Origin of the sequence: Psychrobacter communis, assembly GCF_014836505.1 — a bacterium.
Classification (GTDB): domain Bacteria; phylum Pseudomonadota; class Gammaproteobacteria; order Pseudomonadales; family Moraxellaceae; genus Psychrobacter; species Psychrobacter faecalis.
This window is the reverse complement of sequence record NZ_JACSQR010000004.1, coordinates 57,672-115,342: the sequence shown is the minus strand read 5'-3', so window position 1 is coordinate 115,342 and position 57,671 is coordinate 57,672. Positions and strand designations below refer to the sequence as shown.

Sequence of the window (57,671 nt, the reverse complement as noted above, 5' to 3'; positions counted from 1 at the left end):
CCTAACCATAACAATTTTATTTTGAGCTGACTATATATCTATAAGCTTTTAATAGCGCTGCAAACTTGCCTTTTAAATGTTAAGTGCTAAATTTAAAATATAAAAAAAAGCCTTACTTCTTATAAGAAGTAAGGCTTTAGTGCTTTTGCAAGCTATATTTGGAGCGGGATAAGAGATTCGACCTCTCGACCCCAACCTTGGCAAGGTTGTGCTCTACCACTGAGCTAATCCCGCTAAATATCAAATCGTAATATTGTTAACAACGACTACGTCTCGATAGGCTGGCTATTTTAGCAAATATTCTGTAGGTGTCAATAGCTTTTTTCAATTTTTTAGCCCGTAACTGAAGCTTTGAGTGGTTTTCAAGGCAAGAAAACATATATATTATTGATTTCAATTACTATTTTAATTCCTAATAATAACGCTATAAATTTAAAATATTTAGAAATCGTAGCAAATTTTATGACGCCTACTATAAACGCGTAGCAAACTTGCACTTAACGTATTTACAATCCTACTGCCTATTGTTACTTTTTCTGTCTAGGTTTTCACTTGCCAACATTATTATACTTATGCCTAACGATAGATAGTTGCGGTAGAGCTTTATCGTTTCGGTAGATCAGCAGGCATGACAAGTTTTTAATCAGTTAACCTTTTTTAATAAAAAACCATCTTTACCGCGACCCTTTTAATTTCAATATTGTTTAATTTTTTTATATATTTACAGCGAGGACGTTTTATGAAGAAGCTATTTACCACCACCATCATGGCGGCATCTTTGTCGGCATTGACCCTGACTGGTTGCTCAAGTACCACCAGTACCGGCGCTGTCGGCGTTGACCGTCAGCAGTTGCTTTTGGTTTCTAGCGAGCAAGTACAGCAACTATCAGCGCAAAGCTACAATAAAAATATCCAAGAAGCACGCGCACGCGGTTTGCTTGATACCAATAAGGCCCAGCTCAATCGTTTAAAAAATATCTCTAACCGTTTGATTGGTCAAGTGGGCGTTTATCGTCCTGACGCAGCGAAATGGCAGTGGGAAGTTCACACCATTAAGTCTAACGATTTGAACGCCTTTGTGATGCCAGGTGGTAAGATTATGTTTTACACCGGTATCATTGATCGCTTAAATCTTAGCGATGACGAAATCGCCGCTATTATGGGTCATGAGATGTCTCATGCCCTACGTGAGCATTCACGCGAGCGCTTATCGCGTCAATATGCCACGCAAACGGGTATCGGTGTCGCAGCCAGTATTTTTGGTCTATCGCAAGGTCAGGCTGAGCTTGCTAACGTTGCAGGAGACTTAGGTTTAAGCCGTCCGCACAGCCGCACGCAAGAAGCAGAAGCTGACCAAATCGGTCTTGAGCTGATGGCACGTGCAGGTTACAACCCGCAAGCCGCGATTACCTTGTGGCAAAAAATGCAACGCGCCAGTCAAGGTGAGCCACCACAATTTTTGAGTACTCACCCAACCAGCAGCAACCGAATTGCGCAATTGCAATCATTGATGCCTAAGGTAATGCCGTTATATCAAAAAGCACGTCGTTAAAATTTAATGGCAAATGGTATTCATAGTAAATAGCAATAGACGACAATAATGGACGATAAAAGCAGAGCGTAATAAGGTTGCGCTCTGCTTTTTTATGCGCATAACTAACGTGTCATGACACTTGCATAGAGGGCATTGCAGCATAAATATCAGGGTCTGCTATAATAAGTACCATCAGCCAATTAAAAGGCCAAGTATTAAAATGACGAGGATAACTATGACAACAAATACGCCGACTGCAGACGCCCTAAATAATGAACTACAAGCCCTGCAAGCACAGCATATTGAACTGGTGAATGAATCAATGAACCATGCCGGTTATTTCGACGGTAAAGAAAGTCATTTTAAACTGACCATTGTCAGTGATGCCTTTGAAGGCAAACGCTTGGTGGCGCGGCATCAGCTCGTGTACAATCTAGCAAATCCACTTTTGACCTCACAAGGTGGTCAAATCCACGCTTTGGCTATCCATGCTTATACGCCAACAGAATGGCAAGGTCAAAGCCCTGACAGCCCATTATGCGCAGGGCGAAATAAAAGTTAGTCTCAAAAATCAGTCTTAACGCTATTCCCAAATAACATAGATAAGCTGGCAAACGGCACCTTTAAAGGAAACCCTATCCAATGAAACATCTACATATGCTCATGGCCGTCTTGTTGATTGCGCTGTTTTTATACCAAAGCTATGTGGTACTAAGCGCAAACAAAAAGCCACCATTTGCGGTAAAAATATCGACCCATATTCTCTATGCCGTCATTATTATTTCAGGGGCTGGCATGCTCGTGCAACTCATGAGTGTCAATGCGCCAGTACAGTGGGTATTTGCTAAAGTTATCTTATTGGTTGCCGCACTCAGTGCCAGTATTAAAGCCTTTAATGATAAAGCCACGCCTAGTCAAAGAAAAACCGGCATTCTTATCGCGGGTATCGCCTATGTTGGCATCTTGGTACTCGCCTTTACCAAGCCGGGTAATTTATTTTAAGAGTCGTTAAAAGTTATATTTTTCAATATCTTAATCGCTATTTTTTTGCTATCTTAAATAGATATCAACCTCCCAACGTCGCCTTATGGAGCCATTATGAAAACTCTTACTGCAGCAACACTACTCGCCACAGCTGGCGTTTTTGCTCTCTCAGGCTGCGCCTCAACAGGTAATATTACTCCGCAATACGTACCACCAAGCACCTACCAAAGTTATGACTGCCAAGCACTAAGCCAAGAATATAGCCGTGTTAATCGCTATGTCAATGCAGCGCGCAATGAGCAATCTACCATAGCCGCCTCAGGTGTCGGCGTTGGGGTTTCCGCTGGACGTTGGGGTATCTCACCTAATATCAGCTTTGGCGTGGGTAAAAGTAATAATACCAAAGCCCGTGATGCCAAATTATCGCGACTTTATGGTGAGCGTGATGCCATTATCCAATCTGCTCGTATCCAGCGCTGTAGCTTTGCCAATGGTATTAAGATTTATGGTGAGTAATCATTCATACCTGTTTCATAGTTTTGAAAGTCTCTTACAAAAAAAGCCAATACGCGATAAGCATATTGGCTTTTTGGTTTGTAATCATGATGAGCATTAACTCAGTCTGAGATTAAGCATTTAAGCTTCTTACCCACTGTACGATTTGATCGCTTGGTAAGGCTCCAGACTGGCGCGCGATTTCTTTGCCGTTTTTGAAGGCCACCATCGTCGGCAAGCTACGAATATTATAAGGTGCCGCCGCTTGCTCATATTTATCGGTTTGTATTTTAGCAAACACCACTTGTGGCAGCTGACTGGCTGCGGCTTTAAACTGCGGTGCCATCATTAGACACGGCTGGCACCAGCTCGCCCAAAAATCAACGATGGTCAATACCTCATTTTTTTGAATAACTTTGCTAACCGTTTGCGCATTGAGTTCATGTGGAGTGGCCGTTAATAATGGCTGACCACATTTGCCGCATTTCGGTGCTGCATTAAGGCGCGCTGCAGGTATGCGATTGGTGGCACTGCAATGCGGACAGACTAGATGAGAGTTTTGCTCACTCATAATACAACTCCTTTAAAAATAACAGCGGCGGGCGTCTTAGTAACGCTCTCATAAATAGACTAGCATCAAGATAACCGTTGCACGTATTGTGATTGCGTAACGGTCTGCGTATTTTTTACCTATTAATTACATATCAATCTTGGATAAATAAATCAAACGCATGACTGCCTAAAGCGCATTAAGTGGCACTTTTAGATAACGGGTGCCATTGTCTTCGGGTTCTGGAAAATGTCCGGCATTGATATTGAGTTGTACTGATGGGATAATCAGCCGCGGCATCTCTAGCGTGGCATCGCGGCGCTCGCGCATCTCGACAAACTCCGCTTCATTGATACCCTCTTTGACATGGATATTACCAAGCTTTTGCGCGGCTACCGTCGTGGTTGGGCAATGCTTGCGACCTTGACTCGGATAGTCATGACACAGATACATGATGGTTTCGTCAGGCAGTGCGAGCAATTTTTGGATAGACTGATACAGGGTTTTGGCGTCGCCTCCGGGGAAGTCGCAGCGCGCTGTACCGACATCTGGGGCAAATAGCGTATCACCGACAAAGACCACGGTTTTTTCATCGTCAGCGGCAAGATACGCCATATCCGCGCGGGTATGACCAGGCACATACATAGCAGTAATCGTAATACCGCCAAGCGTCAAGGTCTCGCCTTCATCGGTCAAGATATCAAACTGACTGGCATCGGTACGAAAGCTGCTATCAAAGTTAAAGATTTGCTTAAATATTTTTTGCACTTCGGTGATATATTGCCCGATGACCAGTTTACCGCCAAGCTCATCTTTTACATGGATAGCAGCTGATATATGGTCGGCATGAGCATGGGTTTCTATAATATAAACCAGCGTCCAGCCCTGCTCTCGAACGAATCCTATCACTTCATCGACACTCGCGGTATCCGTATGTCCGGATTTGGCATCTAAATCCAGTACAGGATCGATGATGGCACACACTTGCTGTTGCACATCCGCGAGTACGTGAGTGTAAGTCTCTGTGTCGCTATGTAAGAAAGAATGAACTTGCATGGCTACCTCTTTACTTGTATAGGAATGTTTTAGTTTTTAAGATATTGTTCCGTATAATGGGCATTTATTTATGGTATTTGCTGCTGATCTATAGTATCTATCCCTAGTGTTGCCTATATTTCCTATGCTTCTGCCTAACACTACCAGCACTATAGCAATCATTATACATTTTATCAATTTATATAATGTAAATAATGATAACTTGCTATAAATCGCAATATCATTGATAATTAATTATATATATCCATAACTTATCTATAAACTCTGCTTTTTCTATTTATATCTTTTATAAGGAGCTCGCTCTGACTACTTCAACTTCAGCATTGAGCACAACCACCACCCCCACTGGCAAGCCTGCATCTGCCAACGTCGCAGACTTTGCGCCCAAAGACCTTGCAGAGCAAATGCAACAAGCTTCCATGCAAGCCAGCCAGTTATTAAAATCGCTCTCGCATCCTGACCGCTTATTACTTTTATGTCAGCTGACACAAGGTGAATACTGTGTCAGTGAGCTTGAGGGCTTGGTCGGTGTCGGTCAGCCAAGTTTATCGCAGCAGCTAGGTATCTTGCGTAAAGACGAGCTGGTGACGACCCGCCGTGAAGGTAAGCAAATCTACTATAGTATCGCAAGTGAGGACGCATTATCGGTATTGCAGTTATTATATGAGCGCTTTTGTGCCAAAACAGACGCCTAACTGCGCGTTTGGTTTTTAACTATTTTTAACTTTCTTATCGTGATGACATATCGCCATGCCTTCTATCGCTGCTCGTCTGATTCCTACTTGGTTGCGTCAGTATCAGCTGTCTGCCCTGCCGACTGACATCATCGCGGGCTTAGTCGTTGGCGTGCTTGTCATTCCGCAAAGCCTAGGCTATGCGGTGCTAGCAGGGTTGCCGCCGGTCTATGGACTCTATGCGGCCATTGTACCCGTGCTGGTATATGCTTGGATAGGCTCGAGCAATGTCCAAGCCGTAGGGCCTGTCGCCATTACAGCGATTATGACAGCCAGTAGTTTGCACCCTTATGCCAATGATGGCACGCAGCAATATATATTAATGGCCAGTTTACTGTCTTTGATGGTTGGCACGATGTTATGGCTGGCGGGAAGGCTGAAGCTTGGCTGGATTATGCAGTTTATCAGTCGCGGCGTATCGGCAGGCTTTATCAGTGGCGCGGCGGTATTGATTTTTGTCAGTCAGCTTAAGTATCTGACGGGGATTCCTATTGCAGGTAATGGCCTTATCGGTTATTTATCGAGTATGCAGATGTATGGCCACCAGCTGCATCCGCTAACCTTGATCATCGGCGTGATTGCTTTTACGCTGTTATTTGCCAACCGTTATGCGAGCAAATGGGTTTGGCGCTCTTGGCTGTCAGCCTCTTATGCTAAGTGGGCTGAACGTCTATTTCCGCTCATTTTGCTTGCTCTTGCCATCGTGTTAAGCATGAGCTTACATTGGACAACGCACGGTGTGGCAACGATTGGTACTATTCCGCAGGGTCTGCCTACTTTTACCCTACCATACGTGCCAGATTTTCATGAAGCGCTCAACCTATTACCGAGCGCAGGCTTAATGGCATTGATTATCTTTGTTTCAAGCAGCTCAGTTGCTAGCAATTATGCACGTCTGCGCGGTGAAACCTTTGATGCCAATCGCGAGCTTACTGGTTTGGGGATGGCCAATATGGCGGGCGGATTCTTTCAAAGCTTTACGGTCGCTGGCGGCTTTTCACGTACCGCAATGAATGCTGATTCAGGTGCCAAAACGCCGGTCGCAAGTTTAGTAACGATACTGATCATGATTGCAGCGTTAATCGCTTTTGGCAATTTATTAGCACCTCTGCCCTATGCTTTGTTGGGCGCGACCATCATGGCATCGATTGTCGGTCTCATTGATATGGCGACTTTAAAGTCCGCATGGCAACGCGACCGCCTAGATGCAGCAAGCTTTTTGGCGGCATTTATCGGTGTGCTGATATTTGGGCTAAATACTGGCTTGGTCATCGGTTTGATGGTGTCATTTGCCAGCCTAATTTGGCAATCGAGCAAACCGCATGTCGCCGTCGTTGGTCAGCTAGCGGGCACGGGACATTTTCGCAATATCAATCGTCATGATGTGGTGACGTTTAGCAATTTATTGATGTTGCGTATCGATGAAAGCTTGTTTTTTGGCAATAGTGAATCCGTGCATCGCAGGGTCATACAAGCGACGCGGCAGTACCCAGAAGCGCATGAGATTATTCTTATTATGTCGGCGGTCAATCATATTGACTTGACCGGCCAAGAGATGCTTATCAGCCTCAATCAAGAACTGTTGAATCAAAAAAAGCACTTAAGCTTTAGCTTTATTAAGGGACCGGTCATGGACATTATTGAAAACACACCGGTCATAACCCATCTATCAGGGCAGGTTTATTTAAGTACCATGGATGCGGTCAATGCGCTTAAAGATGTTTAACTCATAAGTAACCAATTTTCCTCTTAAATCAATCATGACAGAGATTGTTTGTGACAAAACATCAGTGACAAAAGATAGATATGATAAAAGCTGTGTTATGCTAAATTACTATTAGATTTACAACTTACTGTCTCTAGAAACACCAGAAATTCTAACGCCATTTAATATATGCGACCTAAGCTACTTATGACCGATGATTTAACCATTTATAAGCAAATTTACCCAAGCCAATGCGTCAAGATTGCCGAGCTTGGCTACCGCTCTGTGCTCAATATTCGACCTGACGCTGAGACAGAAACGCAGCCGAATAGCTGTGATTTTAGCAGTGCGACGGCAAAAGCCAACCTCACTTATCAGCATTTACCATTTGATGACGAGCGTTTAAGCATGGCGACTGTCGAGCAGTTTGCAGCCTTTTATCGCACCATGCCCAAACCCATCCTGATGTTTTGTGGCACGGGCGCACGCGCCAAACTGCTTTATCAAAGTGCATTGATGCAAGGTTTGCTATAAAGGTAGCTGTAAAAGCCAGTTATAAAGTAGCTGTGCCGTTTACACACTTCATCTTTAGAAAGCTATCCATTCAGATTAGGCTGTTTAGTTGCCTATCAAATAACTCATTTTTAATATAAAAAATAAAAGGAGCTCTTATGAGCCATCAAGTTAGTATTACCGGACAAATCACCCCTGATCAAGTACCCATGATTGCTGAAAACGGTTTTAAAACCATTATTAACAACCGTCCAGATGGTGAAGAGCCGAATCAACCAACCAGTGCTGAGATTGAAGCCGCTGCTAAAAAAGCAGGACTTGCTTATAAAGAAGTGTCTTTCGCCGGTAGTGAGCTTAACCAAAACCATGTCGAAGAGTTTGCTGACTTTTTTAATCAAGCTGAGCAGCCAGTACTGATTTTTTGCCGTACCGGTAACCGCTCAACGGGTATTTATGAGGCGGCAAAGCGTATGGATTTGTTGGATGACTGATATCACAATCAATAACTTAAAGCAATAAACCAAGAAGCCCATATAAACATATGGGCTTCTATGATATTAAAGGCTATATTTTAGAGGCTATTAAGAAACATAGCGCTACAAGGAATGTGAGCTCTTAAAAAAGTCATTCAAGTATGACTTTTCATTTAACAAGGAATGTTTCATGAGTAATAATGCGTTGGCGCTATTGCCGCTAGCACTTGCCTATATTATGTTTACCTTAGGAACGGGGCTTAAGCCAAGTGATTTTAAGGTCATCGTTAATCACCCAAAAGCGTTTATTGTCGGCTTAATCAACCAAGTCATTTTTGTGCCTTTGGTTGCGTTAGTGGTCGTCTTAGTCATGTCGCCGCCACCTGCTATTGCCTTTGGTATCATGCTGATTAGCTTTTGCCCAGGTGGTGTGACCAGCAACATGCTCACCTACTATGCTAAAGGTAATGTGGCGCTGTCAGTGGCACTCACGGGCATAGTGAGCCTGTTATCAGTGGTGACACTGCCTATCTTAATTACGCTGGCTTTTAATCACTTTATGCAAGATCAAGCAGGCTCTATCAGCGCGCTAAAAATCGGCGTGGTGATGTTTTTACTGACTACCTTACCTGTGACCCTAGGTATGCTCGCGCGTTATAAATTTACTGACTTTATGGTACGTAGAAGCGGCATTCTAAATGGCTTAGCCAGTCTGTTTTTTGTCTTAATCGTCTTTGCTGCTATTGCGACCAACTGGCAATTACTACAAGAGCAATTGGCGTCTATTGGGTTTGAGTTGGTCTTTATCATTGTCATCTTGTTTGGCTTAAGTATTCTGACCTCTAAAGCCATGCAGCTCAGCTGGTTTGATACCAAAACCATCTCGATAGAAACCAGTATTCAAAACAGCACAACTGCGATTACCTTGGCACCTATCATTATGGGTGTCAGCACATTACCGGTCATCGCCCTACCTGCTGCGGTATATGGTGTGTTGATGTATGTGGTTGCGCTGCCCGTGATTGCGTTGATTCGGAATAAAAACTGATTGTATAAGCACAAAAAAAAGCCATCTCATTTGAGATGGCTTTTAACACTAACGGTAAAGCTAAATAACTTACTGCATAACTAAGTATTCAAACGCTGATAATGCGGCTTTTGAACCTTCGCCCATCGCAATATTAATCTGCTTAAATGGTACGGTCGTGACATCACCACAAGCAAAGATACCTTTGCGGTCGGTGCGGCAGCGCTCATCAATCTCAATTTCACCAAAGCGGTTTAGATCAACAAAGCCTTTGACAAATTCAGTATTCGGCACCAAACCAATCTGCACAAACACTGCTGAAACATCAAGCTCTTTGGTTTCACTGCTGCTACGGTCTTGATAAACGATAGACGTCACTTTACCATCTTGGGCCTTGATTTCTTGAGTCGCTGCTCCAGTGATAAATTCAATATTGGCTTTTTCTTTGGCTTTATTAATCAATACCTGATCCGCTTTTAGCTCATCGGCGAATTCAAGGACGGTCACATGCTTAACGATACCTGCCAAGTCTAGCGCCGCCTCAATACCTGAGTTACCGCCACCGATGACAGAGATGTCTTTACCTTTAAAGAACGGACCATCACAGTGCGCGCAGTAAGCAACGCCTTTACCGACGTTTTCATCTTCACCCGGGACACCAAGCTTACGCCACTGAGCACCAGTCGCCAAGATAATACTGCGTGTCTCAAACGTCTCGCCAGTATTTAGATGAATACGGTAGTTTTCTTCTTCAGTTTCACTGATTTCTTTGACGCTGACATGCTCTTTGAGCGTAATGTCATATTCGTGCAAATGTTTTTCAAAGTTCGCTGACAGCTCACTACCGGTTGTTAAAGGCACAGAGATTAAGTTCTCGATATCTTGCGTGTCTTTCACTTGTCCTCCGATTCGGTCGGCGACCATAGTAACTTTTAGGCCTTTACGCGCGGTATAAATCGCCGCCGCCACACCAGCAGGGCCTGCACCGATAATCGTTACGTCTTGCTGCTCTAACTGCTCAGCGTCATCAGCCACTTCGCTCAATAAATCAGGGAACTGCTCTTGTAACTTCTCAATCAATTTAGCCGTATCGATTTTACCATTAGCAAAAGGTTTACCATTTAAAAATACCGCTGGTACACCTTGGATATTATTGGCTTCGACTTGCTCTTGAAACAAGGCACCATCAATCATCTCATTACTGATGTCATCGTTGAGCAGCGCAAATTGGTTCAGCGCTTGCACCACATCCGGACAGCTGTGGCAAGACAGAGAGACATAAGTCTGAAACTGTAGCGGCTTATTAAAGCGCTTAATCAGCTTTTGAATCCCTTCATCCAGTTTTAAGGTATGACCGCCCGCTTGCAAAATCGCCAAAATCAACGAGGTAAACTCATGGCCACCCGGAATACCGCTAAAAACGATCCCCGTATCGGTCAATGCATTATCAATATGACTGACGACTTTAAAGCTAATCGGACTTGGTAAGCTGTTATCGGTTGCTGTTGCATCAAAATTGATCTTATCTGTGGTACCAGCGATTTTAGTCAAAAAATCAATCAGCTCAGCACGTTTGCTATGTTCGCCGCTACCCAATACAAAGGTAATGGGGCGGGTCATGTTTTCACTATAGCTTTTGACTGCTTCTAATAAACCTTGATCTATCATGTTTGTTCCTCATTATTATCAGATATGTAACGTCAGCTATATCGCTGCACATTTGAATAGGGTTTGGTGACAAGCTAAGTATCTGATTTAAAAAGCCATAAACACTTGGCTTACCACCTTTGATACGTCTATTATCAAGGCTTTGGACGTACCATGCAAGCCGATAAACTCAAACCTTATGTTTAATAAAACAAATCATATATAGATATTATTATTTAATTTTAAAACTACCAATCAAAGAAAATCCATGACAGTCATGGTATCGGGTAAATTTTTTCGCTACAATCAGATGAGGCGAATAAGAAACACTCTTATTTACCGGTCGGCAGATTGACTGCTAGTTGTCGTTAACAAACGCCCTTTCTGCTGCGCACAAGCCTGTTCAAAACTGAGCTGAATTGCGATTTGGCTTGGTAAGACTGAAGTCTCACAATCATATAAATTCATCAGAGCACTCTTAACTAAAATGCGCTATGGCTTTACTAAGCCTGCGCTTCATAACAAGGATGACAACATGAGAAAGACTGATACATGGCAAGACAACAGAGATATTATTTGCGAACTTAAGCAAAAAGACAGCTACTTTGCGACCATTTTTGATGAGCATACCAAGCTTGATCAGCAAATCAACCAGCTCGATAAGGATTTGGTGACGCACGCCAGCTGTGACGAAGAAATAGAAAAAATGAAAAAGCGAAAGCTGCACTTAAAAGATGAGATTTATAAAATAATCGATAAAAATAAACTCAATTCTGCGGTGTAAACGCTTTAGTTTATAACGCTAACTGATTCAATAGCGGCTTGGTGCGATGCTTACTTGCTTATCGAACCAAGCCGCTATTTTTTGCCGCGACTTTTATTGGACTTAAATCAATATAAGTCAATAAACGCTCGATGAGCATTGGCTTAACTAACCATTTACTTAATGAAGCACTCATCTACTCACTTTATCCACCGACAATCTCGCCGCCATTTACATGGATAACCTGTCCTGTAACGTAGCTTGCGTCGTCACTGGCCAAGTATAGATAAGCAGGCGCGACCTCGTTTGGCTGACCGGCGCGGCCCATCGGCGTGCTTTGACCGAACTTCTCTATCTCATCAGGGGTAAATGACGCCACAATAAGCGGCGTCCAAATAGGACCGGGTGCGACGCCATTGACGCGGATACCTTTATCCTGACTCATTAAATTATTGGCTAAAGCGCGGGTGAAAGATAAAATCGCGCCCTTAGTGGCAGCATAATCAATCAAATGGTCACTGCCGCGATAAGCGGTGATAGAGGTGGTATTGATAATCGAGCTACCCCCTGGCATATGTGGTAAGGCAAATTTACTCAACCAAAAGTGCGGATAAAAATTGGTATGAATAGTTTTATCAAATTGCGCACTACTGATATCGGTGAGCGATTCTTGCTCAACCTGCATCCCAGCGTTATTGACTAAAATATCAATTTTGCCGAACTCAGCGATGGCAGTATCGATTAGCTTTTGACAGTTAGCTTCTTCTGATAAATCTGACGCCACCAGTAAGCAGCGCTGCTGGTAAGATTCTACGTGCTTTTTGGTCATCTTGGCATCGTCATCTTCACATAGGTAGCTGACCACTACGTCCGCGCCTTCTTTGGCAAATAATATTGCTACTGCTTGCCCAATCCCGCTATCAGCGCCAGTGATAATAGCAACCTTTCCAGCAAGCTTGCCATTTGGATATTCTTTTGGCAGCACCTTAGGGCTTGGGTGCTGCTCTTGCTGCGAGCCTGGTAGCGATTGTTCTTGTTTCGGAAATTCTTTAGCAGATGATTTATCGTTACTCATAATATCCTCTTTTCATTACCGATCTATATAATAGGTTAAATGTAAAACCATTTCTGTGCGACTGGGATGAGTGTTTCGTCGCCTCTACTGTGATGGCAGCAAGCAAAGAACATTCAACCTGATCGCAAGTAATCAAATTATTGATGTATCGTTTTTACTAATGACGCTTATAATGCTACTTAAATGGATGTTGAAGTAGATATCTTTAAATCATAAGCATTCTGTGATAAAAATCGAATGAACTTAGGTGACAATCTGTAGACAGCCTGTAATCTTGTCCTAACACTATCTATCTCTAAATATCTGCCTATAAAAAATAGACAAAAAAACGCCCCATCAATCAAAACCGATGGGGCGTTTTTAAGTCATTATTTAATAGCGTTTTCTTTTAAAAACGAAAACTCACTATTAAATTTTATACTTATCTTTTCGCTAGTCTAAATAGTAAGTTATCTAAGTATATCCTTAGATTTTACCAACTAGATCTAGGCTTGGTTTAAGGGTTTCTTGTCCTTGTTCCCAAGCTGCTGGGCAAACTTCGCCGTCGTTATCACGAACGTACTGTGCCGCTTTTACTTTACGTAGCATGTCTTTTGCACTACGGCCAATACCGCCTGCATGGATTTCAGCGACTTGGATTTTACCATCTGGGTCTACTAAGAAAGTACCACGCTCTGCCAAACCGGCTTCTTCGATCATGACATTAAAGCCACGAGTGATACGGCCAGTTGGGTCACCAATCATTGGATAAGTGACTTTGCCGATAGCTTCTGAAGAATCATGCCATGCTTTATGTGTGAAATGTGTGTCAGTTGATACTGAGTACACTTCTACGCCTAAGCCTTTAAGCTCTTCGTAATGGGCTGCCATGTCTTCAAGTTCAGTTGGGCAAACAAAGGTAAAGTCAGCTGGGTAAAATAGGAAGATTGCCCAACTGCCTTTTACGTCTTCTGAAGTGATGGTTTTGAAATCACCGTTTACAAACGCTTCTGCTGAAAACTCTGGAATTTCTTGATTGATAATTGACGCCATGATTGGCTCCTTTTTTGATTGATTGTTGTTAAGTTAATTGGTGTTCTTGGATGTAGGTTTTGATTAACCCGCTCATTAACTGGGTTACAAGACAAACTATACGCGAATTCTATGGTTAATCCAGTTAAAAGTTTTTAATGTGATGTTTTGTTTTATTAAACTTGTTAAACTATTCTAACGGCTTTTTTTGTACGAACATCGGCATTAAATTGCTATAGTACACAAGATAAACGCCCAAAACAAATGGCGTTCAAAACCCATTCATAGAGAGGTTTTATGATTACTTTACGTCAACTTGAGTTTGCCTTAGCGGTTGCCAAACATCGTCATTTTAAACGGGCAGCAGAAGACTGTAATATTTCACAATCAGCGCTGAGTTTGGGTATCGCCGAGTTAGAAAAACAACTAGATACGCAGATTTTTGAGCGTAATAATAAGCAAGTTTTGATTACGCCTATCGGTGAGGATATCTTGACGCGGGCGCAGCGTATATTTTCCGAAGTCAATGATTTGACCACGCGCGCGCACAGCCATCAATCACCGCTTGCGTACCCGATGACGGTTGGTATCATTCCGACGATTGCGCCGTATCTGCTGCCAAAAGTCCTACCTGCGCTGCGCAAACATTACCCTGAATTTCGCATGACGGTTATCGAGCAGCAAACCGAGCGGTTGCTTGAGCAGGTACGCTATGGTCATATTGATACCGCCATTATTGCGTTGCCTTATGCGGTCGATGGTTTGCATACCTTTGAGTTTTGGGCGGAAGATTTCTTTGCGGTCTTTCCACAGGATGACGTCCATGCCAAGCTTGAAAAAATTAACGCCGATGAGCTAGCAACCGCCAATCTGATGTTACTTGGCGAAGGACATTGTCTGACCGATCAAACCTTGACCGTCTGTCATTTCGACCGCGCACAAATGAAATCAAGCTTTTCTGATGCCAGCTTGAACACCCTAATACAAATGGCACTGGCTAATATGGGCACGACCTTGGTGCCAGAAATGGCACTCGATCAGCTGCATTTGCAAAACCAAAATGCAGTCGCAGTGCCATTAGCAGAAAAAGGGCCACATCGTCATATCGCTTTTGTCACCCGCTTAAACTATGCCCGCGTTGATGATGTTAATTTGCTTGGGCAATTATTTAAACAAGCATTTGAAGAGGCAGATCATAAAAAATAAATGACTGGTGGTGAATGGAAGTTGGCTAAAAAGGATGAGGAATAAGGAAATTAAATGACAAAGGCTTTTGCGCACATAGAGACTGAGCTTGGTAAGGTTTTTGCGCAGCATTTGACAGCTATTAATAGCGCTGTTGAGCCAGAAAAAGTTAACAATCTTTGGCAAGATATCGCTATACGTTATAACGAAAACCAGCGTACTTATCATAGCTTGCAGCATATTGAGCAATTATTTGCGCAGTTTGAGCAGATTAAGCATGTTTTAAATGAGCCGCATATTATCGCATTGGCACTATTTTATCACGACGTGATATATGCGCCAACGCGCTCAGATAATGAGCTAAAAAGTGCAGAATATGCCGTAAAAGCGCTACGCCCTTATGTATCGGCAGCGCAGTGCCAACATATTTATGCGCTCATTATGATGACGGCCAATCATAAACTTGCTGACTGCTCAAACGCCCAAAAGAACTTCGATGCCGCTTATTTACTAGATATGGATTTGAGTATTTTGGGAGCATCTTGGCTTGAGTATGAGCAGTATGCCCAAGCGGTTCGGCAAGAATATGCGCATGTCTCAAACGCAGATTATAGCGTTGGACGTATAGCCGTATTAACAGGATTATTGGCGCACCTGAAGCTTTACCTAACCGATTATTATTATGACAGGTTAGAAAAGCAAGCCCGGCAAAACATCAAGCGTGAGATTAAGATTTTACATGCATCTTAATAAACAGCTCACTGCCCTGCCGCGCAGGATGCGAGTTATAGCTTGTTTCCATAGTCTCAATATCGAAATAGGGTGCAAAACGCTGCTGGTATTCAGCTTTCGTGCCGCCAAACGGCGGTTCCTCTCGTCCGAAATCCTTATCAAACAGCAGCCCAACCAGCTTACCATTCGGTTTCAATAATGCGGCCATCTGCGCCACATATTCATCACGGCGCGCAGGATTTATGGCACAAAAAAACGTCTGCTCAAGCACCCAATCAAACTGATATTGCGCTGGCGATAACGCAAAGAAATCAGCACAGACCAAATGCGCTACTGGAAATTCAGGATAGCGCTCTGCGAAAGCCTCAATCGGCGCAGGGGCAAAATCAACCAAGGTGACATTGGTAAACCCTTGCTCATGCAGATAACCGACCTCATAAGCATTGCCCGCGCCCGGTACTAAAATCGCTTGCTCTTTAGCAGGTTCAGGCAACTGGTCAATATAAGCTTTGAGCGGTGGTGACACTTGCCCCATATCCCAGCCGATACTGTCCTCTTCATAACGCTGCTGCCAAAACTGCGCTTGATTGACATTTTCCATAGCACATCCTTGTTTCGATAAAAAACCTTATCTTAGCAGATTAAGGCATGATATCTGGTTATTTAGCAGTAGCTCCTACTTTAGTCTAGCTGCCCTGTTTTACCTGCCAACATATTATGCCAATGCTTGTAATCGGGCATTGCCGTCGCCACCGTTTGCCAAAAAGCACGGCTATGATTGGCATGATGCAGATGACACAGCTCATGGACGATGACGTATTCGGTGCATTCGATAGGATAGGCTGGCAGATAGACGGACAACCAAATTCGCCGGGCGCGGGTATTGCAACTGCCCCAGCGCGTATGCATTTTCTTTAGACGTATTTCATTAGCATAAGCGCCGACAATCGGTTGCCATTTATTAAATAATGCAGGCATTACTTCAGAGAGATGTTGCCGATAGTAGGCAATTTTTTTATCGTGGTTTAAGGTGAATGATTGCTCTACGCCCCACAATAGCAGTGTGCGATCGGCAGTTGAAGTCTCTTTTATAGATTGCTGTGATGGGATTTGCTGACGTTTATAGCGTTCTAATACGTGCGCATGATTGGCGATTGCCCAAGGCACGCGTTTCTCTATCGCCTGAACAGTTTGCGCTGAGCTAAGAGAGATGGGTACAGAGACCATTAATTTATGCGGTTTTAAGCGAAAATTGATATTTTTAACGCGCTTTTTGCTGATGTGTAGCTCAATATCCGCTTGCGCCAAACAACGTATAGCGCTATTTAATAAGGGCGAATCATACTGTGACAGCACATTCATGCTCAGAGCGCTTGCAAGTGATTGTCAAACGACATCAGATGATATTTGCTGTTGATAAAAATACGCTCAACATTATCTACTCTAGCAAGTTCAGCAGTTGCTAAATGATTAACAGTTAACGCGGTTAACTGACCTTGTCCATCACTAACGATAAAACCTGAGTGCGCATTAGCCTTAGCCTTAGCCTTAGTCTTAACATTGGCATTGGCATTGTTAACGCCAGCTTTGTCAGCATTCAGATTTGGCAACACTGCTGCACCGGCACAATCTGGTAAGCTAATATTATCAATCAATGTACGAGTATTTAAGTCATAAATCGCCGCACAACCGCCAATTGGCGTGGTCACACATAATAGGTTATGCTCACTATCAACCGCGACGCTAGCGATATATTGGTGGAAACGTTGCCATTGATCATTGGGCATAATAAGGGGTTTAAAATCAGACTCACCGCGTTGATGGGTCAATACTAACGGCACATTGATATGCTTTTCGCCTTGAAACTGAATACCTATCATCACCGTACCAACGTCATGCATGGCGAGATGACGCACGCTCATCTGATTATGCTCAGGCATAATCTGCTCAAGTAACGCGCCAGTATGACGATTGAGGTAAGCCAATGACGGTCGCATACTGTCTAAATTAAGCTCTTCACGCGACGCTTGCTCGGTTTTGATACCGCCATTGGCAATCACCAACGTTTCGCCATCAGGATGCATAATCAGCTCATGCGGGCCGATACCATGCGAGTCATACTCTGCTAGTTTTTTATAATGATCACAGGCATCATAAATGCCAACTTTACCGTCTAAACTTAACGTGTCATTCTCGGTCACGTAGAGCAGTTTACCATCTAAGCTATAACAAGCATGGCCATAAAAATGACGATGCGTAGACGCTTTAATAGCAAACTTTACTTGCCCAGTTGCCGTGTCTAGTACCCAAAACTTTTCGCTCGGGCGCCGACCCATCACCACCACATCGCGTGCTTGGTTATTCTTAGCAGAAAACTTTTGCTTATCAGAAATAGGTTGAACGACAATATCATGCACGCGTTCGGGCATGGTAGTTTGCCAAACGATTTGTCTATCGGCGTCGATACCAACCACGCCGAAGTCGTGCTCATTATGACTGGCATCAGCGCTATCATTATTTGCTAAGACGATGTTTTTCGGCATAGACGCCACGCCGCTAACCCAGCAGACTGGTCGCGGTAGTATTGTGGTCGTATGTGCTGTGCTAAAGTCGCTTACGCTATAAGACTTGGTGTTTTGCTCGTCATCTCTGTGTGAATGATAAGCTTGCTGCCATGCAACTGCCGCTTGCTGACAAGCGTGGCAAAATTGCACGAGCTCGCGTTTAGGCGTCAAGTTTATCAACTGCAACTGCGCGCCCATACCTGCCACATAATCCCATAAGCTGGCATCTGGTTGCTTGTGCTTACGATAACGATGGTGGATACCGACAAGCGCGGCTGTACCCATGACAGCAGAAAGCGTGGTCAATGCAGATGTTACTAGCAGCTCATTATTAGGCTGCTGCTCTTGTGATTTACCTGCAGTTTTAGTATCGAGAGAGTACATTTTTTAATCGCCATCGGTGCTGTTAAAGCCAACGCGCAGACCAAGGGTTGGAATCAATTGACGCTTAATAATGCGCGTAATGCTCGTGAGATGATCAAGTAGTTCCTGCTGCGTCGCTTTATCAGCAGTCGCTAAATCTTCCGGCATTTGTGCCAGTAATGTCGTGGTATCGGCAAGCGCGGTCGATAGACTATCCGCCACTGCATTTTCATTATTGCCACCAAGAATAGCAGTCAAAACAGGGTCAGTCATTGCTTGATTTAAGGTTGCCAATTTCGCAGTGATAATCGCGCGGCTTTGTCCAGCGGTTGCAGCTGGCAAATGACCTTTTGCTTTAGCAGTTAAACCCAATGGCTGGTCGATAGCGTTAGATTTCATCGTCTCAACCAATGATAGTAACGAGTTAAACCATTGGTTTAAACCTTGATCGCTCTCGGCGGTTTTATCAATTGCTAGTAAATCAGTGGCATTTTGCTGCCAGTTTTTCTCGATATCTTTTAGACGTGTGCTCAAAGCATTGCTCGCGCTCATCACATAAGCGCACTGCCCAGCATCCAAACTATCATTGGCATAAAGCACTTCTTCTAATCCTGGCACGCCTTGAACGATGGCGCTCTCATTCGCCAACTGCTCGGCGGTAAGCTTGGGATTGGCAGCAATCAAGTCAGCGACCCCGCTATGTACCAGTCCGCGCTCATCAGGATAGTAATTGATATATAAATTACTCATGCTCGCCGTCGCTGGTCCAAAGTTAACCATCTCAGCGCTTGCCCAAGCTTGTGCGAGCACCAACCATTGGTCGCGCAATTCTTTTAGCGCATCACCGCTCACGGGCGCTTGCTGACAAGATTTCTTCGCCAAATCATGCAATAAATCACTCTGCTTTGCGGCATCTGCATAGGCTGGAATGACAATGTCATTTGCCACGTGGGTCAGATAGGTTTTTTCGGTATCAGGACTAATATCAACAGCGCTAATCTTTTCAGCATTATTGTCTTTTTTGTCAGGAGTAGTAGAAGTAGCACTTTCTTGGGCGACTTGACTATCTACCTCTGATACTTTATTTTCTTCCGCAGGTTTGACGCAGCTAATTAGAATACCAGCACTTAGCGCTGATAATGCCATTGCTAAAGCAGGATTTATTTTCATAGATTTCTCAGTATTTGGATGAATATTGATATAAGTAATTATTTAATTTGGTATTTCTTACGTTGAATAACCATCGCTTTTAACACTCATACGCTTATTTTTATAATGACTTTAAGAACGCATTCAACTCACTGCGTCCTTGTTTATCAAGCTTAAGTACTTTTTGCTTCTGCTTTTCCGCTTCGCCGCCATGCCAAAGTACCGCTTCCATCAAAGTACGCGCGCGCCCATCATGTAAAAACGTCGCTTGTGGATCGACGGTTTGCGCAAGACCAATGCCCCACAAAGCAGGCGTACGCCACTCATAAGAGTTGGCTAAAAACTCAACCTGTAAATCTTTCGATGGTAGCTTACCCGCAATGGTGCGATCAGCTAAGCCATCGCCCATGTCATGCAACAATAAATCGGTATAAGGATAAATCACTTGGCCGTGCTGCTCAAGATGGTCATCGTCGGTTTTTGGCAACTGATAACGCGGCGTATGGCAGCTTTGACAGCCCATATCATAAAAGCGTTTTTTACCTGCCAATACCAGCTTGTCTTCGGCGTTGCGGCGATGCGGCACCGCCAGATTACGGGTATAAAATTCGACGAACTTTGCCACTTCATCATTGACTTCGACGGGCGGCTTACCATTACCTTGTTCATCAGCACCTGTTGTGGCATTCACACAAGCGGTCTGCGCTGGCATACACGATTCATGCGGACGGATATTCGATGTCAGCCCCATATCTTCATTAAACGCACTTTGGTTTTGAGTAATCAGCTTGGTTTGACCCGCTTTCCAGCCAAAGCGTCCTAATGCCACTTTACCCGTTTGCGGATCCATCACCATATTAAATTTACCGCTAATATCGCTATTAGCTTCATTTGCATTGATTGCTTGCTTTTTAATGTCGTCGTCTGGAATCTGTTCGAGTAGTCCAAGCCCAATCATCGGTAAGGCTACCCGCGGCGATACCATCAGCGCATCATCAAATGGACCATAACCGGGTTTGGTCAGATTAAAGGTTGGCGCACGCAAGGTCTCGACATGACCATCAGCAAAGGTAACGGGGTTATCGCTCCACTGTACTACAATTCGGGCTTCAGCAGGGACGCCTTGCACACCGCGATCTTGCAGCTGACCGCCATACATAGGAGGGACGACTTTTTCAATCAAGGAATCTTTTAGCGTTTGGCGCTGCGCTTCGGTAGTCGCCGGCATCGCAAGGCGAATCAGCAAGCTATCGGCATCGTCATCACTTCTCGTCGGCGCATGACCGCGACCGTCTTTGATATGGCAAGATTGACAGGCAGCAACGTTAAATAAAGCGCCAAGCCCATCACGGCTATCGGTACTCGCCGGCGCGACCACCCAAGGTTGCCTAAAAAACGCATTGCCGATAAAGAAAGACCCCTTACGCGAAGCGGTGATATTTGAAGAAGGTTTAGAGTAGCTTTCGCTCGTGGTGATACTAATGCCTGTATCGCCACCTTGTTTGATTTCTTGCGCATCAAATCTGGCAAGCTGCTGCATAGGCACGCCCGCTAGCGCTTCAATCGTTTGAGCACGCTCAGGCGTTATATTTTGCAAATAGCTACTGTCTTGGGCTTTATTATCGTTATTATTGGCGGTGTCGTCCGTTGGAGATGGCTGGCAGGCGCTTAATGAGAGCACGCATGTCACTCCTAGCGATAGCTTTAATAGCGAATTTTTAAATATTAAAGGAAAATAAAACGCGGTAGATTGTTTGGCGGTTGACACATTACTGCTACTCATAGGGAACCTTAGTTCTGGTATGGAACCATAAAAAACGCGTGCTATAATTTTTTCACTTTTATTTGATAAGCATTTTTAGTCAATAAATATTTTAATTCGATAAATCATTGCTGCGCTATAAAAAAACACGCTGCCAACAGCGGTCGACAACGTGTATATTATACCCAAATTATTTTTCTATAAAAATAATTCTCATTCACTGATAACGACTCATCAGGCACATAAATACAGGCTATTAAGGCTTCCTAAATTAAAATCAAAAGCTCCATTTTAAATAACTGCCCTTTTAAATAAGCGCTCTTTTAAATAAGGCCTACTTAAAACTGTGAACCTGCATCAGCGTCTAAATTATCAATGCTAACGGCTTTTGCTGCATTTTCGATACCATCGGTTAGCTGTTGTAAGCTTGCGATACTACTTTCAATCCAGCCGCGGCGTTTGTTTTGCTCTTCAGCAGAAATACCGTGCTTGCTGGCTTGACCTACGGTTGCAATCATCTGATCGACCTTGATGCCTTCTTTTTCGGCTTTTTCAACGATGACTTTAAACGCTGCTTCGACGTTAGCAAAATCAGTAGCAAGTTTATCAGCCGCTTCTTTATTGCCGGTATCGACAAGATAATTCTTTAGTCCATAACCGCCTACTGTCTTGCCAGCGACGGTTTTATAGCCGCCATTAAAGATATTTTGAATACCGCGGGCATTATTGGCATAGCTCAAATGGGTCAAATCACTAAAGCATTCATGCTCATCTTCGGTAGAGCCAGTGACGAACGCCACCTGTATGCGCTCAGAAGCTAGCTCGCCAAGTGCTAAGCTGCCCATTTGATACATGATTTGACGCAGACCGTTTTTGTCTTTACGGGCCATCATATCGCTACGTAAGGTGTTTTCGCTATCAGGTTGCCACTGGGCTTCCATCGCGGTCAAATCATCGATCAATAACTGAGTAACCGCTTTTAGATACTGTCCACGGCGCTCGCAAATACTCACATCTGGGTTTGTCGTATCGCCGCTGGTACATTCGCCCTCGGTCGTTATATAGTCGCTCACTGGACGATTACCTGCACCTTCACCAACGCCATTGGTATCCTGTCCCCACAGCAGAAACTCAATCGCATGATAACCAGTCGTAACATTGGCCTCACTACCACCAATCTCATTCATCTCAGCCAACAAGTCAGGCGTAATGGTGCTGGTATCTTGCTTGATGCTACCAACCATGATGCTCTCGCTATTGATAATATTATCCTGACTGTTATATTCACCCTCATAACTGTCACTGACATAGTCAATCAAAGCTTCATCTAGCGGCCAAGCATTTACCTGTCCTTCCCAGCCATCAACGCTACCAAGCGCGCGTTTATCATCAGCGGTCACAAAGCCTTCGTCAAAGCGAAACACTTCAGTCTGTGAATATGGCTGACGCGCGGCTTTATAGGCAGCCTTTGCAGCGTCAAGATTGGCTTGGGTCGGCGTGTCTACATAGGTGTTCACTGCTGTCTGTAAAAGTTGGGCAGTTTCCAAAGAATCTTTATAGGCGGCGTGCGCCATATCAGCATAGCTAATCAACAATCGATCGATATGCGCTTGATCAGCAGCCGAAGACGTTTTATTGTCGCTGTTTTGGGTTGCTTGAACGTCGGTTTGCGCCTCTGACGCTGTGGTCTCATCAGACTGTTTGGTACATCCTGATACTAGCAGTATCCCTGCCAATGCAGCAGCTAAAGTAGTCGGTAAAATTTTACGGCTTATCGCTGGGCTGATATTCATACACATCCTCGATGAGATACATTAGATAAAATGATAAAAGATAAAGTGATAAAAGATAAAGTGATAAAAGGAAAGCTTAGAGATTTATAATTTCAATACGATAAAATCCATTTAAACTCTAGCTAAATTTAAACACCCGCTAAAGGCTGACAAATTTAACCCCTGCAAATTATAATGTTATTGATAACTATTATCAAATGTAATTTTTTGAATATTAGACGAATTTTAGGCAAAAAAAAGACCAACGTGGAGTTAGTCTTTTTTAATTTACATCATATTTTAAATATCAGTAGCGATTAACGAACGCTGCTTGGCGCATTTACCGTTAGCTCAACGCGGCGGTTCTGCTGACGACCATAATCCGTGCTGTTATCAGCGATTGGACGAGTCTGACCATAAGCAACTACGTTGATACGGTTAGAAGCTACGCCGCGATTAACCAAATAATTTCTCACAGAATTAGCACGATCACGTGACAAGTTCATGTTGTAAGATGGGTTACCTACGCTGTCAGTATGACCAGCAATCGTAACTGTGTTTTGGTTATATTCATTCATCGTTGCCGCAAGCTTATCAAGCGTTGGTCTAAACGATGGGTTCAACGAAGCACTGTCAAAAGCAAAAGTAATGTTACCTGGCATGACTAAGTCAATGTTGCCGTTTGGATTTGGGGTAACCGTAACGCCAGTGCCCGCCATTTGCTGCTCTAGCTGCTTCGCTTGACGCTCCATGTAGTAGCCTACGCCTGCACCCAGTGCAGCACCGATAGCCGCATCACGACCAGTCTTATCACCACCGGTGGCTTTTGAGATAGCAGCGCCGCCAGCTGCGCCAGCTAGTGTACCGATTGCGGCTTTGTTTAGACGTTGCTGTCCAGTGTTTGGATCAGTTGTACAGCCACTCAATGCTAAGCCTGATGCCAATGCTGCAACCACTAATGTATTACGCATAATATGTCCTCTTAAGTTGAAAAAATGGGCTATCAATATAGGTATCGATAAATAAACGGTGTTTTTATAGATATTGCTTGTCACGAATATGCGTCAACAAACCTGTTTATTTGTTTATTCACACTTACTATTATTATGGCAATTACCGTCTATTTGTGTGTAATATTTTGTCACATCTATGTATGGAAAGTGCATAAGTATCTATAGTCTAGTGTTTATAAAAGCGCGTTGTTTGTTACCGCAAGTCACGTTTACAGTCGTACACTCTAATTATTTTCTGCTAACATTATCTTATAAAAACTCTGGTACAAACATTTTACGAATTAAAAATCCGAAAAATTACTGGACTAAAATTAGGTATTACCTAATATTAGTACTAAAATTTATTAAATAAAATGCGATTATAATTTGCTAAAACTTGTTAGAAAAATTAGCTGTATTTTTGAGATGATATAAAACACCGGTTTAACCATAATAATGAAACGATTAACGAGCAAATAGTAAGGAATAAGACATGCGCTTGAACGCTGCGATGCAAAAAATACACGAACGCGCGCCAAAACTTGGCAAAGCAATGTCGCTTACCACAGCGGCCGGAGTCATCGCTGCCAATAGTTTTGGCGGCAGTATTCCATTATGGCTTATGGGCGTTGGCAAAATTATCACGGGCGCTCCTATTGCTGATAAGACGGTAATAAAGATTGCCGAGCACTGGATTGGTAGCAATAATGCTTTGATTGATACCATATTGCCGCGTAAGGATTGGCGCATTCAATTGCCGGATGATGTACATATGGACGGTAAATATCTGCTGGTCAGCAATCATCAGTCTTGGGTAGATACCAGCATCGTGCAATACATTAGTGAAAAACGCTTACCACTGACCCGGTTTTTCACCAAGTTTGAGCTCATCTATATTCCTATCGTTGGGCAGGCATTTTACTTTTTAGATTTTCCAATGATGCGTCGCCATTCTAAAGAAGCAGTTGCTAAAAACCCAGCGCTTAAAGGTAAAGATATCGAAGAAGCCAAGCGCGCTTGTGCGTTATTAAAAGACAAGCCGTTTACCTTGTTAAATTATTTGGAAGGCACACGCTTTACCCAAGAAAAACACGATAAACAAAACTCGCCTTATACCCATCTGTTGAAGCCGCGCGCTGGCGGTCTGTCGCTAGCCATTAATGCCTTGGGCGCTGATATCGATGGTATCTTAGATATGACCATCGTCTACCCTGACGGCGTGCCAACCTATGGCGATTTGTGGAAAGGCAATATCAAACGCTTAGGCGTCGATGTCCGCCATATTGCCATACCCGATGCGCTGTTTGCCGGTATTCAAGGCGGCGGCTACGAAAACGATGAGACCGTTAAAGCGCAAATGTTTGAGTGGGTCGAGCAAATTTGGCGTCAAAAAGATCAGCGTATTACAAAAATGTTGGCGGAATTTGAGAGTCATCCGCAAGCGGCGCATCAAAGTGAATAAAAAAGGACATTAAAAAAATTGATTAAAAAAAGCCATTAAAAATTATGGCTTTTTATATAAAAAGATAACGGCTAAAATACCAAATTATAATGGTTGATGGCTTGTTTTTTGGCATGATTCATTGATAATGTGAATAACCATTAAAACTTGCCGCTTATTTGGTAGTGATTGGCAAAAGACTACTTACTACCAATGCCATTTACTACTAAATAAGGTATGACTGTGCCCGCCTCTTCTACCCGTGCGCCGATAACACCAGCGCCTCTTCAGTCCTCAGACCTACCCAGCAGCCCGCCGCCAAGACCGAATCGTCCCAAGCCCAATCGCTTGAAGCTGACCTATGATATCTTGATGCTCATCGCCATCAGTATTGATTTATTTTTAATCAGTACTGACGCTATTTTGATGAGTAACTTTAGTAGTAATGCCGCGCAGTGGTTAAGTATGAGCGAGGCATTAAGCTGGTATCAAAACCATATTCATGACTCGTTACGGACAGCGGGCGGTTTTTTTACCCTATTCTTGATTGCCGAGTTGCTATTGCGCTGGGCAGTTGCTATTAAAGAAAAGGTGTATTACCGCTGGTTCTTTTTCCCTTTTGTGCATTGGTATGAAGTGTTAGGCTGTTTTCCGCAGTTGCGCGCGCTGCGTTTATTTCGCGCCGTGATTATCGGGCGCCGCTTATATCAGCTAGGTTATCAAGTACTGCCACAGCCGTGGATTAATCGCATTAATTTTTATATTAATTTGCTGTTAGAAGAGCTGTCTGATCGCGTCATCTTAACGACCATTCAGACTTTTCGTCAGCAGCTGACCGATCCCAAAACGCATAAATCTTTTATTGAATCCACCATTGCCCGCAATCGCAATGAGATTGAAGCGGCGATATTATCGCTACTGCGTAAAGAGTTGGCACCCAAACTCCAAGCACTGACCGAGTCATCGGGCGGCGGCACCATTATCGCCACTGAAATGGGCAATGCGATTAAAGAGGGGTTGGCCAATACGCCTGAACTACGCCGCTATCTGCGTATGATACCCATTGCTGGAACGTTAATTGAGTCGCAGCTACAACATGTCGGGCATAATATCGGCGAAAACGTGGTATATGCACTGAATGAGCGCCTGCTTGACGCCGAACGTATTGACGCGTTAATGGTTGCTATTGCCAGCGGCGTTGCTCAAATCGATACCGACAACAGCGCCCTTGATACATTAATCTCAAGCATCATCGCCGATGGTTTAGACGAATTTGAAGCCCAAATAAAAGTGCAGCAGTGGAAGCATCAAGACATGCTTAATTTGTAGTGTTTTGAATGAGAACCAGATTTTTTGACAATCATACTTTTGATATGCATATTTTTGAAGGCCACACTTTTAATAATTAGACTTTGATGCTATATGCCGAGGCAAAAACGGCACATTGAACACCGCAACACGACCATTTTTGAGGATGTATATTATGACGATTTCAGACAACAATCAGCAGGCGCTTGACTCACCTGAAATACCAGCTTTGGCATTTTATGGCAAAATGCTAACCTTTTCACGGCTGCAGTTTAGCACCGATGATTTTGCGGCGATTGCCAGCCAACTTGAAAGTACTCTGAGTAATAAAAATAGCAATATCCCTGTATTGATTGACAGTGAAGTCGAGCAGGATTTAGCAGCATTGGTAGAGCTGCTTTGGTCGTGGGGTTTGCAGCCTATCGGCGTGGTCACAGGCTTACTTGATGAGCAAGCACGTCAGCTACGCTTGGCGATATTTCCAGCGGATGGCAAACGTATCGAGCGTATTTTACCCAGTAAAAAAGCCACTACACAGTTAAGCCAAGTAGCGGCTTCTAAGGATAGCGCACAAACGACACCTGCGAACGATTCTGTCAGCTCTACTACCGATAATTCTGGCTCAGCTGTAAATAGTCAAGCTGCTGCCACTACCGAGGTAAATGCAACGACTGAAACCACCTTGACGGCAGAGACGCTTATCAGTGCCGAGCATATTACCAGCTTGATTTATGATCAAATGCTGCGCTCGGGACAAAGTCTCAACCATGTCGGTGGCGATTTGATTTTAACCAACAGTGTCAATAGCGGCGCTGAAGCGATTACTGACAATAACCTGCACGTTTATGGTCGCGCTCAAGGTCGTTTGGTCGCAGGCGCGACGGGTGATAAAGACGCGCGTATTTTCTGCCAAGTCTTTAATCCCTCTCTGGTCTCAGTTGCTGGCACGTATTGCTTACGTGATAACCTACCCGAGCACGTGATTGATAAATCGGTTGAAGTGCGTTATTTAGAAGGTCAGGGTTTAGTCTTTACGGTCATGGATAACGCTTAGGTTTTATTTGCTCTTTAGACGACTCAAAGGCGTCATTTCATCATTATCAGTTTGAATATATTTGATGATAGATGATAAATTGACGTCTAAATAGCATAATTAATATTATAGTAAGTTTACTTAACAAAACTGCGCTATGATGGATTGTTAGCTCTGCCACTATTTACGCTAGACTATAGGCGCGAATATTGAGCGCAGATAATAGAGGGCGCTTCGGCTCCCTATTTAGCTGATATAACCATTATCTGTAGGCAGCTTTTGTGCTTAAATACGCACTGGCTATAAGTTTTTATATATTTATGCTAGGCTTATGCTCGCAGATAGCACATCTTGGCTAGGTAAACGCCGAGCAATTGTGCTACTTTACATCTATACTGTTTCATCTAAAATGTTTTAATTAATAAATATCCCATCAATTCATAGGAGTGTGCCATTGTGGCGAAGATTGTTGTAATCACTTCGGGTAAAGGCGGTGTGGGCAAAACCACGACCAGCGCTTCTTTTGCCGCCGGTTTAGCATTACGTGGCTATAAGACAGTTGTTATCGATTTTGATGTAGGCTTACGTAATCTAGACTTGATTATGGGCTGCGAAAATCGAATTGTTTATGACTTTGTCGATGTTATCAATGGCAATGCCCGCCTGTCACAAGCGCTGGTAAAAGACAAGCAACTAGAAAATTTATATATCCTGCCTGCCAGTCAAACGCGTGATAAAGATGCATTGACAGACGACGGCGTTACAGAAGTCATGGATGAGTTGTCAAAGCAGTTTGACTATATTATCTGCGACTCGCCTGCTGGTATTGAGCGCGGTGCGCAGCTGGCGATGTATCATGCAGATGAAGCCATCATCGTCACCAACCCTGAAATCTCTTCGGTACGTGACTCGGACCGTATCATTGGTATCTTGCAAAGCCAAACCAAAAAAGTGATTGAAAATCAGGGCACGGTACGCGAGCATTTAATCATCACTCGCTACAACGCCGACCGTGCTGCCGCTAACGAGATGATGGATATCGATACCATCTCTAACGATATTTTAAAAGTGCCGTTACTTGGTGTGGTTCCTGAAAGCCATTCAGTGCTGGAAGCGTCTAACCATGGCGAGCCTGTGATTCATTATACCGACTCAGTGGCTGGTCAATGTTATGACGATATCGTCGCCCGTTTCTTAGGAGAAGAGCGTCCATTACGTCATATTGATGTGAAGAAAAAGAGTCTACTACAGCGCTGGTTTGGGGGTTAATGATGAGTAAGAAAAAAGGATTTTGGAGTAGCCTATTTGGTACGGATGACAGCAGCAGTGCTGGCAGTGCTAATATGGCAACTGAGCGCTTAAAAGTTATTGTTGCAAGTGAAAATCGCTTGAATAATCGCTTGACCACTGACCGTATCGAAAAAATGAAACGTGAAATACTAGAAGTGGTTAATAAGTACGTCAACGGTGTACAGATTGATGATGTTAATATCAACCATCGCTCTGAAGATAGCCTCGATGTGCTTGAGATGAATATCAGTTTACCTGAACATAAAAAGTAAATGACATAACTTTATAGTATAGCGTTTGATTATATAAATACTGGTACGAAAAAAGCCCTAAGTATTAGACTTAGGGCTTTTTTATACGCGCTCTTCCCATTTTTAAGTCGTTATTTTATACGCGCCATAATATTGTCTTTTTTGATAAATTGATGATATAGCGCGGCGCCAATATGCATCAAAGTAAAAACAATTATCATCGGCCACAAAATATCGGTATGCCAGTCATTAAAAAGCCGTGCCAACCCTCTATCGGGGGTGACAAAGACAGGGATTTGAAATAAACCAAAGACGTCAACTGCTCGGCCGCCATATACCGACATCAGTAGTCCTGCCATAGGCATCGCAATTAATAACGCATATAAAGCAAAGTGGGATAATTGTGCAAGCAGCATTTGCCATTTTGGCATTGCCAACGCTGGCGGTGCTTTAGTAAAAATACGGCTGATCACGCGGGCAATCATCCAAAACAACAAACTGACCCCAAATGCCTTGTGTAATCCGATATAGACCTTACTATCAAGATTGTCATATAACAGTATCATGATCCAAGTGATCAGTAATAATATGGCGCTAACCCAATGAAAGATTCGACTAGCAACCGACCACTTTGTCAGATTTGAATGGATATTATTCATAGTATATTTTATCGCTTCCTATTCATCGATACTTATAGGCGCTGGCTGATACGGATCAAATGACAGTGTTAAAAACCTACTAGCTGGTAACGGGCAAATAAACATAATAACTATTTGTGCCAGCTCAAGGCTAATAACTTTTTTTAAAGCTAACACTAGAGTCCATGATAAAAAGCGTAACCATGAGCAAATTAGCTATCTAAGTCAACCAATTGATGGGCGATTTTATCCAAATCTGGCACCATGTAAACCGTATCATCAATCATCACCGCTTGGAAAAGGTAGGATAGCACAACATCTTCTTGGACGCGCTGCTGAACGGTATCAGTTTTGCTGTCGGTTTTGATAAAGTGCTCAGGCAAGTCGATATCTTTGACGTCGGAGATACGCGCCTGTAGTTGGCGGAGCTCGCCTGCTGTCTGTAGCGCGATACGATGCGCGGTGGTATTGCCTTCTAAGACAATCATCTTTTCTGGCGTTTGATGGCGCGGTAGTAGATGGAACACAGCGACTTCTTGTTGTTGCCACTCATACGTCCATGTATGTTCACTATACTCATCGACACTTAAAATCAAACTACTAGGGATAAGCCAATCCGGTTGTTCGGCTGCTGGAACAATCGTTACGTCGAGCATACCATTGTTGGTGGTCAATAAGCTCACGGCTTCAAATGAGTGCTTTAGAATCTGTTTCATATGTCGCTCACAATAAATGACTCTGAAGAGGCGGGCATCGCCCTTTCAGCAATATAATGGGTAAGTTTTTCTGCTAAGGCTTTGGGACTGCCAACAAACTGACAATAACCTGAATCAATAATAGCTTGCGGCTGACTTGGACAAGCGCTTGAGATTGGGTCTTGCGCCCACAATTGACTGTCATTGTCTTGGATTAAGTCCAAATACTGCGAACCATCATTTCCCATCCCAGAGAAAATAATATTGATAAGCTCACTGCCATAAACATCACTGGTATTTTTCAGGATTTGACCGATAGCGGGCTTATAATCGCCCTCCCACGCTTGATCTATTAAGATAATACGACCAGTTGAATCGCAAACAATTTGTTTATCAATGGGTACAATAAGGCATTGCCCGCCGCGCAAACGCTGTGATGAGGTAATCAGCTGACAGCGCCAGTCATTATGGCGATTGAGTATGCGTGGTAGCGTACCTATCATCGCTTGGTTAAAATGATGAGCCAGTAAAATACTCACAGGCAAGGCTGGTGACAAATGATCTAAAAATTCTGGTGGTGTATCAAAAAGTATGCTGAGGAATTGAAGGAGGGGTGACAGCCGAAGCAAGATGATATATTTGAGGTTATGAAGACACAAATAGAAATCAATTGCCCCGACTGTCACAGTTCCAGTTTAAAGAAGAATGGCATAAAAAGCTATGGCAAGCAGAATTACCAATGTAAGGACTGCAAACGCCAGTTTATTGGCGATCATGCCTTAACTTATAAAGGCAATAACTGTCGCTTGAGGCATCGATTACGTCGAGCCGTTAGAAAAACCTGTTGTTTCTCAAAAAAGCTTGATAATCACTTTAAAGTATTCGATCTGGTGTTCTTTTATGTCAATTATGGCTATGTCTGATGCCAGCATACTTTTTAGAACACCACCTAATATTTTTATAGCAGGTCTTTAACGGGCTGCTATTCACGTTACTGATTATTTAGCGATACTGGTTAATCGCCTCAAAAAGCTCATCTTTACTAAATGGCTTGGTCAAATACTCATCAGAACCAACAATGCGCCCGCGAGCTTTATCAAACAAACCATCTTTCGATGACAACATAATCACCGGTTTGCTCGCATAATCTGGATTATTTTTTATCAAGGCACAAGTCTGATAACCATCTAAACGCGGCATCATAATATCTACGAAAATGATATCTGGATTGTTATCAACAATCTTCGCTAAGGCATCAAAACCGTCAATCGCGGTGACGACTTCACAACCTGCTTTTTGCAATAAAGTTTCTGCGGTACGGCGAATGGTTTTTGAGTCATCGATTACCATTCAAAATCAGTAAATAAGAGTAATCATTTCACCGCCTCATAATTCCCTATATAATAAAAATTCGTTGACAAGGGTGATCGCTATGACAGGTTTTATAGATTTAAGGCGTTTGAGGGCTAAATTTTCAAGCACCATACTTTTAGCTTTTAGCCCATTAAAAAAGAGTGCGTATCTTTTGGGCGCGGCGCTGCTTATCGCCTGCCAGCCCTCCCCGCCTACGTCAGAACCTGTCACAGCTGAAAATAGCGAGGCCTTTGACACGCCCCTGCTCATACGTGCTGATAGCATTACGATGACCCCTGATCATATCCTAAGCGTCAAACCAACCCGTTATCAGCCGAGCCTTGGCTTAGAAGGTGAGATTGAGCCTATCAAACAGGTAAACCTAATTGCTGCCCAAGCACTGACGGTAGAGCAGGTGTTGGTGAAAAAAAATCAACGGGTCGAAAAAGGCGCACCATTATTCACCGTTCGACGGCAAGCAGCGCCTATTGAATCAACAGAGTCATCTGAACAAGCCGATGATGAAGTAGCAACTTCCTTAGAAGTAGAAGATGAAGTAGTAGATAATAAAGGTGCGGCCACTGAACCAAAACCGTCTGCCGTCAACAGTACTCAAGCGGCGCCAAAAGATTCCACTGCTAAGAATTCAGATAACATAAAACCCAGTACAGAAAAAAATGGTGAGGATGTTAAAGGAAATTCTGCTAGTGCTAGCAATAACGACTTAGACAATAACCAAGCTTCTAAGCATACAGAAACGGCGAATAATTTGATAACGGTACGGGCAAGCTTCGCAGGTCATATCGAAAAGCTATACGTCAAAAGCGGCCAACAAGTAGCACCGCGTCAACCTCTTTTAAAGCTTAGCGACGGGACGGAGCTGCATTTTAGCGCAAGCTTACCGATTGAAGCCAAATCACAAATCTCCGTTGGACAAACGGTTAACTTCACGGCGGAAGGCTTGATAGATAAATTTACCGGTCAGGTCAGTAAGCTGACAGTCACTGAGTTACCAAAGCAGCTATTGGTTTATGTCAATGTGGTTGATAATGAAGTCAGTCGCAACCAAATACGACCTGATATGCAGGTGACTGGGCGCGTTGACTACGGACAAATAGAAGTTGGAACCATTGTTCCTAAGCGCGCGCTGCACAATGTTGACCTAACCGTGCTGCACAAACCGCCTTATAAGCCGCTGCGTCCTTTGCATGCTAACGTTTGGATTATCAAACAAGACCAGCGTTTGACGCGCCAGCCCGTCGAAGTTATCGAGTATGACCCCTTGACTAAGCAGTATTTAATTGCCGGTATTACCAATGACAGTTTGATTTGCTTGGCAAACTTACCGGTGGAATCTGAAGGAAAAAAGGCGGTAGTTTCATAAGCGCCAAAGCTCGTAGTTACATTGTGTAGAAACATTAACAAAGCCTATCTTGTTTAATAACATCCTGTTTAGGCAATATAGCGTAAACTAATAGGGATTACGCTTTGAGTGAGAATGAACTAAGAGTTAAGGGCTTTGAAAATTTAGGGCGTGCTTATTTACAAAAACAGTTTTATAAAGACAGCATTTGTAGATAGGCACTTTTAAAGCAGTATTTTTAAACAGCATTTTAAACAAACTATAACAACAACTAGAGGAAAAATTATGAGTAAGCAAATTTTATTAATTGAAGACGATCCAGATTTAGCCGAATTAATCAGCGATTATCTGACCATGAACTATTATGATGTACATCATGCAGGACTAGGTCAAGAAGGTTTGGACTTGTTAGACGCTAAAGAGCGTGACATCGATTTGGTGGTGCTAGATTTGATGCTGCCTGATATGGATGGCATGCAAGTTTGCCAAAAGATACGTGGCAACAAAAACAACATGACCAATAAAGTGCCGATTATTATGCTAACGGCGAAAGGCGATACCACAGACCGTGTATTAGGTTTAGAGATGGGCGCCGATGATTATATTGCCAAACCCTTTGAGCCGCGCGAACTACTCGCGCGTATTCGTGCCGTCATTCGTCGTCATGAGCAGCCAAATCAAGCTGACAGCCAGTCAGATAGTTTAACGTTTGGGCGCCTAAGCGTTTTTCCTGACAGTCATGAAGTCACTATCGATGATCAACCAGTCCGTTTGACGACGCATCAATTTCAGCTGCTGCATTACTTTGCTACCCACTCGGGCAAAGTGTTAAACCGTGAGCAATTATGGCAAGCGATGCCAAACGATGATAGCTCGGATAATATTGATCGCGCCATTGACGTGCATATTTCGCGCTTGCGTGCGTTAATCGAAGACAATCCGCGCCAGCCAAAACGTATCATTACCGTACGCGGTGTGGGTTATCAATTCGCTACCGATCAGGTATAGTTAGCACATGCAATCAAACGCTATTAAACTAAGCCCGTATTGCGATAAACTTATTAAAATAAAATGAATAAAATGGTTATAAGCGTTTGATAATAGAGATGATTTAATGCAACAACTGGGTTTTCGTTCCGTATTTGCCAAACTATTTGCCAGTGTCATGCTGGCACTTATTTTATTTGCGGTAGCGATGGTGTTATTGACCCAGTTGGTACATGACAAAGACGCTGGTATTCGTTCAGAAATCTTAGCCACGCAAATTTTGGGTCAAGTCGACCCATTTTTGCATGAGCTAAATATTGCTGTCAGTAAAGACAACCGTTTACAAGCGCGCTTTATGCTAGCGGTGGTCAAGAAAAGCTTTGATATTTTTGATGAATCACTGCAAGCAAAAATGGGCCTATATGACAATGAAGGTCATTTGCTCATGCAAAGCGACAACAGCGATTTGCCATTAGAATTGCCTGCGCCGCCCTCGCTATTAGCGCGCGTCTTTCCCTCATTTGCCGAAACCTCCCCAACCAAGCAAGCCCAAGTTTATAGTAGCACCGGCTATACGCTATTATACGAATCACGCCTGCCGCCTAAAAAACCTGTCCTCTCTGCCGCCTTAAATTTATTTACTGGTACGCTATTGCTGCTGCTTATCATGGCAGGGGTGCTTTGGTGGATTGCGCGTACCATTACTTGGCGTATCAATCAGATGAGCCAACAAATGGCGCAATTGGGCGACGGCGACTTTACGGTGCGAGTCAATGCCCGCGGTAATGATGAGATTGCATCGCTTGCGCGCGGCTTTAACCAAGCAGCACAAAAAATTGAACACCTAATCAATGCCAATAACCTGCTATTGGCGCACGCCTCGCACGAGCTGCGTACGCCCATCACCCGTATTCGCTTACAGATTGAGATGATGGATATGCTGGCGGGTGCATTGCCGAGTGATACCAAAGAAAAATTTGATAAGCGTGCCCAAGCTATCAATCGCGATTTGTCTGGATTAAACGATTTGGTCGAGAGTATTTTGCTGGTCAGTCGTTTAGATGCTGGACACGCGCTACAACAAGTTGAGCATTTGGACTTATATGATTTAGTAAACCAAGAACGCCAGCATTATCCTCAAGCAACCTTGATTGGCGAGCATATCGTTATTGATGGCCAATCGTCAATGCTGACCCATTTAATTCGTAACCTATTGACCAATGCTATGTTGCACGGCAAGCCGCCAGTTACGGTATTACTTTACGGTGTGCAAACGCTGGATGAAGCCGACGCTATTCCTGATTATCTTTTGCAAACCATACTGTGCAGCAGCTTTGTCGATTATAACAGCCCAGACTTTGATTACGATGAAGAAGCGCCTCATAGTAACCATGCGCTTGAAACCAGTCAAAATGTACAACCAAATGATGACGCCACAATTACTAACGATAATATTGTTCCTAGCGATAATAAAGCCACCTCAACATCAACTTCGACAGAAGAAGCATCGACCGCAGCGTTATTACCAGCGCCAGTGATTTATAAAAATGGTGAAAGCATCACTGTGGATGCTGAGATTGATGGCAATACGAATAGTGATAACAGCACAGATACTGATAAATCAGCGACGGCAAAAACTATTGACTCATCTAATGAGCGAAACAATGACCTAAGTAGCACCACTGAGACCGAAGCCGTTGTTGAACCGTCGTTATTACTTACCTATCAGCGCTTTACTACCGATTTGACAGAAAAAATTAAGAAAGTTATTTGGCGCGCGGTTCCTGAACAACAAGAAACATCCATCGACGACATCGATGACAAGACTATCAATAAACAGATAGAAGAAGCGGATAAAAGCGTTAGTACTGAGAAGGATGACGCCAAAAGTGCCTCCAAAGACAATAATAAAGAAAACAGTAATAAAGAAAACGGCGACACGGCAAACGCTACCCGCAAAGAGGGCATATTTAGTAAGCATCTCAAAAAGCCGAAAGCTGAGCCAACACGCCCGCTACCGAAATTTGCGGTGCTGGCGGTGATTGATGAAGGCGAAGGTATCCCCGAAAATAAACGCGAAGAAGTCTTTAGCCCCTTTGTACGCTTACAGCAAAAAAACAAAGGCTCAGGGCTTGGCTTGTCGTTGGTTGCTCAAATAGTAACGGCGCACCAAGGCCGTATCATTACAGATACCATCAATGGTCATACGCGATTTTTAGTGGTATTACCCGTTAAGCACGACCCTCATTATCAGCATGACAGCCGTCACTAATCTCATCAGCTAACCAAGCTACAGCCAAGATTATCCGTTAATCATGGATGTCCATATCCAAAACGCTGCATAATATGCTATATTAGCGCCCCTTATTATAGGGTTATTGAAGGTTGATTTTAATTTGCGCACAAATACGCAAAAGAGCCTGCAACCGCTTCATAGCCATTAAAATATTTATTAAATTTTGAGCATTCCATGAGTGACATGATTGTCTTAAACGATGTGACCAAAAGCTTTTTAAGCGACCGGTCTATAAAAGATAAAGACGGCAAGCCACATTGGTTTACTGCGGTTGAGCCGACATCTTTAACGGTAAAACAAGGCGAAATCTTTGGTTTAATGGGTTATTCGGGCGCGGGTAAGTCTACCTTATTGCGCCTAATTAATTTACTTGAGCGCCCAGATTCCGGTCAAGTCATCATAGATGGTACCGATTTGACCACCTTATCGGCCAGTGATTTACGTATCGCTCGCCACAATATCGGTATGATTTTTCAGCAGTTTAACCTGATGTCCAATCGTACTGTCTATGATAATGTCGCCTTTAACTTAACGGTGGCAGGTTATCCGCGCGCCGATATTTATAAGCGGGTGATGGACTGCTTAGAAATCGTCGATTTGACCGACCGTGCTGGGCACTATCCTGCGCAGCTATCAGGCGGACAAAAACAGCGTGTTGGTATCGCCCGTGCGATCGCGCCGAGCCCAAAAGTATTATTGGCTGATGAGCCGACCAGTGCGCTTGATCCTTCAACCACGCGCAGCTTATTGACTTGTCTGCGTGATATTAATGAGCAGCTTGGCGTCACCATTGTCATCGTCACCCATGAGATGAGCGTCATTCGTAGGCTATGCGACCGCGCCGCGTTGTTACATCAAGGGCAGTTGCTCGAGGTTGCCGATATCCGCGACGGTCTGATTCAGGCCACGACCCCGATTGGTAAAGGCTTGGTTCATGAAGATTAAGAGGCAGGAGAATAGACATGTTAACTGGTGCTGAATTATCCGCCTCATTGGACAAGCTGCTTGCGCTACGTAAAGAAATTTTGCAGGCGTTTGTAGATACCTTTATTATGCTAGGTATCTCAACGACGGTCGCCATCGTCATCGGCGGTCTGTTTGGGGTATTCTTGTTTTTATCCAGTGATCGGCAGTTTTTGCAAAATAAAACCTTGTATGGTGTCCTTGGTGCGATCACCAACTTTATGCGCGCCTTCCCGTTTGTGATTTTGATGATTGCCATGAGTCCTTTTACCAAAGCCATCGTTGGTACTGGTATTGGACCGATTGCTGCATCACTAGTACTGGCGATTGCCGGTTCCTTTTACTTTGCGCGTCTGGTCGAGCAAAATCTGCGCGAAGTACCACGCGGCATTATTGAAGCAACGGAATCGATGGGCGCCCGCCCCTTGACCATCATCAAAGTATTGCTCAATGAAGCACGCTCGGGTTTGGTGTTGTCTGTGACCATTTTATGTATCAGCTTACTGTCGTTTTCGGCGGCGGCAGGTATGATTGGTGGTGGCGGTTTGGGCGATTTGGCCATTCGTTATGGTTACTATCGTTATCAAACTGAGGTGATGGTCTTTATCGTCGTGATGCTATCGATTATGGTTATCGGTATTCAGGCGTCTGGTAATTGGATCGCCACCCGTTTGGATAAACGTTAAGGCAAAAACTTAGACTTCACCCTCTCTATTATGGTGATTTCACCTTTTATTTTGAGAGGCAAAGACTGTTTAATATGAATAATACTCAAGGTTTAATGCCGATTCATCCTAAGCAAATGCTTGACTTTGTAACTGATTCCCTTTAATTTTGATACTATCTTAACAGCCTTTAACTTAGCAGCATTACTATTCATAATGTTGCTTTTTTAATGCGGATTTTTACTGTTGACATTTAATCCCTATTCCCTCCCCCTTATTAAGGAAGTTTCATGAAATTAACAGATATCAGCCGTCAACTCGCGACCGCATTGGCCACCGTTGGCGTATCAGGCCTTGTATTGGTCGGTTGCAACAACTCATCAGCGCCAGAAGCTAGCAAAGAGCCAGTCACTGAAGGTGCTACTGAATCAACGACGACAGAAACGGCAGCGGGCAACGATATCGATCCTGAACATAGCAAGATTGTGATCGGTACCACTGAAGGCGATTTTGCTGATATGGTTCGTAACCAAGTAAAAAGCTCGTTAGAAGCGCAAGGCTATGAAGTTGAGCTGGTCACCTTTACTGATTATGTACGTCCAAACATTGCTTTAGCTGATGGCGATTTAGACATCAATGTCTTCCAGCATAAGCCTTATCTTGATACCTTTAAAAAAGAGAACAATCTTGATTTGGTTGAAGTTTTCCAAGTGCCTACTGCGCCACTTGGCATCTATACTGGTAAAAAGACCAAGCTTGACGAAGCCTACAAAGGCATGAGCGTTTCTGCGCCTAATGACCCAAGTAACTTTGCTCGTGCATTGGTCATGATGGATGAGCTTGGCTGGATCACGCTAAAAGACAATATCGATCCACTGACCGCCTCAAAAGCTGATATCGCTGATAATAGCAAATACGACATCAAAATCGTTGAGCTAGAAGCAGCCCAGCTGCCACGTGCGCGTGATGAAGTAGACTTTGCTGTTATCAATGGCAACTACGCGACCGATGCGGGTATTAAGCTGACTGAAGCGCTATTTCAAGAGCCAAGCTTTGCTTATGTCAACTGGTCTGCCATCAAAACTGCGGATAAAGACAAAAAATGGGTCAAAGACGTGACCAACGCTTATAACTCAGACGCCTTTAAAAAGTATGCTCATGATAGCTTCCCAGGCTACAAATACCCAAAAATCTGGGGTGAGAACACTGCTACAGCCCCTGCAACCGCTGCTCCTACAACAGATACTGCACCAGTTACCGAAGCTGCTGCTCAATAGTTAATATTAACCATTGTAAAAACGATTAATTCGGATAAATAAAACGTTTTTACAGTTAAAATTGCCTTAATTTGAAAAAGCCCATTATTTTGAATAGTGGGCTTTTTTGCTCTTAAATTTTATTGAATGGGTACAATCAACGACTCGCAATGACGTTACAGCCTGTTTGTGGTTTGTAGGAAAGCGTCACCTGCTCTTTCACTTAGCCTATTTTCTTTTTATAGTGGCTAAGCCTAATAGAGAATGTGCCTTAATATAAGCTTTGATTTAATAAAAATCGACGCTTAATAAAATCTAAGAAACTTATATGTCTGCTCAAATTCTCTATTAATAACGATAAGAACCATTAATAAATCACAAAAAAACAAGGATAATAATATGCGTGCTAAAACTTATAATATTCGCACCGCTGGACAAGCGAACATTCCGGTACTCGGACTGGGTACATGGCAATCAACGGGACAAGACTGTATCGATGTGGTCAGCCAGGGGCTACAAATGGGCTATGAGCATATTGATACTGCCCAAGCTTATGATAATGAAGTTGAGGTGGGAAAAGGCATTAAGCAATCAGGCGTCGCGCGTGATAAGTTCTTTTTAACGACGAAAATATTTCCTGATGACATGAAGTTTGAACCAGAAAAACTTATCGCTGCGGCCAAGCGCTCGCTAGAAAACTTAGATACTGATTATGTTGATTTACTGCTGCTGCATTGGCCTGATGATCGGGTGCCTTTGTCTGAAACGATGCCAGCGCTTTGCGAGCTACAAAAACAAGGGCTGACTCGTAATATTGGGGTATCTAACTTTAATATCGCCAATATTATCGAGGCTAAAAAATATGCTGATGTGCCGATTGCGGTTAATCAGGTTGAGTTTCATCCCTTTATTAAGCAAAACACCCTGCAGACTTTTTTAAACAATCACCATATTTTATTAGAAGCTTACTCGCCGCTTGCTCGTGGTGATGTGTTTGATAATGAAATCATTAAAGACATTGCTGATAAGCATGGGATTACACCAGCGCAAGTTTCACTAGCGTGGATTTTATCTGATAAGGCACGTATTGCCATTCCAAAAACCTCTAACCCCGACCATTTACAAGGCAACTTAGATGCTGTCAAGGTAACGCTCAGTGCGGATGAGCTTGAGAAAATCGGTAGCTTAGCGCGTAGCGATGGGCGTAAAATTAAGCATCCAGATTATTCACCAGAATGGGATGATTAGTAAGCTATAGTAATGTAAAAATGAAAATAAGCACAAAAAAGCCAGTGATAAAGGTCACTGGCTTTTTTTATGTTTAATACTTTTTACGATAACTATTAATAATTGTATTGTCAGCGTTGTTACTGCTGCAAAGTATCGGTCTTATGCACTTTTTCGGCAGGATTGTATTGCTCAGAAGAAGGTATGGCGCCGTTACGATTGTTTTCTTTCATCGATTTGGCCACTTCTGGCGGCATATAGTTTTCATCATGCTTGGCCAATACTTCGCCTGCGACAAAGGTATCACCTTGCATTTTACCCGTTGCTACCACGCCTGAGTTTTCAGCGAATAAATCTGGCAATATACCTTGATAGGTCACCGGCACGGTTGATTCAAAGTCGGTGATCGCAAACTCCACGCTTAACGGGTCGTCTGGCGCACGTTGGACACTACCGGCAACGACCATACCACCAGCGCGGATACGCTTATCCTGAGGCGCTTCACCTTGCGCAATGGCGGTGGCGTCAAAGTAGTAATCGGTCTGTTGCCCAATGGCATAAATCACCAATACCACGGCAATCGCCGCCCCTGCAAGCGTAAACATAACCCACATCAGTTTTTTGCGACGAACTGCGTTCATACCACTACCTCATTGATGAGTCGCTGTTCTACAAACCACTCGTCTGCAAAACAGAAAATATTAAAGAAATGCTTATTGGACTGACTTAATGATAAGCCCGTCTAACCGTACTTTTCTAATACCTATATGGTAGCATTTTTTGCCCAAATCAATAAGCCCCCCTAGCAACCGATGCGGTCATATATTTACCAGTAAGGCATTATTATTTGATAGGCTAAAAATTTGATATTAAAAAGAATTTTTTAAGAAGATTTGTTTAGGATGGTTGTTTGGTTTTAGAATTAGGGGTCTTGGCAGCGCGCTGTGCTTGACGAGCTTGCTGAATGGATAGCTGCTTGATAAGCGCTTGGCGTTGACGGCGGCTATAAATAATAAAAAACAGCATCACGCCAACCGTAATTGCCCAGCATGACCAGACAAACACGCCATGCTCACCCATGGCAACAAACTCAGAGACGCTATAAAAGTAAGGCTGCATTTTATTTCCCTAGCCGTTATTTGCTTGGTTTATGGTTGTATTTTAGGATTATTTATTTTGGCTACGAACGTATTCTTTGACCCATGCTTTGCCTTGGTCGCGATATAAAATCAGGGTATTGGTCCGATAAATGGCCAATGAAGCGACCAGTAAATAACTACCAATAATCATCAGTAGTAAGGGCAGCCACATATCTGCCGACATTTTTGGTGCCGCCGTCAGGGTAAAGGTTGAACCTTGGTGCAAAGTATTCCACCACTGCACCGAGTACTTAATAATAGGCAAGTTTACCGCGCCAACGATAGACAAAATAGCGGCCGCTTTACCGCGATTGGCGGTATGTTCAAAGGCGGCAAACAACGCCATTACTCCAGCGTATAAAAACGCCAAAATGAGCATAGACGTCAAGCGTGCATCCCAAACCCAATACGTCCCCCACGTCGGTTTTGCCCAAATAGAACCGGTCAATAAACTAATCACACAAAGCAAAAACCCCATCGGAGCCAGTGCCTGAGCTACAAGGCTTGCGGTCTTAATTTTCCATACCAGATAAATAACACCCAGTACCGCTAAGGCAAAATAAATAGAGATAGCGAGACTAGCAGCGGGTACATGGATAAAAATAATGCGATAGCTATTACCTTGCAAATAATCCGGCGGCGCAAATGCCAAGCCCCAAACGCTACCGATGAGCAGACAGAGACCGGCTAATATCGCGAGCCACTTAACCCAAGGCGCAAAGATACGAAAAAACTGCTTGGTACCCACAGTGGTCAAAAAGACCTGCCAAATGCGTTGCCACAGGCTAGGAGATGAGACATTATTCAGGTTGGGCATGGGAATAAACCTATTGCGCAGCTGGTGATTATCGAGTAAAACGCATGATTCATACGCCTACCCGCTAACTTGCTGACGTTAAACGCTGGATAGAATCTACACGTGATTATTTGTTGAATAGCCTATTATAGCAAAGTTGCCAGTTTTCATCATGCTGTTAAGATAAAGGGCTTTCATCAGAAAAGGTATATAGTCGATACTAAATGAAATGGATAGGCAATACTATGCCGCGTGACTGGTGCAAATTTTTCTTGCTTGCTGTGCCTACGCCGACAGAGGCGACGAAAAATTTATCCCAGCCCCGCTGCCTCTTTTCAATATTGACCTGAATATAACATGCCAGCATTGATTGTTAATTTAACCATGCCATTTTTAAGGTCAGGGCAATCACCCATGGCATCACCAGTACCGAAATAATGCTACCTGCTAATAATAACGCTAAAATCGGCAAGCCGTTGAGACCTGTGGCAAATAAATCAACCGCACCAGTCGCAAAAATCAATACCGGTAGTTGCATCGGTAAGGCAATCAAAGGTACCAGCACCGCGCCGTTTTTTAGTGATAACGTCAAACTACTGGCGACTGCTGACAACATAAGCAGCATCGGACTGCCAGTGATAATAGATGCCATCAATATCCACGCCTCAAACCAGCTCAACTGAAATAAAGGCACAGCAAGCAAACTTAATGCTGCCACGATACCGCTACTAAAAATCCAATGGATGACCAAGCGAATCAGCACCCATAACGGCAGCGACGCTTTGGCGACGACCAATTGTGCCAGCGTACCATTATCAAAGGCAGGCTTAAATAAACCATCGACACCCATTACCAATGACAATAGAGCGGCAATCCAAACTGCTGAAACCCCAAGGCGTTGCAGTAAAGCAGGTTCGCTACCAACCGCTAGTGGAAATAAGGTAATAATCACTAAAAACAATACCAGAGGATATAACCACTGCACCGCGCCTTGCTGCTTGACCTGCCATTCGCGGCGCCAAAGCTGCATAAAACTGATACCGCGTGCAGCAGCTCCACTAGCATTTGCAGTATTAGCATCCGAGCTTGTATTCACGGTTTTTACTGCACTGTCTGTGTCTATCATTTATTGGCTCTTCCACTCATGCTTGTCGCACTTATATTGACGTTTGTCGCAGTTAGATTGATGTTTATGGCAGTTATATTGATAGCATTTACACCATATAATCGGACAAATCGAGCACTTGATTGGCAACGCCGACGGCTTGGTGACTAGTCATTAGTATCGCACCGCCAGCCGTAGCAAATTCGCGCAACCTATCTTCCATGCGTGCTACCATATCGACGTCAAGCGCGGTAAATGGCTCATCGAGTAGCCATAAAGGCGTGACCTCAGGTGTTAATAAGTAAAGCCGTGCAAGGGTAATGCGCCGTGTTTGCCCCGCAGACAAATGGCTTGAGCTGATGGTCTCAAACCCTTGTAACCCTACCCACGTAAGGGCGTCATCGATATCAGCTGTACTTGGGCTAATGCCATATAAATTAAGCAAAAAAGTGAGGTTTTGGGCGACGGTCAGGTTTGGATGAATGCCCAATTGATGCGATACATATAAAGGCTGCTCGGGCAAACTTATTGCTCCTTGATAAATAACTTCACCGCTCAGCACGGGCAATAATCCAGCCAATTGCATCAGTAGCGTCGTTTTGCCAGTACCATTAGCACCGACTAAATGACAAATGCTGCCCGTAGCAAGATTGAGCGTCACGCCTTCACATAAAGGGATCTCACCGCGCTGAACCGTTAGCTTATCAAGCGCAAGTAAAGCTGTATTCAGAGCCGTCATCCAAACCTCTCATTTATTTATTAAGCAGCAGGCAATATTCATCACAAACACCGCTGACGTTCGTGGCATAATACCTTATGCTTACTTTAACCCCACAGTATAACAAATTGTCGATTACTATGACCTCAAAACCTACGCAGACTTCAAAAGATAGCCAAAATTTAGACACTCAAAGTGCTACGAGCACCAACCTAACGCTCGACAGCTTAATCGAGGCGCAAGTTGCCTTTATGCAGCAATGGCTGCATGCGCAAGCCCAGCCGTTAACAACACAGGCTTGGCAGTGGTTTGGCGAGCAGCCATTAAGCAAATATATCAGCAGCGATGATTTACAACACCTTATTAATGACTGGTTTCTTAAGCAGCCGCTAAGCGAGGTAGTACGACGCGATATTCGTGATATTTTGCATACTATTATTTATCATCCGGTTAATGATAATGTACCTTTATCAGAATTAGTCGATGACAGCCAAGTTGAGATTTTAGCCAGCTATGTCGGCAGTCATGAAGAGCAGCGTAATATCTTGGTACATACGTTGGTTGGCAATGAAACCTTTGCTGATTTATTGACGCAAACGCTGTATCACGCTATCAACGACTTTATGGAAACCACGCTAGATAAAGCGGGCCCTGCTGGTAAACTGATGAAACTTGGGCGCAGCTCGTTTGAAAAAGCCACCAATCGCAATCTTGATGAAAAATTGCAGTCCTACCTGCATCGCAATATTAAAGACTTAACACGCCGAGCAGAAGCCAACGCTCAAGCGCATTTATCCAACGAAGAGGTTGCGCGCTTATTGGTCTCCGGTTGGGGGCGCATCAAAGAAAAACCAATCAGCGAAATCCAAACTTATCTACGCGATGAGCCTAACGATAGCAGTATCGCGCATATTGAAAACAGCATCCAACAAAGCTATAACCGGCTGCGCCTATCGCCTTACTTGCACAGCCTTGTGGCAGCAAGCGTCGATACTTGGTATACCAACCATCAGGATGATAGTATCGCCACTATTGCGGCAAGTTTACACGTCGATGAGCAGGCAATAACGCAATTGAGTACTGCCCTGCTCCCTGTCATCACGGACGCTCTTGAAAGCTTATGGTTTACGGCGCATATAACAGAGATGCTGCAAGCGTTTTACGCCCAGCCGAGTATCAAAGCAGGACTGGTATTTGGCAGCAATTAATCTGCTGTTTTAGCGTACGGTTTTCTCTAAAATTTTATTATTCACCCTTTATTAGTCAGCTATTATCTATGAGCCAATCTTCTAAACTCAGCTTATGGCAAAGAATCAAGCAGTTGCTTAGTATGGCAGCTGAACAGGCTACTATTGACGACACGAAGATTGATAACGACTTGGACTCGGACTTAAGTTCAGATTCAAGTCTGACAAAACAGGATAAAAACAACGCTTATCCTTTAGAAAATGAAGGTGATAGTAATAAAGATAATGGTATAGAAAGCTGTCTTAAAGACGCTAAAGGTAATAAAAACGATGATACGGATATTAGCGGCTCTAGCACTGACTTAAACCATAATGTGAACCGTAGCGCAAACCACAGCGTTGATAACCACGTTGATAATCACTTCGATGAGGTTATTTATAGCAGCCTTAGTAGCAATCTTGATAGTCGCTTAGATAGCAGCACTGATACTGACGCTTATTTTGATTTTGATAATGACATCGACAGCATGACGCAGCAAAATGCGCTCAATGACACTCCCATTGTCAATTATCTTAAGCAGTATTTTGACGAGCAACAATGGCATTATAACCATTATCGACCCAAAAGCAGTGACAGCGACAATAATGACAGCCAGCAATCACACTATTTGTCTTTTAGAATGCGTAATAAAAAGCTTGATTGCGGCTATCTGTTTCGCGTGCAAGAACATAACAACCTATTGGCCGTCTATGGTATCTTGCCGTTCTTAATACCCGAAAGCCATCAAAGTGCTGCGATGTTACTGATTACCCAAATCAATTACGACATGCTGATTGGCAACCTCGAAATGGATATCAATGATGGCGAAATACGCTACAAAAACGCCATCGATGTCGAAGCGGTCGGTATGGATGAAAGTACCATTGAGCACTTATTACAAAGCGTCATCGCGATGACCACGGTGACTTATGAGATATTTAGTGAATTGGTCAACAATCAAAATCCTGCTACAGAGTTGCAAGAGCTATTGATGGCGCTATATCGACAAGAGGATGCGCGCACCTTTTTCTTACCCACGCAATTTGTTCAGTAATCCATTGCGCAAACTCAGTATTTGTCGCTCTTACAATTACTCACCAACCCCCTACATTCAAAACGCTTAAATCTCTCTATTCTTTTACCTTCTGTTCTTAAATTACTTTTTAAAAGACATACGTTAATACTATGCTAAAAATTGCTTACTCGGACATTTTTCGTTATTCCGTACCCGAAAAACACCGCTTCCCCATGCAAAAATATACCATGATTCCTGAGCGCTTACTGGCCGAAGGAACCATCACTAGCGATAATTTCTTTGCCCCAAAACGTCTAAGCGAAGAGGAAATTTCAACCACGCATACTGCGGATTATTGGCAGCAGCTTAAGACCCAGACCTTACCACGCAAAGAAGCGCGCGCCATTGGCTTTGAGATGACGCCAGAATTGGTAGAGCGCGGGCGTTATATTGCCCATGCCACTTATGAATGTGCGTTATTCGCCCAGCAATATGGCGTGGCGATGAATGTCGCTGGTGGCACCCATCATGCCTTTGCCAATCATGGTGAGGGATTCTGCGTTTTTAATGATGTTTGTATCGCCAGCAATTTATTATTAAATCGTGGACAGGCGCAAAGAATCTTAATAGTTGATTTAGACGTCCATCAAGGTAACGGCAATGCCAGTATCATGGCGGATGAGCCGCGCGTTTTTGTCTTTAGTATGCATGGCGCGAAAAACTACCCATTTCGCAAACAAGTATCAGACTTAGATATCGAACTGGATAATGATACGGGTGATGTAGAATACTTACAGATATTAGAGGATACGCTGCCACGCTTAATCCATGAGTTTGCACCGGATATGATGTTCTATCAATCTGCGGTCGATGTATTGGCAACCGATAAATTGGGCAAACTTAGCCTGACGCTAGAGGGTTGTAAGGCGCGTGATGCTTTTGTCCTACAACAAGCTAAAGCGGCCAATATTCCCGTTGCTATCGTCATGGGCGGCGGCTATTCAGAAGATATTGAAGACGTAGTTGAGGCGCACTGTAATACGTTTCGTTTGGCGCAGCAGCTGTTTTTTGCAGAATTGATTGAGTAGTGGGTAGCGTTCAGCGCAAGGAAAGATAAGAAAAGTAACGCGACAAAAGTAGTAAAGGTAGTGAGGTTATAAATGGCAAAAATATTGATTGGTGTAGGAGTCTTGCTGGTTATTATCGGCGTTATTTGGCTGCTGTTTCCAAATGCCTTTTCATGGATAGGCAATATGCCAGGCGATATCAAACACACCTCAGGCAATACTCGAGTTTACTTTCCAGTGGTCACTATGATAATCATCAGTGTCGTCGCCACCATCTTGTTAAATTTATTTAATCGCTAAACTTGTTTAAGCGTTAAGTTTATAGCAACGCTGTTATGCCTTGCCAACCAACTCGAATACCGAGAACAGTAAGAATCAATAAGATAAGCTGACGAAAGCGGGCTTGCGGTAAATAGCGACGCAAGCGAATCCCAACCAACAACGCAGCGATAGATAATATACTCAGTAACGCAATCAGCTGCCACTCATTAGCACTTAGCGCCATGATAGGTTCACGCAGAACAATGATTTGGGCAATTTTACCCAAGAAATAGCACATGTTGCCGACTTTGGCGATGGTGTTTTTATCGTTACTGGCGGACAATAAATACATCATGAGTATGGTGGACATGGCATTGGTCGCACCGCCAATAATACCAGCGCTAAACCCGACGATAATCAACACAGGCTTGGTATTGGGCAGACGGATTTGCTTACCGAGCAAGTTACTGCTTACATAAAAGCCAATCACCGCAGCTAATACCAATAGAATATATGCGCTATCGACCCACAGCAGTAGCTTGGCACCAAGCATACTACCGAGCAGACTGGTCAATGCCAATAACCAATAGCGCCTACCGTAATGGATGAAGTTTTGCCAAATACTGCGCCCGCCACCTGCCAGCCAAGTCATGGCATTGAGCAATAACGACGGAAAAATTACCAAGACAATCGCATGGGGTAACGGATAAATACTGGCAAGCGCGGTGGTGGTTACTAACGTCACACCCAGTCCACTAATACCGTGCAGCAATGATGCTAAGGCAAAAATTGCCAGTAGCAATAACGTCTGGGTACTATCGCTATCCATCATATTCGTCATATGAGTCATAGAAACTTATAACCTAATAATGATAGTGATGATAGATATCGGCGACTGACATTGACAACAGCGCAATCAGCATTACTAGACCGTTTCTTATGATTAATTATGCTTGATGACGTTGCCAAATCGTTTCACCAATAATGGTTGCCAACTGCTCAGCAATCTCATCTTTACTTGCCTTTTCAAGAATCACATTATCGTGCTCATAACGCTCGGAGAAAAACACTTGCATGGCATTATCGTCACTGGCAAAACCAATATCGGCGCGCGAAACGTCATTACAAGCGATCAAATCCAAATCTTTAGATAGCAGCTTGCCACGCGCATAGCGCTCGACATCTTGCGTTTCTGCTGCAAAACCCACGACAAACAGCTCAGGATGGGCAAGTGAAATCGTCGCTAAAATATCAGGGTTTTTAACCAAGTTTAGCGTCATAGCATCTTGGGTTTTTTTGATTTTTTGCGGTGCGGCCTCGAGGGTACGATAATCGGCGACGGCGGCAGTGGCGATAAAAATATCAGCAACCTTTATACCCGCACTCTCATTTTCAGCATGTTCATGTTGATGCTCTTCACCGCAACTACAGTCATCGTGATGATGAGAATGGTCATGGCTATGTTCATGAGGATGCTCATCAGCGTCTTCAGGCAAATACTGTAGCGCACTATGCGTGCCATCAACGCATTGCTGTGCGGCTTTCAACATATCTTGCGCTGATAACACATCGATGCGCGTGACATTAAGCGGTGTTGGCAAGGCAACTTTGCCACCAGCAATCAAAATCACGTCGGCGCCAGCGGCCACGCAAGCACGGGCTAAAGCAAAACCCATTTTGCCAGTAGAGTGATTGGACAAATAGCGCACCGGATCGATACCTTCTACGGTCGGCCCTGCGGTAATTACCACGCGTTTACCTGCCAATAACTGTGGCGTGGTTTGCATGGCCGTAAATAATTGCACTTCCGCTAATAAATCCTCAGGCTCAGGCAAGCGCCCTGCTCCGACGTCACCGCATGCCTGCTCGCCGCTGGCTGGTGCAATAATTTGATAATTCATATCACGCAGGGTTTGCACATTGAGATTCACCGCTGGGTGCGCCCACATTTGCTGATTCATCGCTGGCGCAATGATAACCGGCGCAGTCGTTGCCAAGCAGACCGTAGTCAATAAATCATCTGCCATACCCATCGCCAGCCGCGCTAAGGTATTGGCAGAAGCAGGCGCAATGACAATCAAGTCTGCCCATTTAGCAAGCTCAATATGACCCATACCCGCTTCTGCTTGCTCATCAAGTAATGAAATATGCACCTCATTACCCGTCAAAGCCTGCAAGGTCAGCGGCGTGATAAAGGCTTGCGCGCCTGTGGTCATAATGACGCGCACATCAAAGCCCGCCTTGACTAAAAGACGGGCAAACATAGCAGATTTATAGGCGGCGATACCGCCAGTGATAGCAAGCACAATATTTGACATAAGCATGGCATCAATAAAAAAAATGAAAGATAAAAATTGCGCTTATAGTAACAATTATGCGATAAGTTAGGGGAAGTTTTGTAGATTTATCTCAGTTATCTGACACTTATCCCCATTATGAAGGAGTGACAATGGCAATTAAAGACTGGCATGAAGATGATAGACCGCGTGAAAAACTGCTGAAATTTGGTGCGGCTCATTTATCTGATGCTGAAATATTAGCGATATTTTTGCGCACAGGCACCCAGTCGCAATCGGCCATTGAGCTTGCCCGCCATTTAATAGACCAGTTTGGCAGCTTAGCTGAGCTGTTGGCCGCGCCGCAAGAGACGGTACTTGCTTGTCACGGTATTGGTCCTGCAAAATACGCCCAGATACTGGCATCGCTTGAGATGGGTACGCGCTATTTGGACAGTCAGCTTAAGACAGGTCACGCCCTTGGACGCTCGCAAATGGTCAAAGACTATATCAGCACCCAGCTGCGCGGTGAATCTCGTGAAGTTTTTGCCGTGCTATGTCTGGATAATGCGCTAAATTTAATCAATTTTGAGATACTATTTACTGGCGGGATTTCCTCTTGTTCGGTTTGCATCAAACATGTGTTACGCCATGCGTTGAGCCACGCTGCCAGCCAGCTTATCGTTGCTCATAATCATCCTCATACTGACGCTACCCCATCAACGGCCGATAATTTACTCACTTATGAGCTAAAAAAAGCCTGCGACTTAATAGATTTGTCTTTAATTGACCATATCATCGTCGGGCGCAATGAAACGCTCTCGTACGCTGAGAAAAGCCTAGCGCCCTTTGACTAGCGACTTCTGTCTGACGCTTGATACATATTATCGACACAGCGTAGCATTTTGGCTCTTGATAGTTATAAACAACTGTTTCATATTGGTAGTTAACTTTATTTTTGCTGTGGCAGTTCTTGATAGACCTACTATTGATAGATTTATTTAATAGTGGGTTTACCCTTATTAATTTTAAAAACTGCTAGAAAAGAAGTACAACACAGGCATTTATTTTGTCATATACATTAACTTAGCGCATAAAAAATCTGATGGAAAAATAAAATAACAATTAGAATTATTCCATCAGTTTTTATCCATTTAAATTTTACGCTTGTGCATTCAGCGTTATAAAGGAGACAGTCATGGCCATTGGCTTTTTTATTTTGGCAATCCTCATTCAGTTAGCCATGGTCTTGGCCATCTTTTTATTATCCTTATCGCGTGTCACCGGTAGTATCGTCGCCCTTGTTACCGTCCTCGTCACCGCCTTTATCAGTCCGTGGTCGCTCATCTTAGGCATACCGATTGCATTACTGTGCTTGGTGCTGCTGCTCACTCCGCTGCGTCAGTCATTGATTACCAAGCCCGTTTATAAAGCTTTGGGCGGCGCCATGCCAAGCATAAGTGATACCGAACGTGAAGCGCTCGATGCCGGTACCAGTTGGTGGGAAAAAGAGCTGTTTATGGGCGCGCCAAATTGGGATACCTTTGCTAAATACCCGTATCCTGAATTGTCAGAAGAAGAACAAAGCTTTATTGATAATGAAGTCGAAGTGCTGTGCGCGATGCTTGATGAGTGGAAAATCCACCACGAAGATAAAGAGTTGTCTCCAGAAGCGTGGCGCTTTATCAAAGACAATGGCTTTTTGGGCTTAATCATTCCAAAAGAATACGGCGGACTGGAATTTAGCTCGTATGCGCAAAGCCGCGTGATGAGTAAAATCGCCTCGCGCTCACCAACCGCTGCCGTTACTTGCATGGTGCCAAACTCACTTGGCCCTGGTGAGCTTTTGATGCATTATGGTACCGATGCGCAAAAGCAACGCTGGCTACCGGGCCTTGCCAAAGGCGATGAAATCCCCTGTTTTGGTTTGACCGGCCCTGAGGCGGGTTCTGACGCTGGCGCAATTCCTGATACGGGCGTGGTTTGCTATGGCATGCATGAAGGCGAGCAAGTGCTTGGTCTGCGCATGAATTTTTCTAAGCGTTGGATTACCTTAGCACCTATTGCTACCGTCGTTGGCTTAGCCTTTAAAATGTATGACCCAGAAGGTCTGCTTGGTGACCCTAAAAAGACCGATTACGGTATTACCTGTGCATTGGTGCCTGCCAGTCACGAAGGCGTCATCACCGGACCGCGACATAATCCAGTTGGCTCGCCATTTATGAATGGTACGGTAGATGGCACTGACGTCTTTATTCCGCTCGATTATATTATCGGCGGCGTCGAAAACGCTGGGCGCGGCTGGCGGATGCTGATGGAATGCTTGGGCGTTGGCCGCGGCATTTCCTTGCCAGCGCTGTCAACGTCGGCCAGTGAAGTTGCCTATTTGACCGTTGGGGCGTTTGCAAAAGTTCGCGAGCAATTCAAAATCTCGATTGGTAAATTTGAAGGCATTCAGGACGTGACCAGCAGCATGGCAAGTAACACTTACATGCTTGAAGCGTTTCGTCATCTGGTTACCTGTGGTCTAAACCAAGGTGGCACGCCATCAGTCATGACGGCAATGGCAAAATACTATGCGACTGAAACCATGCGTGACGTCATTAACGACGGCATGGATGTCGTCGGTGGTCGCGCCGTACAAATGGGCCCGCGCAACTTTCTAGCAATTCCCTATCAAGCAATCCCTGTTTCTATCACTGTTGAAGGCGCAAATATTTTAACGCGCTCGTTGATGATTTTTGGTCAAGGGGCGATGCGTTGCCACCCTTATCTATTTGATGAGCTACAACTGCTGCAAAGTGACGATAAAGAAAACGCGCTTAAAGAGTTCGATAACTTATTCTTTAAACATTTGGGCTATACCTTTAATCGCGGCGCCAAAGCTTTTGTCGCAGGTTATGTCGGTGGTAGCAGTCATGCGCCAAACTTTGCCGATAGCTTTACCCGCCCTTATTATAAAGACATCAATCGTTTGAGCGCAGGATTTGCCCTGACCGCTGATATGGCGTTAGGTCTACTCGCTGGTGATTTAAAACGTAAAGAGATGCTCTCTGGGCGCTTAGCAGATATTCACGCCCATCTATTTATCTGTACAGCTATTTTGCAATTTTACGAATACGGTTCTAAGTCAGAAGCCGAGCGCTTACATGCAGAAGTGGCGCTAAAAAATAGCCTTTATACTATTCAAGAAGCGTTCTTGTCTTTGTTTGCCAACTTCCCAAATCGCATGGCGGCAAGCGTAGTCAGCTTTGTCACTTTCCCAAGCGGTCGTATCTTTGCCCCAGTGAGCGACGAGCTCAAACACAAATTGGGCGATACCTTTATGGATGACTTTGAAGCCAATCCATTCCGCGATTATCTTAAAACCATGGTGTATTACAATACTGAGCCAGATGATGTCAATGGTCGCATGGAAAACGCCTATCAAACCCTGCTCGAAGTAGAGCCTTTATGGCAGAAATTTAAAAAGGCAGAGCATAAAGACCATTTCGAGGGTCTGACTTTTGAAGATCATGTGGTTTATGCTAGCCAAAATGGTGATATTACCGAAGCAGAGGCGGAGCAGCTGATTCGCTATAATGCCATACGTTTTGATTCCTTATTAACCGATGTCTTTGATAAACATTTAGCCGCAGCGCAACCTCGCGATAATCCGCACAGTTTGGATAATGCGGTACATAAACTCACCGATTACGCGCAGTTAAAAAACCAAGCGCAAGCAAGAAACGGCGTTGCGACAGATGATTCTACGCAGACGGCTGATGCGGTCACTGCTGATAAGCAAGAATCCACGGGCGATGACAACCCTGACCACGGCTATGAAAGCGATGGTGATGTCAAAATGGTCAGTGAGCAAGACACGGTCGAAGAAGTGCAAGAACAAGCCGACTTTAAGAATACAAATCCTGATGCAGAATCGCTTGATCCGCGGCGCCGTGATGCAGAAACCCATCTGAGCGAGCGTATGAGCTATAACCATAGCCTGCATAAAACGGACTCGCATGCTGATAAAACACAGAATGAGATAGAAAACGGCGTAGAAAAATCTGACAATCATGCTGAATGGCAAGATGGTCTACGTCGTGACGAAAATGACAAGATATAAAAAGGTGTGAAGTCATTGCGGTTTTAAACGGTCACGATATAAAACTGCTAAGACCAACCTTTGCTCATAATCGGTTCGCCCTTAAGCGAGATTATTCAATATGAATGGTCACGCTTTTTTGTTTATACCCCGACTACTACCAATAAATTGACTCAAAAATTGCTTATGTTATTCAATTTAATCTAAAAATTTTTGCCTATAAATAAAATTAAAATACCGTGCGTTTATTCTCTCACCCTGTTTTAGTCATAAATATTTCTTGCAGTTACCCCAACAATTCTTTTATATTGTCCCCAAAATCTGACTTCAGAGACAGATAACCAACTTTTAGACGTAACGAAAATAGGCATAAAAACGATACTTATATACTAAGTAGCGTATTTATGGCTGCGCGTTACGGCAACCAAGGACAGTAGTTATGTGGAAGAATATGGGATTAACGGGCAAGATTATTGTTGCCATGGTGCTGGGTATCATACTGGGTTTATTTATCAACTACTCAGGATTAAATACCGAAGGCAGCTTTGTTAGTGACTATGTGACCAATGGCTTATTTGCCATTATCGGTAAGTTGTTTGTTAACTCGCTAAAAATGCTTGTTGTGCCTTTGGTACTGATTTCGCTTATTTGTGGGGTTTGCGGCATCGGTGATATTCGCTTGCTTGGTCGTATCGGCACCAAGACCTTTTTTATCTATATGATGACAACAGCGCTGGCTATTGCGACGGCGATTGGTCTTGGGGTTTTGTTTGGCATCGGTAAAGGCATGGATATCGAGACGGAAGCGGCATTTGAAGCGCAGTCAGCACCGCCTCTGCTCGATGTATTCTCCAATATTATCCCATCTAACCCCATCAGCGCGATGGCAAATGGCGATATGTTATCGATTATTTTCTTTGCTATCTTAATCGGAATCAGTATCTTGATGGTTGGTAAGCCTGCCAAAGGCTTGGTGCAAAGCTTGGAGCTTATTAACGAAGTCATCTTAAAAATGGTGACCATCATTATGAACCTCGCCCCTTATGGTGTGTTTGCGCTATTAGCAAAAGCCATGTCAGAGCTTGGCTTAGACCTTATCTGGTCGCTGCTTGGTTACGTTGCGGTATTGATTGGCTCGCTTGCTTTCCATTTCTTTGTGACCATGATGATTGTCTTGAAGATTGCTTCAGGCCTCTCGGTGCGAACTTTTTTAACAAAAATGCGCGAAGTACAGATTTTTGCGTTTAGTACCTCAAGCTCAAATGCGACGATTCCGATTACCTTGCGTACCGTTACCAAACGCATGGGGGTCAATAACTCTGTTGCGTCGTTCACGGTACCATTTGGTGCGACCATCAACATGGATGGCACCGCCATCATGCAGGGAACCGCGACCATTTTTATTGCCAATATTTACGGTATTGATTTGGGTGTGACCGACTATCTAGTCGTTATTCTGATGTCCGTGCTCGCCTCTGTCGGTACGGCAGGCGTTCCAGGTGTTGGTTTAATTATGCTATCGATGGTATTTGCGCAAGTAGGCTTACCGATTGAAGGCATTGGTCTTATCTTAGGGGTTGACCGTATCCTTGATATGTTACGTACCGCCGTCAACGTCAGTGGCGATGCCGCTGTGACCGCTATCGTCGCGAAATCAGAAGGCAAGATGGATTTGGCCATTTATAACGACCCTGATGCGGGTACAAAAGACGTATTCGATGGTCATATCGATGAAAACAGCGAGCGCGAATTCTCTGAAGTCTTTAGCGATGGCATTATGGGCAGTGAATACGACGATATTAAACGTGGTTAGGTCAAGCATGGCTGGCGGGTAATATCAATTAGTCACTTATAAAAATGCATAATAAAAACCTCAGCCAAATGTGGACTGAGGTTTTTTTCTGTCTTGAGTAAGGGTTTGGAAATTGATATATAGACGAAATAACTTAAGACCGTGACGATACTGCTGGAATAAAGCTTTTTTAACTTATAAAGACTATCTTAACCTCAAAATAACTATCGTTAACCAAGCACATATTTGGTTAGCATTGCCAAACAAACCAACACAATCATCGGACGAATAAGTTTACTGCCGCCTTTAACGACCATATGCGAGCCAAAATAAGCGCCAATCGTCTGCCCAACCATCATTGCCAGTCCCACTTTCCACAGCACATTACCGCCCAAGATAAAGAAAATAAGCGAGCCGATATTGGTAGATAAATTGAGCACTTTTGCTGCGCCCGTTGCTTCGATAATTTGGCGACCACGCAGCGCCACATTTCCTAAAGCAAAAAACATCCCCGTACCCGGTCCCATATAACCATCATAAAACCCAATTAAGGGCGCCACTACTTTTTGCCACGTGCCTTCTGAGATACGTGGTGCGGCTTCCACTTCACCTAGCCTTGGGGCAAATAAAGTATAAATACCAATCGCCGCAATCAAAAACGGAATCAGTTTTTCTAACAAATCAGGCGGCGACAACTGTACGGCAATCGTCCCAATAACCGAACCAAGAAAAGCGGCGATGATCGCAAATTTGATACTTTTAGGCTTGATAACACCTTTTTTAATCATGGTAATAGACGCCGCGAGCGCACCTGATGCCGCTTGCAACTTATTGGTGCCCAAGGTTAGCACGGGCGGGATATTGGCAAGTAGCATGGCAGGAATGGTCAATAAACCGCCACCGCCCGCGATAGCATCGATAAAACCTGCCAGCGCCGCAACCGCCGCCAGCATTAAAATAATCTCGATAGAGAGTGATATGTCCATGACACTAACCTTGAAAATTTGGGGTATAAAAAAGCAAACGCAACGTTAAGATTTGTGTAAAGGCGCTCATTATAAAGATAAAACCGTAAAAAAAACCAAAAACCTAGCAAAGTCTGCTAGATTTGTTATATCGACTGTCTTATCGATATATCCTTTGATAATCGTTGAGTCTTCAAGGAAGAAGCATAAAACCGTTAACGTATTTAATTGTTTATATGAATAAAATTGTGAGAAACTAGAGACACCTATTTGTTATATCAATCTATGTCACTATTATCTATGTCATTATTAATGGTGGTCTATCGCTTAACTATGCTGAGTAGCCCTGAGTTAACTGAAGCTAAGCTAAG

Annotated in this window: 55 protein-coding genes, 1 tRNA gene and 1 pseudogene; 32 read left to right on the top strand and 25 right to left on the bottom strand. The window is 43.8% G+C overall.

What is annotated here, in order from left to right; all coding sequences use genetic code 11:
• Positions 1–159 precede the first annotated feature (159 nt).
• Positions 160–234 (bottom strand) — tRNA-Gly (locus tag H9653_RS03020).
• Positions 235–739: 505 nt separating this feature from the next.
• On the opposite strand from H9653_RS03020, the gene H9653_RS03015 reads away from it, so the two are divergent.
• The 4 genes from H9653_RS03015 to H9653_RS03000 all read left to right on the top strand — a co-directional run bounded on the left by H9653_RS03015 (position 740) and on the right by H9653_RS03000 (position 3,034).
• Entirely contained in the window at positions 740–1,552 is an 813-nt protein-coding gene (locus H9653_RS03015) for a M48 family metallopeptidase (protein WP_191690357.1), read from the top strand.
• A 217-nt stretch (positions 1,553–1,769) separates the two neighbouring features.
• Positions 1,770–2,096: a BolA family protein gene (locus H9653_RS03010; protein ID WP_404814800.1), complete on the top strand. Its 327-nt coding sequence runs from the start codon at positions 1,770–1,772 to the stop codon at positions 2,094–2,096.
• 80 nt (positions 2,097–2,176) lie between these two features.
• Positions 2,177–2,536: a SirB2 family protein gene (locus H9653_RS03005; RefSeq protein ID WP_068407573.1), complete on the top strand. Its 360-nt coding sequence runs from the start codon at positions 2,177–2,179 to the stop codon at positions 2,534–2,536.
• Between the two features lie 96 nt (positions 2,537–2,632).
• Positions 2,633–3,034: a hypothetical protein gene (locus H9653_RS03000; protein WP_144296702.1), complete on the top strand. Its 402-nt coding sequence runs from the start codon at positions 2,633–2,635 to the stop codon at positions 3,032–3,034.
• Between the two features lie 112 nt (positions 3,035–3,146).
• Here the strand turns inward: H9653_RS03000 and trxC are convergent, their stop codons facing one another.
• Both trxC and H9653_RS02990 read right to left on the bottom strand, forming a co-directional pair.
• Complete coding sequence (gene trxC, locus H9653_RS02995) at positions 3,147–3,584, bottom strand: thioredoxin TrxC (RefSeq protein WP_191690354.1); 438 nt, start codon at positions 3,582–3,584, stop codon at positions 3,147–3,149.
• A 168-nt stretch (positions 3,585–3,752) separates the two neighbouring features.
• Positions 3,753–4,619, bottom strand: a complete 867-nt coding sequence (locus H9653_RS02990) for an MBL fold metallo-hydrolase (RefSeq protein ID WP_191690352.1) — start codon at positions 4,617–4,619, stop codon at positions 3,753–3,755.
• 323 nt (positions 4,620–4,942) lie between these two features.
• Between H9653_RS02990 and H9653_RS02985 the strand changes: the two genes are divergently transcribed.
• The 5 genes from H9653_RS02985 (at position 4,943) to H9653_RS02965 (ending at position 9,092) form a co-directional block, all read left to right on the top strand.
• Positions 4,943–5,314: an ArsR/SmtB family transcription factor gene (locus H9653_RS02985; RefSeq protein ID WP_313474222.1), complete on the top strand. Its 372-nt coding sequence runs from the start codon at positions 4,943–4,945 to the stop codon at positions 5,312–5,314.
• A 55-nt stretch (positions 5,315–5,369) separates the two neighbouring features.
• A complete protein-coding gene (locus H9653_RS02980) occupies positions 5,370–7,079 on the top strand; it encodes a SulP family inorganic anion transporter (RefSeq protein WP_191690350.1) in 1,710 nt (569 codons plus the stop codon).
• Between the two features lie 186 nt (positions 7,080–7,265).
• Positions 7,266–7,592 carry a beta-lactamase hydrolase domain-containing protein gene (locus tag H9653_RS02975; RefSeq protein ID WP_191690348.1) on the top strand — a complete coding sequence of 109 codons (327 nt, stop codon included), beginning with the start codon at positions 7,266–7,268 and terminating at the stop codon, positions 7,590–7,592.
• A gap of 137 nt (positions 7,593–7,729) precedes the next feature.
• Entirely contained in the window at positions 7,730–8,062 is a 333-nt protein-coding gene (locus tag H9653_RS02970; RefSeq protein ID WP_191690346.1) for a TIGR01244 family sulfur transferase, read from the top strand.
• Between the two features lie 172 nt (positions 8,063–8,234).
• Complete coding sequence (locus H9653_RS02965; protein ID WP_191690344.1) at positions 8,235–9,092, top strand: bile acid:sodium symporter family protein; 858 nt, start codon at positions 8,235–8,237, stop codon at positions 9,090–9,092.
• Positions 9,093–9,161: 69 nt separating this feature from the next.
• On the opposite strand, the gene ahpF is transcribed toward H9653_RS02965, so the two are convergent.
• The gene (ahpF, locus tag H9653_RS02960; protein ID WP_191690342.1) at positions 9,162–10,739 is read right to left on the bottom strand and encodes an alkyl hydroperoxide reductase subunit F; all 1,578 of its coding nucleotides are present in this window, start codon (positions 10,737–10,739) and stop codon (positions 9,162–9,164) included.
• 514 nt (positions 10,740–11,253) lie between these two features.
• On the opposite strand from ahpF, the gene H9653_RS02955 reads away from it, so the two are divergent.
• Positions 11,254–11,502: a YdcH family protein gene (locus H9653_RS02955; RefSeq protein WP_144296708.1), complete on the top strand. Its 249-nt coding sequence runs from the start codon at positions 11,254–11,256 to the stop codon at positions 11,500–11,502.
• A gap of 184 nt (positions 11,503–11,686) precedes the next feature.
• Here H9653_RS02955 and H9653_RS02950 read toward each other — a convergent pair whose 3' ends face one another.
• Together H9653_RS02950 and ahpC are read right to left on the bottom strand one after the other, a co-directional pair.
• The gene (locus H9653_RS02950) at positions 11,687–12,556 is read right to left on the bottom strand and encodes a glucose 1-dehydrogenase (RefSeq protein WP_191690340.1); all 870 of its coding nucleotides are present in this window, start codon (positions 12,554–12,556) and stop codon (positions 11,687–11,689) included.
• A 465-nt stretch (positions 12,557–13,021) separates the two neighbouring features.
• Positions 13,022–13,588 (bottom strand): alkyl hydroperoxide reductase subunit C, encoded by a 567-nt coding sequence (gene ahpC / locus H9653_RS02945; protein ID WP_191690338.1) that lies wholly within the window; start codon positions 13,586–13,588, stop codon positions 13,022–13,024.
• A gap of 276 nt (positions 13,589–13,864) precedes the next feature.
• Between ahpC and H9653_RS02940 the strand changes: the two genes are divergently transcribed.
• On the top strand, positions 13,865–14,773 hold the full coding sequence (locus H9653_RS02940) for a hydrogen peroxide-inducible genes activator (protein ID WP_068407545.1): 909 nt from the start codon (positions 13,865–13,867) through the stop codon (positions 14,771–14,773).
• Positions 14,774–14,827: 54 nt separating this feature from the next.
• Positions 14,828–15,502, top strand: coding sequence for an HD domain-containing protein (locus tag H9653_RS02935; protein WP_191690336.1), 675 nt, complete (start codon positions 14,828–14,830; stop codon positions 15,500–15,502).
• On the opposite strand, the gene H9653_RS02930 is transcribed toward H9653_RS02935, so the two are convergent.
• From H9653_RS02930 to H9653_RS02900, 7 genes are all read right to left on the bottom strand, one after another.
• The gene (locus H9653_RS02930) at positions 15,480–16,085 is read right to left on the bottom strand and encodes a methyltransferase domain-containing protein (RefSeq protein WP_191690334.1); all 606 of its coding nucleotides are present in this window, start codon (positions 16,083–16,085) and stop codon (positions 15,480–15,482) included. The genes H9653_RS02935 and H9653_RS02930 overlap by 23 nt on opposite strands.
• A gap of 80 nt (positions 16,086–16,165) precedes the next feature.
• A complete protein-coding gene (locus H9653_RS02925; protein ID WP_191690331.1) occupies positions 16,166–16,846 on the bottom strand; it encodes a M48 family metallopeptidase in 681 nt (226 codons plus the stop codon).
• A 2-nt stretch (positions 16,847–16,848) separates the two neighbouring features.
• Entirely contained in the window at positions 16,849–18,432 is a 1,584-nt protein-coding gene (locus H9653_RS02920; protein ID WP_191690329.1) for a DUF1513 domain-containing protein, read from the bottom strand.
• Positions 18,433–18,435: 3 nt separating this feature from the next.
• Positions 18,436–19,581, bottom strand: coding sequence for an imelysin family protein (locus tag H9653_RS02915; RefSeq protein WP_191690327.1), 1,146 nt, complete (start codon positions 19,579–19,581; stop codon positions 18,436–18,438).
• A gap of 100 nt (positions 19,582–19,681) precedes the next feature.
• Entirely contained in the window at positions 19,682–21,343 is a 1,662-nt protein-coding gene (locus tag H9653_RS02910; RefSeq protein WP_191690325.1) for a di-heme oxidoreductase family protein, read from the bottom strand.
• 317 nt (positions 21,344–21,660) lie between these two features.
• Positions 21,661–23,115 carry an imelysin family protein gene (locus H9653_RS02905; RefSeq protein WP_191690323.1) on the bottom strand — a complete coding sequence of 485 codons (1,455 nt, stop codon included), beginning with the start codon at positions 23,113–23,115 and terminating at the stop codon, positions 21,661–21,663.
• A gap of 296 nt (positions 23,116–23,411) precedes the next feature.
• Entirely contained in the window at positions 23,412–24,065 is a 654-nt protein-coding gene (locus H9653_RS02900) for an OmpA family protein (protein WP_191690321.1), read from the bottom strand.
• Positions 24,066–24,579: 514 nt separating this feature from the next.
• Between H9653_RS02900 and H9653_RS02895 the strand changes: the two genes are divergently transcribed.
• From H9653_RS02895 to minE, 5 genes are all read left to right on the top strand, one after another.
• On the top strand, positions 24,580–25,548 hold the full coding sequence (locus tag H9653_RS02895; RefSeq protein ID WP_191690319.1) for an acyltransferase: 969 nt from the start codon (positions 24,580–24,582) through the stop codon (positions 25,546–25,548).
• Positions 25,549–25,764: 216 nt separating this feature from the next.
• Positions 25,765–26,856, top strand: a complete 1,092-nt coding sequence (locus H9653_RS02890; RefSeq protein ID WP_228706513.1) for a hypothetical protein — start codon at positions 25,765–25,767, stop codon at positions 26,854–26,856.
• A gap of 154 nt (positions 26,857–27,010) precedes the next feature.
• The gene (gene minC / locus H9653_RS02885; RefSeq protein WP_191690317.1) at positions 27,011–27,889 is read left to right on the top strand and encodes a septum site-determining protein MinC; all 879 of its coding nucleotides are present in this window, start codon (positions 27,011–27,013) and stop codon (positions 27,887–27,889) included.
• 435 nt (positions 27,890–28,324) lie between these two features.
• A complete protein-coding gene (gene minD / locus H9653_RS02880) occupies positions 28,325–29,137 on the top strand; it encodes a septum site-determining protein MinD (RefSeq protein ID WP_068408121.1) in 813 nt (270 codons plus the stop codon).
• Positions 29,138–29,139: 2 nt separating this feature from the next.
• Positions 29,140–29,430 (top strand): cell division topological specificity factor MinE, encoded by a 291-nt coding sequence (gene minE / locus H9653_RS02875; RefSeq protein ID WP_068408119.1) that lies wholly within the window; start codon positions 29,140–29,142, stop codon positions 29,428–29,430.
• Between the two features lie 110 nt (positions 29,431–29,540).
• Here the strand turns inward: minE and H9653_RS02870 are convergent, their stop codons facing one another.
• From H9653_RS02870 to H9653_RS02860, 3 genes are all read right to left on the bottom strand, one after another.
• Complete coding sequence (locus H9653_RS02870; protein WP_102076447.1) at positions 29,541–30,068, bottom strand: cytochrome b; 528 nt, start codon at positions 30,066–30,068, stop codon at positions 29,541–29,543.
• 191 nt (positions 30,069–30,259) lie between these two features.
• A complete protein-coding gene (locus tag H9653_RS02865) occupies positions 30,260–30,763 on the bottom strand; it encodes a hypothetical protein (protein ID WP_102076448.1) in 504 nt (167 codons plus the stop codon).
• Entirely contained in the window at positions 30,760–31,428 is a 669-nt protein-coding gene (locus tag H9653_RS02860) for a chemotaxis protein CheB (RefSeq protein ID WP_228706515.1), read from the bottom strand. Before H9653_RS02860 ends, H9653_RS02865 begins: the two co-directional genes overlap by 4 nt.
• On the opposite strand from H9653_RS02860, the pseudogene H9653_RS12745 reads away from it, so the two are divergent.
• Positions 31,390–31,536, top strand: a pseudogene (locus H9653_RS12745) (IS1/IS1595 family N-terminal zinc-binding domain-containing protein); the annotation flags it as partial. The gene H9653_RS02860 and the pseudogene H9653_RS12745 overlap by 39 nt on opposite strands.
• Positions 31,537–31,744: 208 nt before the next feature.
• On the opposite strand, the gene H9653_RS02850 reads toward H9653_RS12745, so the two are convergent.
• The gene (locus H9653_RS02850) at positions 31,745–32,092 is read right to left on the bottom strand and encodes a response regulator (RefSeq protein ID WP_068403524.1); all 348 of its coding nucleotides are present in this window, start codon (positions 32,090–32,092) and stop codon (positions 31,745–31,747) included.
• Positions 32,093–32,174: 82 nt separating this feature from the next.
• On the opposite strand from H9653_RS02850, the gene H9653_RS02845 reads away from it, so the two are divergent.
• The 7 genes from H9653_RS02845 (at position 32,175) to H9653_RS02815 (ending at position 40,873) form a co-directional block, all read left to right on the top strand.
• A complete protein-coding gene (locus H9653_RS02845) occupies positions 32,175–33,479 on the top strand; it encodes an efflux RND transporter periplasmic adaptor subunit (RefSeq protein ID WP_102076450.1) in 1,305 nt (434 codons plus the stop codon).
• A gap of 264 nt (positions 33,480–33,743) precedes the next feature.
• On the top strand, positions 33,744–34,466 hold the full coding sequence (locus tag H9653_RS02840) for a response regulator transcription factor (protein WP_068403530.1): 723 nt from the start codon (positions 33,744–33,746) through the stop codon (positions 34,464–34,466).
• Between the two features lie 106 nt (positions 34,467–34,572).
• Positions 34,573–36,717: a sensor histidine kinase gene (locus tag H9653_RS02835; protein WP_068403533.1), complete on the top strand. Its 2,145-nt coding sequence runs from the start codon at positions 34,573–34,575 to the stop codon at positions 36,715–36,717.
• Positions 36,718–36,915: 198 nt separating this feature from the next.
• Positions 36,916–37,686, top strand: coding sequence for a methionine ABC transporter ATP-binding protein (locus H9653_RS02830; protein WP_068403535.1), 771 nt, complete (start codon positions 36,916–36,918; stop codon positions 37,684–37,686).
• A gap of 17 nt (positions 37,687–37,703) precedes the next feature.
• Positions 37,704–38,390 carry a methionine ABC transporter permease gene (locus H9653_RS02825; protein ID WP_068403538.1) on the top strand — a complete coding sequence of 229 codons (687 nt, stop codon included), beginning with the start codon at positions 37,704–37,706 and terminating at the stop codon, positions 38,388–38,390.
• 269 nt (positions 38,391–38,659) lie between these two features.
• On the top strand, positions 38,660–39,646 hold the full coding sequence (locus tag H9653_RS02820) for a MetQ/NlpA family ABC transporter substrate-binding protein (RefSeq protein WP_191690313.1): 987 nt from the start codon (positions 38,660–38,662) through the stop codon (positions 39,644–39,646).
• Between the two features lie 378 nt (positions 39,647–40,024).
• A complete protein-coding gene (locus H9653_RS02815) occupies positions 40,025–40,873 on the top strand; it encodes an aldo/keto reductase (protein ID WP_068403543.1) in 849 nt (282 codons plus the stop codon).
• A gap of 119 nt (positions 40,874–40,992) precedes the next feature.
• Here the strand turns inward: H9653_RS02815 and ccmE are convergent, their stop codons facing one another.
• From ccmE to ccmA, 5 genes are all read right to left on the bottom strand, one after another.
• Positions 40,993–41,493, bottom strand: a complete 501-nt coding sequence (gene ccmE, locus H9653_RS02810; RefSeq protein WP_068403544.1) for a cytochrome c maturation protein CcmE — start codon at positions 41,491–41,493, stop codon at positions 40,993–40,995.
• A gap of 256 nt (positions 41,494–41,749) precedes the next feature.
• On the bottom strand, positions 41,750–41,971 hold the full coding sequence (gene ccmD / locus H9653_RS02805; RefSeq protein WP_191690311.1) for a heme exporter protein CcmD: 222 nt from the start codon (positions 41,969–41,971) through the stop codon (positions 41,750–41,752).
• Positions 41,972–42,019: 48 nt separating this feature from the next.
• On the bottom strand, positions 42,020–42,808 hold the full coding sequence (ccmC, locus tag H9653_RS02800; RefSeq protein WP_144297829.1) for a heme ABC transporter permease CcmC: 789 nt from the start codon (positions 42,806–42,808) through the stop codon (positions 42,020–42,022).
• A 352-nt stretch (positions 42,809–43,160) separates the two neighbouring features.
• On the bottom strand, positions 43,161–43,817 hold the full coding sequence (locus H9653_RS02795; protein WP_191690365.1) for a heme exporter protein CcmB: 657 nt from the start codon (positions 43,815–43,817) through the stop codon (positions 43,161–43,163).
• A 184-nt stretch (positions 43,818–44,001) separates the two neighbouring features.
• Positions 44,002–44,631, bottom strand: a complete 630-nt coding sequence (gene ccmA / locus H9653_RS02790) for a heme ABC exporter ATP-binding protein CcmA (protein WP_191690309.1) — start codon at positions 44,629–44,631, stop codon at positions 44,002–44,004.
• Between the two features lie 77 nt (positions 44,632–44,708).
• Between ccmA and H9653_RS02785 the strand changes: the two genes are divergently transcribed.
• The 4 genes from H9653_RS02785 (at position 44,709) to H9653_RS02770 (ending at position 48,219) form a co-directional block, all read left to right on the top strand.
• A complete protein-coding gene (locus tag H9653_RS02785; protein ID WP_225211572.1) occupies positions 44,709–45,818 on the top strand; it encodes a hypothetical protein in 1,110 nt (369 codons plus the stop codon).
• Positions 45,819–45,886: 68 nt separating this feature from the next.
• Complete coding sequence (locus H9653_RS02780) at positions 45,887–46,891, top strand: YbjN domain-containing protein (protein WP_191690307.1); 1,005 nt, start codon at positions 45,887–45,889, stop codon at positions 46,889–46,891.
• Positions 46,892–47,022: 131 nt separating this feature from the next.
• Positions 47,023–47,940: a histone deacetylase family protein gene (locus tag H9653_RS02775; RefSeq protein WP_191690305.1), complete on the top strand. Its 918-nt coding sequence runs from the start codon at positions 47,023–47,025 to the stop codon at positions 47,938–47,940.
• A 72-nt stretch (positions 47,941–48,012) separates the two neighbouring features.
• Positions 48,013–48,219, top strand: a complete 207-nt coding sequence (locus tag H9653_RS02770; protein WP_191690303.1) for a DUF2905 domain-containing protein — start codon at positions 48,013–48,015, stop codon at positions 48,217–48,219.
• A 19-nt stretch (positions 48,220–48,238) separates the two neighbouring features.
• On the opposite strand, the gene H9653_RS02765 is transcribed toward H9653_RS02770, so the two are convergent.
• The gene (locus tag H9653_RS02765; RefSeq protein ID WP_144297833.1) at positions 48,239–49,021 is read right to left on the bottom strand and encodes a sulfite exporter TauE/SafE family protein; all 783 of its coding nucleotides are present in this window, start codon (positions 49,019–49,021) and stop codon (positions 48,239–48,241) included.
• Positions 49,022–49,127: 106 nt separating this feature from the next.
• Positions 49,128–50,498 (bottom strand): bifunctional phosphopantothenoylcysteine decarboxylase/phosphopantothenate--cysteine ligase CoaBC, encoded by a 1,371-nt coding sequence (gene coaBC / locus H9653_RS02760; RefSeq protein WP_191690301.1) that lies wholly within the window; start codon positions 50,496–50,498, stop codon positions 49,128–49,130.
• Between the two features lie 131 nt (positions 50,499–50,629).
• Here coaBC and radC point away from each other — a divergent pair, with 131 nt between their 5' ends.
• The 3 genes from radC to H9653_RS02745 all read left to right on the top strand — a co-directional run bounded on the left by radC (position 50,630) and on the right by H9653_RS02745 (position 56,356).
• A complete protein-coding gene (radC, locus tag H9653_RS02755; protein WP_191690298.1) occupies positions 50,630–51,313 on the top strand; it encodes a RadC family protein in 684 nt (227 codons plus the stop codon).
• A gap of 341 nt (positions 51,314–51,654) precedes the next feature.
• Positions 51,655–54,564, top strand: coding sequence for an acyl-CoA dehydrogenase (locus H9653_RS02750; protein WP_191690296.1), 2,910 nt, complete (start codon positions 51,655–51,657; stop codon positions 54,562–54,564).
• 418 nt (positions 54,565–54,982) lie between these two features.
• Positions 54,983–56,356: a dicarboxylate/amino acid:cation symporter gene (locus H9653_RS02745; protein WP_191690294.1), complete on the top strand. Its 1,374-nt coding sequence runs from the start codon at positions 54,983–54,985 to the stop codon at positions 56,354–56,356.
• Between the two features lie 209 nt (positions 56,357–56,565).
• Here the strand turns inward: H9653_RS02745 and H9653_RS02740 are convergent, their stop codons facing one another.
• Positions 56,566–57,321, bottom strand: coding sequence for a TSUP family transporter (locus H9653_RS02740; protein WP_068403565.1), 756 nt, complete (start codon positions 57,319–57,321; stop codon positions 56,566–56,568).
• Positions 57,322–57,671 lie beyond the last annotated feature (350 nt).

Coding starts and splice junctions, on each gene's coding strand:
- H9653_RS02870 (WP_102076447.1), bottom strand. CDS start 30,068: ATGAATAATATCCATTCAAATCTGACAAAGTGGTCGGTTGCTAGTCGA.
- H9653_RS02820 (WP_191690313.1), top strand. CDS start 38,660: ATGAAATTAACAGATATCAGCCGTCAACTCGCGACCGCATTGGCCACC.
- minE (WP_068408119.1), top strand. CDS start 29,140: ATGAGTAAGAAAAAAGGATTTTGGAGTAGCCTATTTGGTACGGATGAC.
- H9653_RS02775 (WP_191690305.1), top strand. CDS start 47,023: ATGCTAAAAATTGCTTACTCGGACATTTTTCGTTATTCCGTACCCGAA.
- H9653_RS02845 (WP_102076450.1), top strand. CDS start 32,175: ATGACAGGTTTTATAGATTTAAGGCGTTTGAGGGCTAAATTTTCAAGC.
- H9653_RS02990 (WP_191690352.1), bottom strand. CDS start 4,619: ATGCAAGTTCATTCTTTCTTACATAGCGACACAGAGACTTACACTCAC.
- H9653_RS03010 (WP_404814800.1), top strand. CDS start 1,770: ATGACAACAAATACGCCGACTGCAGACGCCCTAAATAATGAACTACAA.
- H9653_RS02935 (WP_191690336.1), top strand. CDS start 14,828: ATGACAAAGGCTTTTGCGCACATAGAGACTGAGCTTGGTAAGGTTTTT.
- radC (WP_191690298.1), top strand. CDS start 50,630: ATGGCAATTAAAGACTGGCATGAAGATGATAGACCGCGTGAAAAACTG.
- H9653_RS02740 (WP_068403565.1), bottom strand. CDS start 57,321: ATGGACATATCACTCTCTATCGAGATTATTTTAATGCTGGCGGCGGTT.
- ccmD (WP_191690311.1), bottom strand. CDS start 41,971: ATGCAGCCTTACTTTTATAGCGTCTCTGAGTTTGTTGCCATGGGTGAG.
- H9653_RS02830 (WP_068403535.1), top strand. CDS start 36,916: ATGAGTGACATGATTGTCTTAAACGATGTGACCAAAAGCTTTTTAAGC.
- H9653_RS02745 (WP_191690294.1), top strand. CDS start 54,983: ATGTGGAAGAATATGGGATTAACGGGCAAGATTATTGTTGCCATGGTG.
- ccmE (WP_068403544.1), bottom strand. CDS start 41,493: ATGAACGCAGTTCGTCGCAAAAAACTGATGTGGGTTATGTTTACGCTT.
- trxC (WP_191690354.1), bottom strand. CDS start 3,584: ATGAGTGAGCAAAACTCTCATCTAGTCTGTCCGCATTGCAGTGCCACC.
- H9653_RS03015 (WP_191690357.1), top strand. CDS start 740: ATGAAGAAGCTATTTACCACCACCATCATGGCGGCATCTTTGTCGGCA.
- H9653_RS02785 (WP_225211572.1), top strand. CDS start 44,709: ATGCTTACTTTAACCCCACAGTATAACAAATTGTCGATTACTATGACC.
- H9653_RS03000 (WP_144296702.1), top strand. CDS start 2,633: ATGAAAACTCTTACTGCAGCAACACTACTCGCCACAGCTGGCGTTTTT.
- H9653_RS02955 (WP_144296708.1), top strand. CDS start 11,254: ATGAGAAAGACTGATACATGGCAAGACAACAGAGATATTATTTGCGAA.
- H9653_RS02835 (WP_068403533.1), top strand. CDS start 34,573: ATGCAACAACTGGGTTTTCGTTCCGTATTTGCCAAACTATTTGCCAGT.
- H9653_RS02980 (WP_191690350.1), top strand. CDS start 5,370: ATGCCTTCTATCGCTGCTCGTCTGATTCCTACTTGGTTGCGTCAGTAT.
- minC (WP_191690317.1), top strand. CDS start 27,011: ATGACGATTTCAGACAACAATCAGCAGGCGCTTGACTCACCTGAAATA.
- H9653_RS02780 (WP_191690307.1), top strand. CDS start 45,887: ATGAGCCAATCTTCTAAACTCAGCTTATGGCAAAGAATCAAGCAGTTG.
- H9653_RS02750 (WP_191690296.1), top strand. CDS start 51,655: ATGGCCATTGGCTTTTTTATTTTGGCAATCCTCATTCAGTTAGCCATG.
- H9653_RS02970 (WP_191690346.1), top strand. CDS start 7,730: ATGAGCCATCAAGTTAGTATTACCGGACAAATCACCCCTGATCAAGTA.
- H9653_RS02905 (WP_191690323.1), bottom strand. CDS start 23,115: ATGAATATCAGCCCAGCGATAAGCCGTAAAATTTTACCGACTACTTTA.
- H9653_RS02920 (WP_191690329.1), bottom strand. CDS start 18,432: ATGTACTCTCTCGATACTAAAACTGCAGGTAAATCACAAGAGCAGCAG.
- H9653_RS02890 (WP_228706513.1), top strand. CDS start 25,765: ATGACTGTGCCCGCCTCTTCTACCCGTGCGCCGATAACACCAGCGCCT.
- H9653_RS02910 (WP_191690325.1), bottom strand. CDS start 21,343: ATGAGTAGCAGTAATGTGTCAACCGCCAAACAATCTACCGCGTTTTAT.
- H9653_RS02770 (WP_191690303.1), top strand. CDS start 48,013: ATGGCAAAAATATTGATTGGTGTAGGAGTCTTGCTGGTTATTATCGGC.
- H9653_RS02940 (WP_068407545.1), top strand. CDS start 13,865: ATGATTACTTTACGTCAACTTGAGTTTGCCTTAGCGGTTGCCAAACAT.
- ccmC (WP_144297829.1), bottom strand. CDS start 42,808: ATGCCCAACCTGAATAATGTCTCATCTCCTAGCCTGTGGCAACGCATT.
- H9653_RS03005 (WP_068407573.1), top strand. CDS start 2,177: ATGAAACATCTACATATGCTCATGGCCGTCTTGTTGATTGCGCTGTTT.
- H9653_RS02895 (WP_191690319.1), top strand. CDS start 24,580: ATGCGCTTGAACGCTGCGATGCAAAAAATACACGAACGCGCGCCAAAA.
- H9653_RS02815 (WP_068403543.1), top strand. CDS start 40,025: ATGCGTGCTAAAACTTATAATATTCGCACCGCTGGACAAGCGAACATT.
- H9653_RS02915 (WP_191690327.1), bottom strand. CDS start 19,581: ATGAAAATAAATCCTGCTTTAGCAATGGCATTATCAGCGCTAAGTGCT.
- H9653_RS02795 (WP_191690365.1), bottom strand. CDS start 43,817: ATGCAGCTTTGGCGCCGCGAATGGCAGGTCAAGCAGCAAGGCGCGGTG.
- H9653_RS02765 (WP_144297833.1), bottom strand. CDS start 49,021: ATGACGAATATGATGGATAGCGATAGTACCCAGACGTTATTGCTACTG.
- H9653_RS02950 (WP_191690340.1), bottom strand. CDS start 12,556: ATGAGTAACGATAAATCATCTGCTAAAGAATTTCCGAAACAAGAACAA.
- H9653_RS02825 (WP_068403538.1), top strand. CDS start 37,704: ATGTTAACTGGTGCTGAATTATCCGCCTCATTGGACAAGCTGCTTGCG.
- ahpC (WP_191690338.1), bottom strand. CDS start 13,588: ATGGCGTCAATTATCAATCAAGAAATTCCAGAGTTTTCAGCAGAAGCG.
- H9653_RS02925 (WP_191690331.1), bottom strand. CDS start 16,846: ATGAATGTGCTGTCACAGTATGATTCGCCCTTATTAAATAGCGCTATA.
- H9653_RS02975 (WP_191690348.1), top strand. CDS start 7,266: ATGACCGATGATTTAACCATTTATAAGCAAATTTACCCAAGCCAATGC.
- H9653_RS02965 (WP_191690344.1), top strand. CDS start 8,235: ATGAGTAATAATGCGTTGGCGCTATTGCCGCTAGCACTTGCCTATATT.
- H9653_RS02865 (WP_102076448.1), bottom strand. CDS start 30,763: ATGAAACAGATTCTAAAGCACTCATTTGAAGCCGTGAGCTTATTGACC.
- coaBC (WP_191690301.1), bottom strand. CDS start 50,498: ATGTCAAATATTGTGCTTGCTATCACTGGCGGTATCGCCGCCTATAAA.
- H9653_RS02930 (WP_191690334.1), bottom strand. CDS start 16,085: ATGGAAAATGTCAATCAAGCGCAGTTTTGGCAGCAGCGTTATGAAGAG.
- H9653_RS02840 (WP_068403530.1), top strand. CDS start 33,744: ATGAGTAAGCAAATTTTATTAATTGAAGACGATCCAGATTTAGCCGAA.
- ahpF (WP_191690342.1), bottom strand. CDS start 10,739: ATGATAGATCAAGGTTTATTAGAAGCAGTCAAAAGCTATAGTGAAAAC.
- ccmA (WP_191690309.1), bottom strand. CDS start 44,631: ATGACGGCTCTGAATACAGCTTTACTTGCGCTTGATAAGCTAACGGTT.
- H9653_RS02850 (WP_068403524.1), bottom strand. CDS start 32,092: ATGGTAATCGATGACTCAAAAACCATTCGCCGTACCGCAGAAACTTTA.
- H9653_RS02900 (WP_191690321.1), bottom strand. CDS start 24,065: ATGCGTAATACATTAGTGGTTGCAGCATTGGCATCAGGCTTAGCATTG.